This window comes from Ensifer sp., from assembly GCF_035999135.1.
GTDB lineage: Bacteria > Pseudomonadota > Alphaproteobacteria > Rhizobiales > Rhizobiaceae > Ensifer.
Genome location: NZ_DASYGZ010000126.1, coordinates 1 through 56,323, shown reverse-complemented (window position 1 = coordinate 56,323; position 56,323 = coordinate 1). Strand labels below are relative to the sequence as shown.

Below are 56,323 nucleotides of genomic sequence, written 5' to 3'. Positions count from 1 at the left end.
CGACTACGCCATCGAGATCCCGAAGCTCTCGAGCCTGATCCTGAAACACGACCTCAACGCGCCGCTTGCCGGGCTCGACACCATCGCCGAAGAACTTCATCCCCCGGTCGGCATCGTCTTCTGGTCCTTCCGGGTGATGGTCGGCCTCGGCTTTGCCATGCTCGGCATCGGGCTCTGGTCGCTGTGGTGTCGATACCGCGGTACGCTCGACAGCAATGTCTGGCTTCACCGGGCCGCAATCGCCATGGGGCCGGCCGGTTTCGTCGCCGTGCTCGCCGGCTGGGTCACCACCGAGGTCGGGCGCCAGCCCTATACCGTCTATGGCCACCTGCTGACAGCCAATTCGGTGGCACCGATCGCGGCTCCCGCCGTTGCCGCCTCGCTGATCGCCTTCATCATCGTCTACTTCTTCGTCTTCGGCGCCGGCACCTTCTACATCCTCAGGCTGATGGCGCGATTGCCGCGCGATCCGATGCCCGATCTCGATGAGGGACCGCTTCGCAGTTCGGGCATCATGCCCGGCCCCGCCATCCACAGCAGCCACGCCAACACACAGGGAGGCCGTCATGGAGTTTGACCTGCCGTTCATCTGGGCCGGGATCATCGCCTTTGCGGTGCTCGCCTATGTCATTCTCGACGGCTTCGACCTCGGCGTCGGCATTCTCTTCCCGTTCTTTCCGGAAAAACACGATCGCGACGTGATGATGAATTCCGTCGCACCGGTCTGGGACGGCAACGAAACCTGGCTGGTCCTCGGTGGCGGCGGGTTGATGGCGGTGTTTCCGCTCGCCTACGCCACCATCCTGCCGGCGCTCTACGCCCCCATCATCGCCATGGTCATCGGCCTCATCTTCCGCGGCGTGGCGTTTGAATATCGCTGGCGCACGCGGCGGGCGGAATATCTCTGGAACTGGGCCTTTTCCGGCGGCTCGATGCTGGCCGCCTTCGCGCAAGGCATCACCCTCGGCGCTCTCGTCCAGGGCATCCCGGTCGAAAACCGTGCCTATGTCGGCGGCTGGTGGGACTGGCTGACGCCGTTTTCGATCATGACCGGCATTGCCGTCATCGTCGGCTATGCACTGCTCGGCGCCACCTGGCTGGTCATGAAGACCCACGGCGATCTCGCCGAACGGGCCCGCGATCTGGCGTTCAAATGCTCCTTCGCCACCGTTGGCGCCATGGGCATCGTCAGCCTGTGGACGCCGTTCCTGGAGCCACAATACCTGGAACGCTGGTTCGGATTTCCGACGGCGATCTTCAGCGTGATCGTGCCGGCCCTCGTACTTGGCTGCCTCTACGCGCTGATCACGGGCATCCGCAATCGCCACGACAGACGGCCGTTCATCGCGGCGCTCGGGCTTTTCGTGCTTGGCTATGCGGGCATAGGCATCAGCTTCTACCCCTACATCGTGCCGCCCTCGCTGACGATCTGGGACGCGGCAGCCCCTGAGGCAAGCCTGTCCTTCCTGCTTGCGGGCGCCCTCGTGCTCGTGCCGATCATCCTTGCCTACACCGCCTATGCCTACTGGGTGTTCCGCGGCAAGATCGATCCAGAGGAGGGCTATCATTGACCGGTGAAAGCGGAACCGGCCGCAAGCTTCTCTGGTTTGTCGGCCTCTGGTGCGCAGGCGTGGCGGCGGTCACCGTCGTCGGCCTCGCCATCAAGCTGATGATCGGCACGTAAGCGAGACCCGAAAAAGCCTCGCTCAAGCTTGGCCGGCTAAGTTCTCTCAACACGTCAGCAGGCGATCGCCACAGACGGAGACAGGACCGCACCCTCCTCCCCTGCCACGCGATCGCCTGCTGAGGTGACCATCTTCCAGGGCGCCAGCTGCGACCCTGTTGCCCCTTCCAAGAAAGCTCGACGTTTGTTAGCAGTGCGCCGCAAGAGCGCCCCGCTTAGCCGAGCCGAGGGACGCTCGAACATCCTGAACCGCCCGCAAGGGTCGCGGCTCGGGCAATCGGACGAGACAGATGCAAAAGACCCCCGCGCAGTGCAACACCATGGCCGACGTTCGTGCCGAGATCGACCGGCTCGACCAGGCGCTGATGACGCTGTTTTCCGAACGCTGGGGCTACATCGACCGGGCGGCCGAAATCAAACGTCCGCTGAAGCTGAAAGCCGACATTCCGGCGCGTGTCATGGAAGTGCGGGAAAACGCGCGCAAGAACGCCGCGCGCTTCAATCTCGACCCGGATTTCTACGAGGATATCTGGGCGCGGCTAATTACCCACGCGATCGCCCACGAGCAGAAGCTGCTGGGCGAAACGGGCGACGCGTAGCCACCCGCTTCGAACGGCGATCCAAGGTCAGCGACCGAGGATGTAACGCTGCAGGCGGTCGGCCGCCTCGCGCACGTGCCCCGGATCGCGCAGGAAGCAGGCGCGCATGAACAGCGAGCCGCCGTCGCCAAAGGCCGTTCCCGGCGCCAGGCCGACACCCGTCTTGTCGACGATGTCGATTGCGGCGGCACGCGAATTCGTAACCCCATCAATCTTCAGGAAGGCGTAGAGCGCGCCATCGGGTTTGAGCGTTTCCACCCGGTTGGTGGCAATCAGTGCGTCGCAAAAGACATCGCGGTTCGCGGCAGCCTTGGCAACATTGGCATCGACGAAGGCGTCGCCTTCATCGAGCGCAACCACGGCGCCGCGCTGCATGAACTGGGCGACACCCGACGTCGAGTACTGCACCAGGTTCTCGAACACCTGGCCGATCTCGGGCGGAGCCACGATCCAGCCGACGCGCCAGCCGGTCATCGACCAGTTCTTCGAGAAGGAGTTGACGAAGAGGATGCGGTCACCTTCCTCCATCACATCGAGGAAGGACGGCGCGCGGGCACCGGTATAGCAGTAGAGCGCGTAGATCTCGTCGGCGACGATCCAGAGGCCGTGCCTGCGCGCCAGGGCCAGGATCGCAGCCAGTTCCTCGCGCGTCGCCGTCCATCCCGTCGGGTTCGACGGCGTGTTGATGAACAGCGCCTTCGTCTTCGGTCCGATCGCGGCCTCTAGCCGCTCCAGGTCGAGCTGCCACTTGCCGTGCTCGAAGCGCAGTTCGACAGAGACCGGTCGCACGCCGGAGAGATCGACAGCCGCAGCGAAATTCGGCCAGGCCGGCGTCAAAAGCACCATCTCGTCGCCCGGTGAAGCGATCGCCTCGATCGAAAGCTTGATCGCCTGCATGCCCGAACCGACGACATAGAAGTGCTCCGGCGACAGGGTCTTTTCGAAACGCCTCTGATAATAGCGCGAAAGCGCCTCGCGCAACGGCGGGATGCCGCGCTGCCATGTGTAGAACGTTTCGCCGCCGGTGAGCGCTTCGCGCGCAACGTCGCTGATGAAGGCCGGCGTCGGCAGGTCGCCCTCACCGACCCAGAGCGGGATCAGGCCGTCGCGTCCGCGGGCATAGTTCACCACCTCGACGATGCCGCTTTCCGGAGCCGCGATCGCGCGGGGGCTGATGGTGCTCATGAAGGTCATCGACGGGCTCCGGATCAGATCGATCCCGGATCCCCAAGATCATCGTGAAAGATTTCAATGGATTAGAACATGGTAGAACCGCCTGCGGCCGCCCATTCCTTGCGCTTTTCCATCGCTTCTAGCCGCTTTCGCTAGGGCGATCACGCGACTTTATCTGACCGGTTTATCGATTTCTGTGATGTTTCGCGGCCCCGTGGGGCGGGGCCGCGATGAAAGGATCACGCGCGCTGCTTCAGCAGGTCGCGGATTTCGCCGAGAAGCAGAATGTCTTCCGGCGGCGGTGCGGCCGGCGCTTCGTCCTTCTTCTTTTCCATCGAAGCGCGCATGCGGTTCACGGCCTTGATCATCAGGAAGATGATCCAGGCCAGGATCAGGAAGTTGATGAGCACGGTGATGAAGTTGCCATAGGCAAAGACGGCGCCCTGCTGACGGGCGGCGGCGAGCGACGTCGCGGTCACGTTGGCCGAAAGCGGCAGGAAGTAGTTGGAGAAATCGAAGCCGCCGCCTGTGAGCGCGCCGACGATGGGCATCACGAGATCTTCCACGACCGATGTGACGATCTTGTTGAAGGCGGCGCCGATGATCACACCGACCGCGAGATCCATCACATTGCCGCGGGCAATAAACTCCTTGAACTCATTCAGCATGCGTCTCTCCGTAGTATCCCCGTTGAAAACGACCGCCGGCGCTGTCCCGCGCTGCAACCGTTTACGGAAACTAAACCAAAGCCGTCAGCGAGAAAACCTTTCTTTGCCTTTGATCAAATCGCACCCGATAAGATGCGCGCGCCAGGTGGCATGCGCCGGCGTGGGCGGCTTTCGCGTGCCGGGCCTTGGACTTAAGACTCATGCGCGGGCAATTCTCAACCCGGCGCACTTATCCTATGCTTGTCCCCGGAGGAGTGAGGCATGCTTTCGGGTTCGGTCATCTTTGCCTCGGCCTTCGCCTATCTGCTGCTGCTGTTTGCGGTGGCGAGCTATGGCGACCGGCGGGCCAGGAGGAACAGCGCTGCGCTGAAGGGCAGACCGCTCGTCTATGCGCTGAGCCTTGCGATCTATTGCACCTCCTGGACCTATTTCGGCGGCATCGGGCTCGCAGCCGAGCGCGGGCTCGAATTCACCGGCATCTATATCGGGCCGATCCTGATGTTCACGCTCGGCATGCCGCTGATCCGCAAGATCGTCCGGCTGGCCAAGACCGAAAAGCTGACATCGGTCGCCGACTTCATCGCCGCGCGCTACGGCAAGAACCCGGCAGTCGCCGCGATCGTCGCGCTGATCTCGCTGGTCGGCGCCATTCCCTATATCGCGCTGCAGCTGAAGGCCATTTCGAGCTCGGTCGCAGCCATGATCAACACCAGCGACTACGGCATCGGCGCCGGGCAGAGCTTCATCGACCTGCCCTTGCTCGTTACGCTGTTCCTTGCGTGTTTCGCCATCGTCTTCGGCACCCGCCACACCGACGCCACCGAACATCAGGACGGGTTGATCCTGGCGATCGCGATGGAATCGCTGGTCAAGCTCGTCGCGCTCGTGACCGCCGGCTTCTACATCGTCTTCGTGATCTTCAACGGTCCCGCCCATCTGTGGTCGCTCGCCCAGCAGAGCCCGGCCGTCCAGCAGGCATTGTCCTACGAGACCCCGATCGCGCGGTGGATCCTTCTGATCGTCACCTCGGCCTTTGCGATCATCATGCTGCCACGGCAGTTCCATGTGACCGTCGTCGAAAACCGCACCGAAGGGGAGCTTCGCACCGCCGGCATCCTCTTTCCGCTTTATCTGGTCGCGATCAACCTCTTCGTGCTGCCGATCGCGATTGCCGGCATTCTGACCTTCTCCGGCACCGGCGACTCCGATCTCTACCTCTTGACGCTGCCGCTTGCCAACGACCTGCCGGTGTTGACGCTCATCACCTTCATCGGCGGCTTCTCGGCAGCGACCGCCATGGTGATCGTCGCCTCCGTTGCGCTGTCGATCATGATTTCCAACGACATCGTCATGCCGGTGTTCCTGCGCCGCAATCTCAGCCAGCGCGGCGGCTTGCAGGAAAACCTGGCGGGAACGCTGCTCAACATCCGCCGCTCGGCGATCTTCGCCGTGCTTTTGCTCGGCTACGGCTACTACCGCTCGGCCGACATCAGCGCCGGCCTCGCCTCGCTCGGCCTCTTGTCCTTCGTCGCCATCTCGCAGATGGCCCCGGCGCTGCTCGGCGGCCTCGTCTGGCGCCAGGCCAATGCACGCGGCGCCATCTGCGGCATGGTCTCAGGCTTCCTCGTCTGGGCCTATCTGCTGTTCCTGCCGAGCCTCGGCGGGCCCGACAACTCGCATGTGGCAACGACGGTCTTGAGCTTCCTGTTGCCGTTCACCGACATGTTCTCCGGCAGCGACGCCGACCCGCTGGTCAACGCGACGATGCTGAGCCTGCTCGTCAACTGCACCACCTATGTTCTCGCGTCGCTGACGCGCACGCCAAAGCCGATCGAACGGTTCCAGGCCGGCGTCTTCATCACACGGCGGTCGCGCACAGAAGGCGCCTTTCGCGGCCGCAAGACCAAGGTGACGGTGCGCGATCTTAAGGCGACGATCGCCCGCTACATGGGGGCCGAGCGCATGCAGCGCTCGTTCCACACCTATGAGCGCCAGTCCGGCCGCTGGCTCGACGAGAATGCGCCGGCCGACATGGCGGTGGTGCATTTCTCCGAACAGCTGCTTGGAAGCGCCATCGGCTCGTCTTCGGCCCGCCTGGTTCTGTCGCTGCTCTTGCAGCGCGGCGACGACACTTCGTCCGACACCGCCTGGCTGCTCGACCAGGCGAGCGAGGCGCTGCAGTACAATCAGGACATGCTCAACACGGCCCTTGCGCAGATGGACCAGGGCGTCGCCGTTTTCGACAATGGCAACAACCTGATCATCTGGAACCGGCGCTTCCGCCAGCTCCTCGATCTGCCCGAGGCTGCCGGCCAGGTCGGCGTGCCACTCGCAGAGATCGTCGCGATCCTCACCAGGCGCGGCGATATCCGCAAAGATGAGGAGAAGGGGCTGATCGCCAACTTCCTGACGCTCGACAAACCCTTCCTGCTCGAGCTCGGCAACGGCGAACGCATCATCGAAGTGCGCACCAACGCCATGCCGGACAAGGGCATCGTCACCACCTATACCGACATCACCCAGCGCGTTGCCGCCGACATGGCGCTGAAGCAGGCGAACGAGACGCTGGAGCTTCGTGTTGCCGAGCGCACCGGCGAGCTGACCCGGGTCAACAAGGAACTGGCCGAGGCGCGAGCAGCGGCGGAAGAAGCCAATATCGGCAAGACACGGTTCTTCGCGGCCGCCGGCCACGACATCCTCCAGCCGCTCAATGCCGCGCGGCTTTACTCCTCATCGCTGGTCGAGCGGCTCGGAGAATCCGACAACAGCACGCTGGTCGAAAACATCGATTCTTCGCTCGAATCGGTCGAGGCGATCCTCGGTGCCGTGCTCGACATTTCGCGCCTCGACACCGGCGCGATGAAGGCGCGGGTGCAATCGGTCCCGCTCGGCGACCTGCTCAGGCGCGTCGAGACCGACTTCGCGCCGATGGCACGAGCCAAGGACCTGAAGCTCGTCGTCATGCCGACATCGCTGGTCGTGCGCAGCGACCCCAACCTCTTGCGCCGTGTCGTGCAGAACCTGGTGTCCAACGCCATCAAGTACACGCTCACAGGCAAGGTGCTCATCGGAGTGCGCCGGCACAAAGGGGTGGCGACCATCGAAGTGCTCGATTCCGGCATCGGCATTCCCGCGTCCAAGTTCCGCACCGTCTTCAAGGAATTCGCCCGCCTCGACGAGGGCGCCCGGACAGCCTCCGGCCTTGGACTTGGCCTTTCGATCGTCGACCGCATCTCGCGCGTGCTCAACCACCCGGTCAGCCTGCAGTCGACACTGGGCAAGGGCACGGGCTTCAAGGTCACCCTGCCGCTCGACGCAACCGCCGGCGAACGCGTCGCCGTCCGTCCGGTTTCCGCAAGCAAGGCGAGCGAAGCGCTGAACGGCCTGCGTGTGCTTTGCATCGACAATGAGCCGCGGATCCTCGAAGGCATGCGGGTGCTGCTTTCCGGCTGGGGTTGCGTCGTCACGACGGCGGAATCGGTCGCCGCCTGCGCCGACCTGGTGATGGAGGCGGGCGGGCGTCCGCACGCGGTGATCGCCGATTATCACCTGGACGACGGCACTGGGATCGAGGCCATCGCAAAAATCCGGGCGCAATGCGCAGAGGCCATGCCGGCCCTCCTGGTGACCGCCGATCGCTCACCGGAAGTGCGCGCGGCAGCCGAGCGGGACGGGGTCGCGATCCAGAACAAGCCGGTGAGACCCGCGGCGATGCGCGCCTGGCTGACGCAGCTTTCAACGGCAGCGCGGGCTGCCGCGGAGTAGCGGCACCGGCTGTAAGCGAGCAAAAAAGAGACAAAATGCGCAAAGCCGCCTGTTCAGGCGGCAGCGACAGTACCGATCTTCGACAGCTGGATGACGGCCTGCGTGCGGCTGTCGACGTTCAGCTTCAGGAGAATGGCCGAGACATGCGCCTTGATGGTGGCCTCGGAAACACCGAGCTCGTAAGCGATCTGCTTGTTGAGAAGCCCTTCGCCGAGCATGCTGAGCACCCGCGACTGCTGTGGGGTCAGGGTCTGCAGGCGCTGAAGCAGGTCGGCGACCTCGGGCTCGTAGTCCTGCGCCTGATCATAGCCGGCCGGTACGAAAACCTCACCGGCCATCACCTTCTCGATGCCATCACGGATCTCCTCGATCCCCGCCGACTTCGACAGGAAGCCGGATGCGCCGAGGTCGAGCGCACGATGGATCGTAGCCGGATCGTCATGGGCGGAAACGACCATGACCGGAAGGCTCGGAAATTCGGCACGAAGCGCAATCAGCCCCGATAGGCCGCTGACGCCGGGCATGGTCAGATCGAGAAGGATGAGGTCGGCGTCCGGATGATCGGCGGCCGCCTTGCGAGCGGCGGCAAAATCGCCGGCCTCGACGATGCCGGGAGCGCCCTCGGCACCGCTCAACGCCTGGCGCATCGCGCCGCGAAACAGCGGATGGTCATCCGCGATGATGATGGTCGTGTCCGGTGTCATGCCGCTCCCTCCCAAGAGCTTGGCCCGAGACCCATGCGCCCCCACGCACCGATCTGCGTCCGCATGGCCGATCCGGCTTCTCAGGTCTTTTGCGGCTCCTGTGCGGGATCGCTGCCTTCGAGGTCCTTCACGATGTCCATGAACCTGCGCATCATTCTTTCCATGATGCCCATTGCGCGGTCAATCTCTTCCTCTGCCGGAAGATCCTGTTTTGCAACGCTGTCACCGGATTTCGCGGCCTTTTCCAGAACCTCGACCCGCTTCGTCAGCAGGTCCAGTTCCTGTTCGAACGCGGCACGTTCATCGGCGGCCATGCGGCAGACAAGCTGGGCATCCTTTTCCTGGCAGAGCGACACTTCGCCGGTCTGTGTGTCGAGCCGGGCTATGCCGGTTTCCGACTTCTGCATGCTGTAGCGACCCGGCGCCGGACCTTCAGCGCCGGCGCTGCCGGCAAAGGCAAAACTCGTACCGATCAGAAGCAGGACAATAGCACGTTTCATGACTTCCTCTCCCTTGCGATTGGCTGCGGAACGTCTTGCGACGCATGGACGGGAAGAGCGAAATTGATCTTCACCAAGGATTATGCGCGAATCGACGTCCTTGCGCGATGGACAATCGCCGATATTTGCGGCAAGGCCACGACAGAAGATTACGGGGACAGACGGGCACCATGAGTTCCATCATCTACAAGATCGTTCCGGCTTCGCTGTGGCAGGAAGCCAAGCGCAGCGGGCGTTTCGACGGTGCACCCGTCGACCTTGCCGACGGCTTCATCCATTTCTCGACCGCGGATCAGGCGATCGAGACCGCGGCCCGGCATTTCGAGGGACAGGAAGGCCTGCTGCTCGTTGCCATCGATGGCGACGCACTCGGCGAGGAACTGGTCTATGAACCCTCGCGCGGCGGCGCCCTTTTCCCCCATCTCTATGCCCCTCTCTTCCTGTCGGCCGTCGTCTGGGAAAAGCCCCTGCCGCTTGGCACCGACGGCCTGCACATCTTCCCGGACTTAGACGCATGAACCCATTTACCAATCTTGCCCGTCGCGGCCTTTTTCTGTTCGACCCAGAGGCCGCGCATGGCCTGTCGATCAAGGCGCTGAAGACCGGGCTGGTCCCGAACTGTCCCGCCGGGACCGACAAGCGGCTTTCCCAGACGATTGCCGGCATCACGTTCCCGAACCCGGTCGGCATGGCCGCGGGCTACGACAAGAACGCTGAGGTACCGGAAGCGCTTTTGAAGATCGGCTTCGGCTTCACCGAAATCGGCACCGTGACCCCGAAGCCGCAGTCGGGCAACGACAAGCCGCGCATCTTCCGGCTGGTCGAGGACGAAGCGGTCATCAACCGCCTCGGCTTCAACAATGAAGGCCATGGCGCAGCCTTGGCGCGGCTGAAAGCCTGCTCGCGCGATGCGCTGATCGGCGTCAACATCGGCGCCAACAAGGACAGCGCCGATCGCATCGCCGATTATGTCAGCGGCATCCATACGTTCTATTCGGTCGCCCGCTACTTTACCGCCAATATCTCATCGCCGAACACGCCGGGTCTGCGCGACTTGCAGGCGCGCGAGAGCCTCGCAGCCCTGCTTTCGGCCGTGATTGCCGCGCGTGACGAAGAGGCATTGCGCAGCAACCGCCGCGTTCCGGTGTTCCTGAAGATCGCGCCTGATCTCACCGAAGAGGGCATGGACGATATCGCTTCCGAGGTGCTTGCCCACGATCTCGACGGCCTGATCGTCTCCAACACGACGCTGTCGCGCGACGGATTGAAGGACCAGGCCCAGGCGAAGGAAGCCGGCGGTCTTTCCGGAAAGCCGCTGTTTGAAATATCGACCGCTGTGCTTGCCCGCATGCGCAAGCGCGTCGGGCCGAAGCTGCCGATCATCGGCGTTGGCGGCATTAGCTCAGCGGAGACGGCGGCCGAGAAAATCCGTGCCGGCGCCGATCTGGTGCAGCTCTATTCCTGCATGGTCTACGAGGGTCCGGCGCTGCCCGGCCGCATCGTGCGCGGCCTCTCCGCTCTTTGCGATCGCGAGAAGCTCACCTCGATCCGCGACATCCGCGACAGCCGCCTCGATTACTGGTCCGGCCGGAACGTCTGACGGGCCTTTGCCGGAATGCGCGACAGCAGGAACAGGCCGCGCATCAAAAGGAACAGGTTGAGGCCCGCCCACAGGCCGTGATTGCCGAAGGCGGGTATCAGCACGGCGAGGGCCGCGACATAGCCGACAAAGGCCGCCATCATCATGTTGCGCATCTCGCGCGACCAGGTGGCGCCGATAAAGACGCCGTCCATCAGGAAGGCGAGCGCGCCCGTCATGGCCGTGACGGCCGCCCAGGGCAGATACTCGTAGGCCGCAGCGCGAACATCAGGCGCCGTCGTCAGCAGATCGATGAGCGCGTCGCCGAAGATGAGGAAGGCAACCGTCGTCACCAGCGACAACCCCAGCGACCAGGCGGCCGTGAGCCTGAGCGCCCGGTCGAAGGCCGGGCGATAATGGGCGCCGATCGAGCGGCCGATCAATTGCTCCGCGGCATTGGCGAGACCGTCGAGATAATAGCCGGCAACCAGAAAGATCGTCATCAGCACGGCATTCGCCGCCAGCGTCACCGGTCCGAAGGCAGTACCGATGCGGGTCATCAGCGTGAAGGCCGCCAATAGCACGAAGGAGCGGATCATGATGTCGCGGTTGAGCCCGAAGAGCGGCTTCAGCCGTTCGCGGTCGAAGATCTCGGCCCAACCAGGAGCGTCCCTGGCGTCAAACCGGCCATAGACGATGGCAAAGCCGACGAGCGCGCCGATCACCTCTCCCGTCACCGTCGCGAGCGCAACGCCCATCACGCCCCAGCCGAGAACGAGACCGAGCAGGATCGACAGCACGATGTTGATGCCGTTGATCAACGTCTGCAGCATCAGCCCGATCGTGCCTTCGCCGCGCCCGAGCACGAAGCCGAGGATGGCGTAGTTGGCGAGCGCCGCCGGGCCGGAGAGGATGCGACAGAGAAAATAGGTGCTGGTGACGGCAGCCACTTCCGGCTCAGGCCCCATCAGCCACAGGCCTCCGGACAAAAGCAGGGGCGAGACGAGAACGCTGACCGAGCCACAGATCAGCGCGATGATCAGCGAGCGCCAGAACACCGCCTGCTGTTCGCGCCGATCGCCGCGGCCATAGGCCTGGGCGACAAGGCCGGTGGTGGCGGCGCGCAGGAAATTGAAGGTGGTGAAGATCAGGTCGAAGATGATGGCGCCGATCGCAAGCCCGGCGAGCAGTTTCGCCTCACCCATCCGCCCGACGACGGCGGTATCGACGAGGCCGAGCAGCGGCGTGGTCAAAAAACCGAGGGTCATCGGCAGCGCGATCGCGAGGATCAGCCGGTGGGTGACGTGGAAGGGGCCGGCGGTTTCGCTCGGCGAAGCGGGAGAAGCGGCGGTCATCGAACGGTCCGGCGTGTTGGGTAAGTGATGACCGTTTTAGGGAATGATCATGGGAGGATGCAAGTCGTGCTGGCAGCTGAATTGCAACGGACACATGTCCCGATCAGTGTCCGCCAAGGCCCCTCACCCTAACCCTCTACCCGCACGCGAGGAGAGGAACGTGACAAACGCAACGTCACACCCCTGACACTGGTCGGAGGATAGTCCCGCCAGCTGTCATGGTGGATCGAAAGAGCGCATCAATCCGCCTTCTCCCCGCTTGGTCGGGAGAAAGTCCCGGCAGGGGGATGAGGGGCAGAGGTCTAAATTGGTCGCGGCCGGATCAGCCTGACAGCACCATCGCCCAGAACGGGCGGTTGCCGGAGGCCGCATTTTGGGCGACAGCGACGCCCAGGCCACGGTAGTTGCCGAGCATGTTTTCGAGATGCTTGGGCGACTTGTACCAGGCGTCATAGGCGCGCTCAGCGTCGTCCTGGCCCATGGCAATGTTTTCGGCAGCCGGAAGCGTCACGCCCTGGCCCTTCATCCGGTCGTAGAAACTGTCGTTCCAGCCGATCAGATGCTGCATCTTGCCTGATTTGGCCATGCGCGCGGCCTGGCTCATGGCGGCGACCGAGGCTGCGCGGTCCGGGACGAGCGGCGTCAGCCCCCTGCCCTTTCTGAGCTTGTTGACGTAGCCGAGGCTCGCCTCGGTCTGGTCGCTGCCGGTGCCGCTTTCGGGCGAAAGCACCTGCGACGTGGTGCAGCCGGCAAGTGCCGCGATCGAGAAGATGGCGGTCGCCCGCAGCAGGCCGCGGCGTTCGATCAGGAGAAAACGGTCCTGCATCGTCAACGCCTGAAGCTCAGCACGCGCAGGATGACGAAGGCCGGAACGACGATCACGGCGCCGAGCAGCAGGTAGTCGCCGACCCGACCGAGGGCCGAAAACCCGGTGTACCAGAGGTCGAGCAGGAAGTTCTTCACGGCGAAGTAGATATCGGTCGGATACCAGCCGAACATTCTCATCACGAAGCCGACAAGGATCGACACCACGATGAGCTTGATCAGCACGCGCAGCGGCGAGTCGCCCAAAAATCTGTTCATTCCGTCCGACATCCGCGAACTTCTCCTGTTTGTCTTCACATAAGCCGCGATCGGCGCGGTCGCAAGTCGCGGGACACGGCACGCTGCGCTCAAGCCCCTGGTCACGCCAGATTCCGCTTGTATTTTGCCCCATCCGGCGTCAGAAGCGCTGATCGCAACCAACATCTCACATTGATGACGCTCAACCAGCTCTCCTCCGGCGACCTGATCGCCGACCGCCGCGCCGACTACGCAAAAATGCTTGCCGAGGGCGGCGAGCCCGACAGCGCGGCCGAACTCATGGCGCAGGCGCTGGAACGGGCGCCGGACTGGGCTGCCGGCTGGTTTCGGCTGGCGGACTATGAGGAAAAATCTGGCCGGAAAGAGGCGGCGATCGAAGCGCTCAGAAAAACCCTGGCGTTGACACCCGAAGATATCTTCGGCGCTGGCCTCAAACTGGCGCTGCTCGGTGCGGTCGAGGTCCCCGAGCAGCCACCGAGCCTCTATGTCGAGCGCCTGTTCGACGACTATGCCGACCGCTTCGACCAGGCGCTGGTCGAAAAGCTCGGCTACACCGTGCCGCAGAAGCTCGCAGCCCTGATCCTAAGCCACACCGGGGCGCTGATCTTCGAGCACGTGACCGATCTCGGCTGCGGCACCGGCCTTTTCGGCGAACGCATCCGGGATCAGGCGCACTTCCTCGAAGGCTTCGATATTTCCGTCAACATGCTCGCCAAGGCCGAGGCGAAATCCACCTACGATCGGCTGGCCCGTGCCGATCTTTCGCTTGCACCCGATGCCTCAGGCATCTTCGGCAATTTTGCCGCCCGGCGCGCCGACCTCGTCAGCGCCGCCGACGTGCTGATGTATCTCGGCAATCTCGACAGCGTCTTCGACATCACGACACAACTGCTCGCCGGCAACGGATACTTCGCCTTCTCGGTCGAAGATGCCGGCGACGTCGAGGATTTCGTGCTGCGGCCATCGTTGCGCTACGCCCACAGCGACGCCTATGTCCGCTCTCTTTGCGCCAACCATGGACTTGACCTGATGGCGACGGAACGCGCCGTCATCCGCATGGACGCGGGCGAACCGGTCTTCGGCATCCTGTTCCTGGCGCGCAAGCCTGCATAAAACGCAAGGCAGGGTCGCAAAAATAGGTCAGCATAACTGACATATTTTTCTTGATTGTTTTTGTGCGTTGCAGCATTGCTTTGCCATCGCAATCGAGGATTTGCCATGGCCCAGCTCAGCAGCGTTTTCGGTCTCTGGAACACCAGCCCGACCCGGCACACGGCCGTAGAGGATCTGCAGGGTATCTTCACCGGCAGCCTGATTGCGGCACTCGGGCTCTATTTTCTCGCCAGCGCCGGTCTGCTCACCGGCAGCACGGCAGGCGTCGCGTTCCTGCTACACTATGCCTTCGGCATCAATTTCGGCCTTGCCTTCTTCCTCTTGAACCTGCCGTTCTTCTATCTGTCCTGGAAGCGGCTCGGTCCGGCCTTCACGGTGAAAACCTTCATCGCCATCGGCGTCACCTCGTTCCTCACCGACATCCAGTCGCGGCTCTTCCAGATCGGCGACATTCATCCGGCCTGGGCGGCGCTTCTCGGGGGGCTGCTTCTCGGCTACGGGCTGCTTGCGCTCTACCGCCACCGCGCCAGCCTTGGCGGCGTCGGAATTCTCGGCATCTACCTGCAGGAGCGCTTTGGCATTCGCGCCGGCCTCGTGCAGCTCGCAATCGACATGGTCGTGCTGGTGATCGCCTTCGGCGTCACCTCGCCCACGGTCGTCGCCTGGTCGGTGCTTGGCGCGGTCGTGCTCAACCTGTTCGTCGCCATCAACCACCGCGCCGACCGCTACATCGCGCTCTGAAGCGCCGTGCGTTCCCATGAACGCACGTGGCGCTCCAGCGCGACGCAGATAGCCCCGAAGCGGACCTCGGGGCTATCTGGATTTTCACGCACGCGGCGTTAGGCAGCCATGACCGGCTGATCGACGGGATGCTGCGACCGCAGGCCGACAGCGACCCGGTTCCAGACATTGATGACGCCGATCGCCATGGTGATCTTGGTGATCTCCGCCTCGCTGAAATGCGCGCGCAGCGGCTCGAAATCCGCATCGGGCGCACCGGTCTGGGCAAGGTTGGTCAGCGATTCCGTCCAGGCGAGCACCGCCCGCTCGCGCGCGTCATAGATCGGCGATTCCCGCCAGGCGCAGATCAGGTGAATCCACTGTTCGCTCATGCCGGTGTGGCGCGCCTCTTTCACATGCATGTCGATGCAATAGGCGCAGCCGTTGATCTGCGAGGCGCGCAGTTTGATCAGGTGGATCAGGCGCGGCTCCAGGCCCGATTCCTTGATGATGTAGCTGTCGAAAGCCGCAGCAGCCTTGTAGGCATCGGGAGCGGCTTTGACGAAGTTGAAACGCGGCTGCATGGACTTCTCCTTGGGTTGAAATGGATTTGTTTTTCAGGCGCTGGCGGCCGACTTGCGTTCGTGGATCGCCAGAAAGGCGTTTGTCCTTGCTGAAATGCTGCCATCATCCTTGGAATTGAGGTCGTCCAGGATGCTGGCGATGGTGACCCGCCTGAGTTCGGCGCGATAGGCCTGCTCGGCCTTCAGCATCGCGACATTGATCGTGCAGGGTGCTGTCGGCTTGCAGGCATAGGGGTTGGGGCCGCGCAGACGGATTTCGTTGCAGCGGAAAGCCGGCTCGGGACCTTCGACCGCGAGCACGATATCGAGCAGGGTGATCCCTTCCGGCATACGGGCAAGGCGATAACCGCCCTTCGGGCCCGGCACGGCCTCCAGCAACCCTGCCCCGGACATCGCCTGCAGATGCTTCAACAGGTAGCTCGTGGACACGCCGTGGAACTCGGCAAGGGCTGCCGCCGACAGCGTGCTGCCCGACTGAAGACAGCTCAGCATCGTCACGCTGTGAATGGCCTGCTCGACCCCATCTCCGAGTTTCATGACGACCTCCTTAATCGTGGATAATTTTTATCTACGATCTAAACGCGAGTCAACCGGGTTGCTCTCGTGTTGCGGGCGGGCTTCTCTTTTGCCGGATTTGATCTACCTTTGTTCTCCGTGAACAGGATCGATTCCAGAGAGCCGCAGGGCGATGCCCTGACCCTGCCCGCCCCCTTTCTCAGCTGGTTCGGCGAAAAGGGCTGGCGGCCGCGCGCCCACCAGCTGGATCTGCTCGCGCGCGCCGAGGCCGGCGAAAGCACGCTGTTGATCGCGCCGACGGGCGCCGGCAAGACCTTGGCTGGCTTCCTGCCGTCGCTGGTGGACCTCACCCGCCGCGGCAAGATCCCGCCGGGATCGGCTTTTGTCGGGATCCACACGCTCTACATCTCGCCCTTGAAGGCGCTCGCCGTCGATATCGAGCGCAACCTGATGAAGCCGGTCAGCGAGATGGGCCTGCCGGTGCGCGTCGAAAACCGCACCGGCGACACGCCGACCGCCAAGCGCCAGCGACAGAAACTCAATCCGCCCGACATCCTTTTGACGACGCCGGAACAGCTGGCGCTGCTGCTCGCCAACGGCGAGGCGCAGCGGTTCTTCGGAAATTTGCGCTACGTCGTCTTCGACGAGCTGCATTCGCTGGTCACCTCCAAACGCGGCCATCTGCTGTCGCTCGGCCTTGCGCGGCTTCGCCGCCTTGCGCCTGGCCTGCAGACAATCGGTCTTTCGGCCACCGTCGCCGACCCGATGGACCTGCAGCGCTGGCTCGCGCCGCAGGAGCCGGACGCGAACAATCACGCCGGCCTCGTTCAGGTAAAGGGCGGGGCCAAGCCGCAGATCACCATTCTGAAGACCGAAGAACACGTGCCCTGGGCCGGCCACTCGGCGCGCTACGCGATCCCCGACGTCTACGCCGCAATCAAGGAGCACGGCACGACCCTGCTCTTCGTCAACACCCGCAGCCAGGCAGAGCTTCTGTTCCAGGAGCTCTGGACCAACAACGACGACAATCTGCCGATTGCGCTGCATCACGGCTCGCTCGACGTTGCCCAGCGCCGCAAGGTCGAGGCGGCGATGGCCGAGAACCGATTGCGCGCCGTGGTCGCCACCTCGACGCTCGATCTCGGCATCGACTGGGGCGATGTCGATCTGGTCGTCCATGTCGGAGCGCCCAAGGGCGCGAGCCGCCTCGCCCAGCGCATCGGCCGCGCCAACCACCGGATGGACGAACCGTCAAAGGCGATCCTGGTGCCGGCCAACCGCTTCGAGGTAATGGAATGCCAGGCGGCCCTCGACGCCAATTATGTCGGCGCCCAGGACACGCCGCCGGTCGGCAAGGGCGCGCTCGACGTGCTCGCCCAGCACGTGCTTGGCATGGCTTGCGCAGCACCCTTCGATCCGCTCGACCTCTACGACGAGATCACCACCGCCTCGCCCTATGCTACGCTTTCCTGGGAGACCTTCGAACGGGTGATCGATTTCGTCGCGACCGGCGGCTATGCGCTGAAGACCTATGAGCGCTATGCCCGCATCCGCAAGACCAAGGAAGGGCTCTACCGCGTCTCCAATCCGCTGGTGGCGCAGCAGTACCGCCTCAACGTCGGCACCATCGTCGAATCGCCGATGCTGAACGTCCGCATGGTCAAGCGCAATGCGCGCGGCTCGCTCGGCCGCGGCGGCATGCCGCTCGGCAAGGTCGAAGAATATTTCCTCGAAATGCTCTCCCAGGGTGACACCTTCATGTTCTCCGGCAAGGTGCTGCGCTTCGAGGGCATCCGCGAAAGCGAGTGCCTGGTCAGCCAGGCCTTTACCTTCGATCCGAAGGTGCCGAGCTATGCCGGCGGCAAGTTTCCGCTCTCGACCTATCTGGCTGAACAGGTGCGCCGGATGCTTGCCGACCCGGCGCGCCGGGCCGCCCTGCCGGAACAGGTGCGCGACTGGCTGTCCCTGCAGAAGGACGTCTCGATGCTGCCACGCGAGGACGAGCTTCTGATCGAGACCTTTCCGCGCGGCAGCAAGCATTACATGGTCATCTATGCCTTCGAGGGGCGGCTGGCGCACCAGACGCTCGGCATGCTGCTCACCCGCCGCCTCGACCGCGCCGGGCTGAAGCCGCTCGGCTTCGTCGCGACCGACTACTCGCTCGCCGTCTGGGCGCTCGACGACCTTGGCGCCACCTTCGACTTCAACCGCGGCGCGCTTGCCGACCTCTTCGACGAGGACATGCTTGGCGACGACCTCGAAGCCTGGCTGAACGAGTCCTTCCTTCTGAAACGCACCTTCCGCAATTGCGCCGTCATTGCCGGCCTCATCGACCAGCGCCATCCCGGCAAGGAAAAGACCGGCCGGCAGGTGACTGTCTCGGCAGACCTCATTTACGACGTATTGCACGCGCACGAGCCCGACCACCTGCTGCTCGAAGCGACCCGCAACGATGCGGCGACAGGGCTTTTGGACATCGCCCGGCTCGGGGATATGCTGAAGCGAATCAAGGGCCACATAACCCATCGCCGGCTCGACCGGATCTCGCCGCTGGCCGTGCCGGTCATGCTGGAGATCGGCAAGGAAGTGATCCAGGGCGAAGCGCAGGACTTCCTGCTTTCGGAGGCGGCCGACGACCTGATCCACGAGGCGATGGGCTACGATGCGGATCGATAGGAAAGACGATTTGGGAACGAGCAGTCTGTCGCATCGGGTGGCTTACCTCCCTTCGGGAGCGATGTCGCGTCCGGCGGCTTACCCCCCTCTGGCCTGCCGGCCATCTCGCCCACAAGGGGGGAGATTAGTTGCGGCACGCCTCCCCCACCCATTTGCAGTCGCTCCGGCTGCACCAATGTTCCCCTCGGAAAGAACCGCCAGCCACGGGTCGATCTCCCCCCTTGTGGGGGAGATGGCCGGCAGGCCGGAGGGGGGTGCAGCACCACGCATTTCCGGCCTCGGCAGGGTGGCATGACCATGCACCGCCTCGCCCACGCTCTCTCCGCCCAGACGACTGTTCCTCTCCTTGGCGCCCAGACAATCGTCAATGGTGTCGTGGCCATCTGCGATCCGCTCGGAGGCCTCTATCTGCCTGAGACGGGCACGCTCGTCGTCTCCGACCTGCACCTGGAAAAAGGCTCGGCCTTTGCCCGTCGCGGCATGCTCTTGCCGCCCTATGACACGCTTGCGACCCTGCGCGTGCTCGAGGCAGCGATCGCGCGCCACGAACCGAAACTCGTCATCAGCCTCGGCGACAATTTCCACGATCGCGTCGGTTCGGCCGCCATGCCCGAAACCTTCCGGCATATGATCGCGGCGATGGCGCACGGCCGCGAGTGGGTCTGGATCAACGGCAACCACGATCCGGACGGCGCCTTCGGCTTGCCAGGTGCCTCGATGGACGAACTCAATCACGCAGACCTCGTCTTCCGGCACGAGCCGAAGCGCGATGCGGCGATCGGGGAAATCGCCGGACACCTGCATCCGGCGGCAACGGTGGTCAGACGGGAGAAGGCGGTTCGCCGCGCCTGTTTCGCAACGGATGGCATGCGTTTGCTGATGCCGGCATTCGGGGTCACGACCGGCGGGCTCGACCTCAGGCACCGGGCGATGACCGGTTTGTTCGACCGCGACAAACTCGTCGCCCATATGCTTGGCCGCGACCGGATCTATTCGGTTCGCTTTGGCAATCTCATCGGCTGAAACGCAAACAGTTTGGTCCGGGTTTCAGGCAGCGGCCGGTTGCGGCGCGTAACGCAGGATGACGCTGCCGGTCGACAGCGGCCGTGCTTCCAAGAGCGTCATTGCCAACGGGGCGTCCGAGTTCTTGAAGAACGGCGTGCCTTTGCCCAGCCGCACCGGCACGAGACAGAGCATGATCTCGTCGATCAGGTTTTCCGGCAGGAGCGAATCGACCAGTTCGGCGCTGCCGAAGATGTAGAGGTCCTTCTCGGCTTCCGGCTTCAACCTTCTGAGTTCGCCGACAATATCGCTTGCAACGCGGCTGTTGTTCCAGTCCGCCTTGTCCATCGTGCGCGAGGCGACGATCTTCGGCAGGGCGTTCATGTAGGTCTTGACCTCGCCCTCCTCCTCGCTCGTCGACCAGTAGGCGGCCATGCCTTCGTAGGTGATACGCCCGAAAACAAGCGCTTCGGCCCTGCTGCCGAACTCGTGGCTGAGCGCATCGAGCTCGGGTCCCCAGGCGCCGCCATGGAAATCGAGGTCCCATTTCCTCGCACCTTCGAAGTAACCATCGAGCGTCACCAGATTCCAGACGATGAGCTTGCCCATTTTTCCCGACCTCCAAACCGGTTGCATAATTGAACCGGTTTCAAGATAGCAAACCGATCTCGTTTTGCAAGCAGTTTTGAAGCGGGAAAAAACGACAACGCCCCGCAGGCGTTCTGCCAACGGGGCGATGCAGCAAACCAGATCGGAGCTTTTCACGCGAGCGAACGGGCCCGCGGTGCCTGCTGTCCCGACGTGCAAGGGGCGTCACGCCCCATTGGCTTAGAAAGCGTTGAACGTCAGGGTCGTCAACGAGCGCGAGATACCCGGAACCGTGGCGATATTGTCGTTGATGAACTTGCCGATGTCCTGGCCTTCCTCGATGTAGATCTTGATGATCAGATCGTAGTCGCCGCTGGTCGAATACATCTCCGAAACGATCTCCTTGCGGTAGATCTCGTCAGCGACCTCGTAGGTCTTGCCGGGAGCGCACTGCAACTGGACAAAAATCGGTTTCATCGAGCTTCCTCTGCTTCGTCTTGTAGCGGCGCGCGTTGATGAAACACGCGGCATCCCTTTCCTTAGCGCTCCGCCGCGCAAAAGGAAACGTCGCCGCGCACTTCCTCACCGTTGCAAGGTTAGTCCTTGCGGAAGATCAGGCTGGCGCCCCAGCCGGTGATGACCGCGAGCAGGACCGCCATCAGGCCGTAAAAGAACGGCTGCTGGTGCGCGGCCTGGGTAATCAATTGCTCCAAGCCGGTTTTGACGACGCGCAGGGGCAGCGCCTTGGCGGCGACGAAAACGCCATCGCGGAAGAGATAGGCGCGAACCACATGCACGCCGTTCGGGACGTTGGCCGGCAGCCGCACCGAGGCCTTGAACAGGCTGGAACTGATGAACTGCACGCCGCCCGGATCGCGCTCATAGACGCCGCTCGTCTCGCGGATGCGCCGGAAGGCGTTGCGGAACTCACCGAGATTGCTGCCGTCGCCGACGAAACCGAGCGGCACCAGCCGCATGTGATCGACGCCGATGCCCATATTGCCCATCTCGCCGGGCGGGGCGATCGTCTCGATATCGCGGGTCGACGACAGAGAATAGGATTCAGGCACAAGCTCGAAGGTCATGGAGCTTGTGTTGACCCAGATGCCGAAGACGCGCTCCTTCTTGCGCACCGTCGCATTGTCCTTGGGGCCTTCGAGGCTGACGACGATGTTGTACCTGCCCTGCGCGAGCAGGCTCTGGTCGAAGCCGTCGACGGCGCCGAAGATCGTCAGATCCGCGCCGCGGAAATCCGAGGTGATGGCAATCTCGTCGGTCGAGATGCCGATCTCCAGCTTCTCGGTGAAATCGGCGTTCTCATCCTTGATCGCCGCCTCAGCGGGCGCCGCAAGGACGAGTGCAAGAAAAGCGAGAAGTGTATGGGCGCGGCGGAGCATCAGAAGCCGAACCCCGCTGACACCACCGAATAAACGTCCTTCGGCGGAATGACGAGCTCGATCGCCAGACGAATGCCGACGGCAAGGACGAGCAATGCGAGAAGCGCCCGCAGCTGTTCGCCACGCAGCTTCTGGCCGACGCGCACGCCGTACTGGGCGCCGATGACGCCGGCGATCATCAGCACGAAGGCGAGCACGATGTCGACGGTGTAGTTGGTCGAGGCCTGAACGATGACCGTATAGGCAGAGACGAAGATGATCTGGAACAGCGACGTGCCGACGACGACGTTGGTCGGGATGCGCAACAGGTAGATCATCGCCGGCACCATGATGAAGCCGCCGCCGACACCCATGACGGACGTCAGCACACCGATGCAGAAGCCGAGCCCGGCAACCGGAATGACGCTCAGATAGATCTTCGATTTCTTGAAGCGCATCTTCAACGGCAGGCCGTGCACCCAGTTGTGCTGGCCGGGCCGACGTAAGGTGGTCTGCTGGTTCTTGGCAGCCTTGCGCATGGCGGTGATGCTCTCCCAGAGCATCAGGCCGCCGACGGTGCTCAGCAGCACGACGTAGAGCAGGGAAATGACGAGGTCGAGCTGACCGATACGGCGCAGCAGCGAGAACAGCCAGACGCCGACGGTCGCACCCGCAAGACCGCCGCAGAGCAGCACCGTCCCGAGCTTGATGTCGATCGTGCCGCGCCTGAAATGGGTAATCGCGCCGGAAATCGACGAGGCGACGACCTGGTTGGCGCCGGTCGCGACCGCCACAACGGGCGGGATGTTATAGAAGATCAGGAGCGGGGTGATCAAAAACCCGCCACCGACGCCGAACATGCCGGACAGAAAGCCGACGGCAGCGCCCATACCGAGAATGATGAGTATGTTCACCGACAACTCTGCGATGGGCAGATAGATCGTCACGCCGGGACCTCGATATGCCAACGGCCCGCGATGCGGGCGAACCTGTTAGTGTGGCAAGCATTCACCACGAATGAGGGCACCACGAACGAGGGGCGCCACGGATGAGGGATTGTCTCGAAAAGCCGACCCCGCTCCCGCAGGAGAGGTGGCCTTCGTCATGCACGCCTGCAGCCCCGCGTCCGCATGGAGGCACCAAGGCCGCAGCAGGACCCTGGCTGGCTGCATCGTCCCTACCCTTAGCCTGATTCCGATTAAGGAATTGTGCTAAAGGAGCGACCGGTCAACCTTTTCAGCCACATGGCAGACAGCTTCGCCACCTGCCATCCGTGTCGCCCGGCTCTGCGGCTTTATTGCGGCGTCACCCCCGACCAAATTCGGGGGCAATCGCGGCTCAGGAATTGCGCTTCAGCAGTTCCTTGACCAGTTGCTCGGTAATCTCGCCGGTGGGCTCCTGGCCGACCGATTTCTGGAAAGCCTTGATGGCGGCGACGGTCTTCTTGCCCATCTGCCCGTCGGGCGTGCCGGCATCGAAGCCGTTGTTGTTGAGGATCGCCTGAATGTTGCGGATCGCCTTGCCCTTGTCGACACTGGCGGTCTTGTTGGCGGGCCCGACCCACGCATCAGGAACATCGACCGAATTGGCCCTGGCATCGACGGGCTGTGCCTTCCAGCCATCTGCCTTCGCCTTGGCGCTTTCGAGCTGTTCAGGCTTCATCGCCTTGGCGACCTCGTCACGCTTGGTCCCGGCGTCGATGTCGCCCTGGCCAGCCGCTGCCGCAAACCACTTGTAGGATTCGCCGAGGTCCTGCGGCACGCCATTGCCGCGCGCATAAAGGACGGCAAGGTTGAACTGGCTGTCGCGGATGCCGAGTTCGGCGGCCTTGGCAAACCACTTCGTCGCCTCGGCAAAATCGGGAGCGCCATCGCGGCCGCTTGCCAGGAGAACGGCGAGATTGTGCATTGCGCTGGCGTTGCCCTGGCCGGCAGCGGAGAGATAGAGCGCCTTTGCCTTGGCGGCGTCGCGCTCCACGCCCGAGCCCTTTTCGTAGAGGCTGGCGAGGCGGTATTGCGCCGGCACGACGCCGGCATCCGCTGCACGCTGGTACCACTTGGCCGCTTCGGCCATGTTTTCGGGAACGCCGCGCCCTTCGGTAAAGCGTGCGCCGATTTCGTAGAAGGCGAGCGGATCGCCGCCCTTGGCGGCCGTGACCAGCGCCGGGGGACCGAAGCCCTCCGGCAACACGATGTCGCTCGGCGCAGCCGCCGGAGCGAACGGCGTCATTGCGGCGCCATCAACCGGCGCGGCGGCGACCGTGGCGCTTGCTGCCGGCGCATTGCCGGTCGGCGTCGGCTGGAACTCGGTTGCCTGCGCAGTCGCTTCCGCGACAGGCGCCAGCATCGGCGCCTTGTCCTGCGTGACACTATTCGGCGTTGAAATGGTCGTCGTCGGCACAGCGGTCGCGGTGACCGCGATCGATGCCTCGGGCGTCCTTGCCGGCGCTTCGAGCGTATCTTGCGGCGCGGCCGACGCTACCTGCGAAGCAACAACCGGGGCTTCCTGCGACGCCACTGCGGCGGCCTGCGACTGGATGTCGTCCGCGACCTTGAAATCCTGCGCAGCCGGCGCGGCCTGTTGTTCAATGACGGCGACAGGCTCCAGCGGCGCCGTGTCGTTCTTCGACAGCATCGTGCTGACCATCGGATAGGACATGATCGCCAGAAGCACGGCGCCGACGGCCATGAGGATCGGGCGACGGTGGCGGGCAAAGGCTCCGCCGATGCCCGATGCGTTTCCGGCTTCGCCGACCTTGTTCAGCGTATCGGCCTCTTCGACGGCAAGCTGAGCGGCTCTGCGGGCGGCGGCGATGAAATCGGATTTGTCGCCATCGGCCGGCGCAATACCCGCCTTGCTCATCTGCCCGGCGCGCACGCGCTCAAGAATCTTCTTCACGTCAGGAACGCCCGACCCCGGCTCCAGCAGCTGGTTGGCCTCTTCGGGCGCCAGCATTTCGGAGGGGTCGATCGAAGGGGTCGGTTCAACGAGCTGGCGAACCTGTTCCGGTCCCGCCTCGGAACGCTTGCCGGAGAACCGGCGGGTCAGGCCCGCAAGCAGGCCGGTGCGTGCCGCTGCCGCGGCTTCGCGCGGCGCTTCGATTTCAACGGTCGAGGCCTGTTGGTCGTCGACAAGCGCGGTGGCGGGCGCCGCCGCGGGCGCGGCGACCGGAGCCGTCGCTGCCTGATCCTCGGCCTGGAGCGCGCGAACGTTGCGCTGCAGGTCTTCATAGCGATCGTCGAGATCGCCGGTCCCAAAGGGGTCGGCGAATTCCGGCTGCGTTGCTCTCGGCATTTCCACCGGTTCACGCACGACCGGCATCGCCGGCGACAGGGCCGGCTCGCGGTTTTCGATGCGCTCCAGCTTGTCGGCGATGTGCACAAGCGTTTCGTGCAGCGCCTCGAAGGTGCGCGCCGTGCGCTCCTCGCTCGAACGGCTAAGGTCCTCAAGCGTCCTCAGATCGTCTGCCAGCGCCGAGATCGCGGCGAAATCGCCGCCTGTCGCCTGGGACGGGGTGTTCTTGCCATAGGCTTCCATCACCGCTTCGGCCGCCTGGCGGGCAGCCTCGACGATGTATTCGTCGCTCGTGGAGAAATAGTCCTCGAGCGCGGTCATGCGGCTTTCGAAATCGACCGGCATCGCCGTGGCGGCAACGTCGGCGCGCGGCTGGCTGACCAGCGTCGAAAGATTGGCGATCTGCGCTTCGAGGTTCTGCAGGGCGGCGCGGTCGTCGAATGGTGCGGCATAGGTTTCTTCGAGACGCTGGGCGATCCCGACAAGGCGATCCTCGAGCCGGTCGAAGCGCGGATCGGAAGCCGGCTGGGCACCGTGGGCGTCCAGTTCGTCGATACGGCGGGCCAGATAATCCAGGCGCTCGGCGAGCGCATCGTTGACGCTGCCCTGATCGAGCGCCTCGATCTTGCGGGAAATGTCCGACAGGTAGTCGCCGAGATCAGCCTGCGCGGCGCGGTTGCTGCGCTCCATCATCAGCGACAGCTGCTCGAGGCGTTCATCGAGACGGGCGGCAGCCTTCTCGCCGGCGAGATCTTCGACCCGGGCGGTCAATGCTTCCAGCCGGGCGCCGAGCCCGCCATCGTTCGGGCGCGACAGGCTGTCGATCTGAAGGGAAAGGTCGCCAAGACGGTTTTCGAGACGGTTGATGAAGCCGCTGTCGAGGCCGCTCGTCGTGCGGCTGTTCGCAGCGATGGCACGGCTGATCTCGTCGAGGCGGCTGTCGAGGTCGGCAAATTGCGATACGAGGCGGCGGTCGTCCGGCTGGATCTGGCGGCCGAGCATTTCGATCGCCTGGGCGACGGCGATCAGCTTGTCCTCCAGTGCGTCGACGGCGGAACTGCCCGTCAGCGAACCGATCTGCACCTTGATCTCGTCCAGCCTGTAGGCCAGCGCCACGAGTTCGTCGTCACGGTTCTGGTCAAAGGCGATCAGCCGGTCCTCGACGCCGTTCCAGCGGCTTTCCATGCGGCGCACGCTGTCTTCACGCGCAAGGCCGTCGATCATCGAACGCAGGTCGTCGAAATCGCCGCGCAGGGCGTCTGCCTGGGCAGGCGACGCCTGGCGGCCGAGCTGCTGAATGCTGTCGGCAAGGCGTTGCATGTCGCCACGCACGTCCTCGGCAAAGCTGTGATCCTGTGCCTGGGCCTTGATGCCGCGAATTTCGGAACGCAGCGAATTCATCTCGCGCGTCAGGCCGTCGGTGATGTCGCGCTTCAGATCCTGGCGAAGGCCGACGAGCGCTTCTGCGATATCGTTGACGGCAGACGGGGCGCGCTGCGGCTGGCTGTGTTGCGGCTGCAGGCGGGGCTCTTCGGCAAAACGCTCGGAAACCGGACGTTCTTGAATGTAGCGTTCGGCTTCGCGCTGCGGCAGCCGGTCGCGGAGGGAGGGGCGCTCGCGTGCGGCGCTGAGGCTTTTCTGCCGCTGCATGATTTCGGCGACGGCGTCGCGAGGCGACGGGGCGTCTCGGGCCGGTTCGCGGACGGGCTCGCGCGCGGCCTCGCGGACCGGCAGTCGTTCGCGCTCGGAGGGCCTCGGCGCCACGTCACGGGCAGCGCTGTTCATCAGGCCCTCGATGCGCGCCTCCAGTCCTTCGATGGTGCGGTTCAGGGCGTCGAGCGACGGCCGCTCGCCATAGGACTGACTGCCTGCTCGCTGAGGATTTGATCGCGATCCATTCATGGTGTTCTTCGCCCCTGTCGTCGGCCATCTCGAAAGACGTCACGGAAGAAAACAGCTTCTTCACCCCTGTGGCGCTTCCGACGTGGGCAAGGCTACAACGACGCGACGCCAGGACAGGTTGCAGCTTTGACCATCTCAACACGCACCTTTCACGAAACGTGGTAAATAAGCCGTTAACCTGCCGGTGATTTTTTAACGATTTGGCAGGATTGCATCGACCGCGGGCAACAGCGACGCTCGATGCCCTTCCTTCACCGGGCGACGAAACTGCTCGACCCGCAATTTTTGACGTTTACGCAAACGTCAAAATTTTGTAGCATCCGGCCAACGATGCGAGACCGCCTGGAGCATCCGGCCTCCTTTGGAAATAGAGGAAGCGGAAAGGTGCTCTGGAATCAACGTGCTGGAGCGTCGCCTGTGTGTTCGTCCGAACGCTCGGGCGCTCTGGGGGAGCGGCGGCGCATCCGGCATCCTGCAACCGGGCGTCGCAATCGATAGGCGGCCGCCCGAAGCACCAAAGGCGAGGAAAGCATGCCCATCTACAAGGCCCCGGTCGACGATACCCTCTTCATCCTGAACGACGTGCTCGGCATCGAGCGCTACAACAACCTGCCCGGCTTCGCCGACGCGACGCCGGACATGATCGAAGCGATCGTCGGCGAGGCGGCCAAGCTTGCCGAAGAGGCGCTGTTCCCGGTCAACCTGTCCGGCGACCAGGAGGGCTGCAAGCGCCGCGACGACGGTTCGGTCAGCGTGCCGAAGGGCTTCAAGGAGGCCTTTGATCTCTACCGCGAAGGCGGCTGGCTCGGCCTTGCCGTGCCGGAAGAGTTTGGCGGTCAGGGCCTGCCCTACACGCTGCACACCGCCGTCGGCGAGTACATGTCGTCTGCCAACATGGCGCTGACCATGTATCCGGGCCTCACCCAGGGCGCGATCGCCGCGATCCTCGTGCACGGCACGGACGAGCAGAAGAAGGCCTATCTGCCGAAGATGGTCGCCGGCACCTGGACCGGCACGATGAACCTCACCGAACCGCATTGCGGCACGGACCTCGGGCTCCTGCGGTCGAAGGCGGTTCCCACCGGCAACGGCGCCTACAAGATTTCCGGCCAGAAGATCTTCATCTCGGCCGGCGAACACGACATGTCCGACAACATCATCCATCTGGTGCTCGCCCGCATTGAGGGCGCGCCGGAAGGCGTGAAGGGCATCTCGCTGTTCATCGTGCCGAAGTTCAAGCTCGACGCCGATGGCGAGCCGGGCGAGCGCAACGGCGTTTCCTGCGGCGCGATCGAACACAAGATGGGCATCCACGGCAACTCGACCTGCGTCATGAACTATGACGAGGCGGAAGGCTATCTCATCGGCACGGAGAACAAGGGCCTCAACGCCATGTTCGTGATGATGAACGAGGCTCGCCTCGGCGTCGGCCTGCAGGGCCTGTCGATCGCCGAAATTGCCTACCAGAACGCCGCCAACTATGCGCGCGACCGCATCCAGGGCCGTTCGCTCTCCGGGCCCAAGGCGCCGGAGAAGAAGGCCGACCCGATCATCGTCCATCCGGACGTGCGCCGCACGCTGATGACGATCAGGGCGTTCACCGAAGCCGGCCGCGCCTTCACGCTCTGGACCGCGCTGAAGTCCGACATCGCCCACCGCTCGGACAATGACGCCGACCGCCAGACAGCCGACGACATCCTCGGGCTGATGACGCCGATCCTCAAGGGCGTCCTGACCGACAAGGGCTTCGACCATGCCGTCATGGCGCAGCAGATGTTCGGCGGTCACGGCTACATCGAAGAGCACGGCATGAGCCAGTATGTCCGCGATGCCCGCATCGCGATGATCTACGAAGGCGCCAACGGCATCCAGGCGCTCGACCTCGTCGGCCGCAAGCTGGGCCTCAACGGCGGCCGCGCCGTGATGGCGCTGTTCAAGGAAATCGGTGACTTCTGCGAGGAAAACCGCGGCAACGAGAAGCTTGCCGGCTACACCAAGGCGCTGAAGAAGGGTCTCAACGACCTTCAGGCTTCCACCATGTGGTTCATGCAGAACGCCATGGCCAAGCCCGACAATGCCGGCGCCGGTTCGACCGACTACATGCACCTCTTCGGCCTCGTCGTGCTCGGTTACATGTGGGCGAAAATCGCCAAGACTGCTGAGGAAAAGCTTGCCTCTGGCGAAACGGAGCGCGCAGACTATCTGAAGAACAAGCTGATCACCGCGACCTTCTTCATGGAAAGGATCCTGCCGGAAACGGCCCTGCGCAAGGCCCGCATCGAGACCGGCGCCGACACGCTGATGGCACTCGACGCGGCCGCCTTCTGAGCCGGTCGATTTCAAACTGTTATGACGGACAGCACCATATGGTGCTGTCGAAAGGGAGATGAGACATGACGAAAGTCTTCGTTTACGACCACGTGCGCACGCCGCGCGGCCGTGGCAAGAAGGACGGGTCGCTGCACGAAGTGCCGTCCGTGCGCCTCGCCGCCAAGATGCTGGAGGCGGTGCGTGACCGCAATGGGCTCGATACGTCGACCGTCGACGACATCATCATGGGTTGCGTCGATCCGGTTATGGATGCAGGCGCCGTGATCCCAAAGGCCGCCGCCTTCGAAGCCGGTTACTCCACCCGCGCGCCGGGCATGCAGATCTCGCGTTTCTGCGCCTCGGGTCTCGATGCCGTCAACTTCGGCGCGGCGAAGATCGCTCAAGGGGCCGACGACATCGTGATTGCCGGCGGCGTCGAATCGATGTCGCGCGTCGGCCTCGGCATGTCCGGCGGCTCCTGGTTCATGGACCCCTCGGTCAACCTGCCGGGCTACTTCATGCCGCAGGGCGTTTCGGCCGACCTGATCGCCACCAAATACGGTTTTAGCCGCGACGACGTCGACGCCTATGCGGTGGAGAGCCAGAAGCGCGCAGCGCATGCCTGGGAAAAGGGCTATTTCAAGAACTCGGTCGTGCCCTTCAAGGACCAGAACGGCCTGACGATCCTTGACCGTGACGAGCACATGCGTCCGGGCACCGACATGCAGGCGCTCGCCTCGCTCAACCCGTCGTTCCAGATGCCGGGCGAAATGGGCGGCTTTGAAGCGGTCGGCATCCAGGCGCATCCGGAAATCGAGAAGATCACCTACGTGCACCATGCCGGCAACTCGTCCGGCATCGTCGACGGCGCTGCCGCCGTGCTGCTCGGCTCGAAGGCCGGCGGCGAAAGCATGGGCCTGAAGCCGCGCGCCCGCATCCGCGCCTTTGCCAATATCGGCTCGGATCCGGCGCTGATGCTGACCGGACCGGTCGACGTCACCGAAAAGCTGCTGAAGCGCGCCGACATGAAGCTGTCGGACATCGACCTCTTCGAGCTCAACGAGGCCTTTGCCGCCGTCGTGCTGCGCTACATGCAGGCCTTCGAGATCCCGCACGACAAGATCAACGTCAACGGCGGCGCGATCGCCATGGGCCACCCGCTCGGCGCGACCGGCGCGATGATCCTCGGCACCGTGCTCGACGAACTGGAGCGTCGCGACCTCAACACCGCGCTCGTCACGCTCTGCATCGGCGCCGGCATGGGTACAGCAACGATCATCGAAAGGGTCTGACGATGGACGTGATGCGCCGTTCTCTTCTCGCACTGATGGGCCTGGGGCTGCTTGCAGCCGCCGGCTGCGTCTCCGACGAGGAGGAAGGCGGCGACAGCTTCACGCTCACCGGTGCGATCTCCAATACCGCCAGCGGCCCGGTTCCGGCCGGCACCGTCACGATCAGGCTCGAGGAGCAGGGCGTGATGGACGTCGCCGCCAAGCTGATCGCCGAGACATCCGTTGTCAGCGACGGCAAGGCAACCCGCGTGCCCTTCGTGCTGCAGGTGCCGAAGCCCGAACTCGACAAGGCCGTCGACGCGGGCTTCAGCATCCGGGTCGAGCGCGACGGCAGGCTGATCGCCACCAACACCAGCAAACAACGTTACAGCGGCGGATCGAACGTCTCGCTGCAGATCGAACCCATTCTCTACTGAGGGGGAGAACCATGACGCATTACACCAATTTCAAGATCGAGACCGACGCCGACGGCATTGCGCTCGTCACCTGGGACATGCCCGAAAAGTCGATGAACGTCTTCACCCAGGAGGTGATGAAGGAACTGAACGCCATCGTCGACCAGACGACCGCGGACGCTGCCGTCAAGGGCGTCGTCTTCACCTCCGGCAAGTCGAGCTTCTCCGGCGGCGCTGATCTCTCGATGATCAAGTCGATGTTCACCTTCCAGCAGGAAGAAAAGAAGAAGGATCCGGATAACGCCGCCCAGAAGCTTTTCAACCTCGTCGGCCGCATGACCGGGCTCTTCCGCAAGCTCGAAACCTCCGGCAAGCCCTGGGTCTCGGCGATCAACGGCACCTGCATGGGCGGCGCTTTCGAACTCTCGCTCGCCTGCCATGGCCGTGTCGCTTCCAATTCCAAGTCGGTGAAGATCGCGCTTCCGGAAGTCAAGGTCGGCATCTTCCCCGGCGCCGGCGGCACCCAGCGCGTGCCGCGTCTCACCAACGCGCAGGACGCGCTGCAGATGATGACGACCGGCTCGTCGCTGACGGCGGCCCGCGCCAAGGCCCTTGGCCTGGTGCACGAGGTGGTCGACGCCGACAAGCTGGTCGATGCCGCCAAGGCGATGATCAAGAACGGCCTGAAGCCGGTACAGCCTTGGGACGAGAAGGGCTACAAGGTTCCGGGCGGCGGCATCTGGACGCCGGCCTCGGCCCAGTTGTGGCCGGCTGCCTCCGGCATCCTGCGCCGCGAGACCTACGGCAACTATCCGGGCGCCGTCGCGATCCTGAAGTGCGTCTATGAGGGCCTGCAGGTGCCGTTCGACACCGCACTCAAGATCGAACAGCGCTACTTCACCGAGATCCTTCAGACCACCGAAGCCTTCTCGATGATCCGCTCGCTGTTCGTCTCGATGCAGGAGCTCGGCAAGGGCGCGCGTCGCCCGGCCGGTGTGCCGAAGTCGGAGTTCAAGCATGTGGGCGTCGTCGGCGCCGGCTTCATGGGCGCTTCGATCGCCTATGTGACGGCCGCCGCCGGCATCGCCGTCACGCTTATCGACCGCGACATGGAGGCGGCCGAAAAGGGCAAGGCGCATTCAGAAGGCCTGGTGAAGGACTCGATCGGCAAGGGCCGGCTTACCAAGGAAGAAGGCGAGGCGCTGCTTGGCCGCATCACGCCATCGGCCGACTACAACGACCTGAAGAATGTCGGCCTCGTCGTCGAAGCCGTGTTTGAGGATCGTCAGGTCAAGAAGGACGTGATCGAGAAAGTCGAGGCCGTGATCGGCGAAGACACGATCTTTGCGTCCAACACCTCGACGTTGCCGATCACCGGCCTTGCCAAGAACTCCAAGCGCCCCGGTCAGTTCATCGGTATTCACTTCTTCTCGCCGGTCGAAAAGATGATGCTGACGGAAGTGATCCTCGGCAAGGAGAGCGGCGACAAGGCGCTGGCGACAGCACTCGACTATGTCGCCGCGATCAAGAAGACGCCGATCGTCGTCAACGACACGCGCGGCTTCTACGTCAACCGCTGCGTCTTCCGCTACATCCACGAAGCCTATGACATGCTGATCGAAGGCGTACCGCCGGCGATGATCGAGAATGCCGCCAAGATGGCCGGCATGCCGGTCGGCCCGCTGTCGCTCAACGATGAAGTGGCGATCGACCTCAGCCAGAAGATCCTGAAGGCCACCGTCGCCGACCTCGGCGAAAAGGCCGTCGATCCGAAGCACCTGGCGCTGATCAACAAGCTGGTCGACGACCTCGACCGTCGCGGCCGCAAGAACGGCAAGGGCTTCTACGAGTATCCGGCAAAGCCGGCCAAGAAGTATCTGTGGCCGGAGCTGAAGACGCTCTATCCGCAGAAGAACGCCGACACGATCGACGTCGAGGTGCTGAAACAGCGTTTCCTCGCAACGATCGCGCTCGAAGCCGCCCGCACCATGGAAGAGGGCATCGTCACCGATCCGCGCGAAGCCGATGTCGGCTCGATCCTCGGCTTCGGCTTTGCGCCCTACACCGGCGGCACGCTTTCCTATATCGACGGCATGGGCGTAAAGGCCTTCGTCACGATGTGCGAGACGCTTGCCAAGGACTATGGCGACCACTTCAAGCCGACGGCTCTGCTGAAGGAAATGGCCGAACGCGGCGAGACCTTCTACGGCCGCTTCGACCCCTACGGCGAGAAGAAGCAGGCGGCGTAAGCCACGCATCATCGCGTTGGAAACAGGCCCTCTGGGGCCTGTTTTCGTTTCTGCATTTCGTGGGGTGCTGCGCGGCTTCGCGTCGACCACAGGCTGATGGCCATCAACCTGTTACAGTCGGGATGCTAGAGCGGATCGACACCCCCTGCTGCGACAAGACCATGACCGAACCCCTTCTCCGCCCTGCCCGACCTGGCGACGAGCCCTACCTGCACTGGCTGGAGGAAGCCTGCATGCGGGACTATGCGGTCGCGCTCTGGGGAAGCTGGCAGCCGCGTCCGGCCGACGCGCTGGTCCTTGGCGAACATCGTATCATTGTTGCCGAAGGCGCGGATGTCGGTTGCGTTTCGGTGACGGAGCGCGACGATCATGTCTGGGTCAACAAGCTCTATGTCGCACCCACGCACCAGAAGCGCGGCTATGGCGCGGTTGCCCTGCGGCGGGTGCTTGGCGAAGCCGGGGCGATCGGCCTGCCCTTGCGCCTCAGCGTGCTGACCACCAATCCGGCAATCGCCTTCTACCGGCGCGAGGGTCTGGTCATCTACAACGAGACCCCCGAGCGGCGTTTCATGACGTCTGAGCCGCATTAAGCTTATCAGCACCTTCTGATTGACGACCTCCATGCGCAGGCGCATCCTTTGCGGGATGAGGGGGACACGCCATGAGCGAGCCTGATCTCTATCTGCTTGGGCGCGCCGGCCCCGAAGAAGAACGCCTCAAGCGACAAATCGCCAACCTCGCGCCTGACTCCGACCAGCAACTCGAAAGGGTCGGGATTAAGCCTGGCGAGCGCGTTATCGATCTCGGCTGCGGTCCGGGCGGCGTGCTGCATCTGCTGGGCAAGCGCGTCGGGCCGACCGGTTCGGTTCTCGGTATCGAGCGCGACCCGCATTTCGTTGCGCTTGCCCGCCGTTTCGTCGAGAGCCACGCGCTGCCCCAGGTAGAGGTGCGTGAGGGCGACGCCTATCAGACCGGCCTGCCGCGCCGCTCGTTCGACGGCGCCCATATGCGGCTCGTGCTCGTCAACGTGCCGCGACCTGAGCTGATCGTGCTGGAAATGGTGTCGCTGGTGAAGCCTGGCGGCTGGATCGCGAGCTTCGAGGCCGATTTCCTCGCCCATATCTGCGACCCGCCGCTTGCAGCCTGGGACCGGCTGCTTGCCGCCTACACCGCCTACTCCGCCGCCCGCGGCATCGATCTCAATATCGGCCGCCGGGCGCATCGGCTGTTTCGCCAAGCCGGCATCGAGGCGATCTCCGTCGATGCCGTCGAGCATGTCTACCCGCCCGGCCACGACCGCCGGCCGATCCTCAAGGATTTCATCAACAATGTCCGCGCTGGGCTCGTTTCTGAGGGCTTCATCAGCCGGGCAGACCTGGATGCCGATCTGGCCGCGCTTGACCGGCATCTCGCCGACCCCGATGTGCTCGTCACGTCACATCTGTTCTTCCGACTGACCGGTCGTGTGCCCGAGGCGCTCGTCGTCAAGGCATGAGGCGGCGGCCGTCCGGATCCCGGCCCCACCCGTCAGACCGCAGCGCCGGCACGCCGGTGGGCCAGGCGCTCGCCGACGATGATCAGCAGGCCGGCTGCAAAGATCAGGCCGGCGCCGGCAAAGACGTTCGTGGCCGGCACGTCGCCCCAGATGAGGAAGCCGAGGCCGAAGGCCCAGACGAGCGAGGTGTATTCGAACGGCGCGATCACGGAAATCGGCGCGCGGCGCATGCCCTCGAAGAGCGCATACTGCGCGATGCCGGCAATGACCCCGGTGCCTGCCATCAATGCGAGGTCGAAGAGCGCCGGCGGCGCCCAGAAGAAGCCGACCGCAATCCCGGTCATGGCGATGAAGAAGACGTTGGAGATGGTCATCTGCACCAGCGTCGTTTCCTGAAGAGCTGTCTTTCGCAGCATGACAGTGCCGATTGCCCAGAAGACGGCGGCCGCCAGCGCCAGGAACACCGGCAGCGACAGTTTCATGCCGGTGCCGAGCGGATCGCAGGCGATGAGCACGCCGACGAAGCCGACGAAGACGGCAAACCAGCGGATCGGCGGCACATCTTCCTTGAGGATCGGGACCGCGAGCAGCGTCACGATGATCGGCGCGGCGTAATAGAGCGTCGTCATCTCGGCGAGGCCGAGGTCGCGCGCCGCGTTGAAATAACAAAGCCAGGCGGCGAGCAGCAGCAGGTTGCGCACGAACAGCGGCTTCACCACCGGCGACGAGATGGCGTCGCGCACCAGCTTGCCGCGGCCGATGACGAGGCAGAGCACGAGGATGGTGATGCTGCGGGTAAACAGGATCTGCCAGACGGAATAGCCGACGACCAGCCATTTGACAGACGCATCCTGCAGCGAAAACAGGAAATAGGAAAACGTCGTCATGACGATGCCTGACAGGACAGTCTTGTTCATGGAAGCCTCGATCGCGCCGGCGGGAGAAATGGCGGCGGAGCCCGTCTGATAGCGCGGCTTCGACGGAGGCGGAAGAGCTATCGCACGTGGCGCTGTGGCGATTTCTTGGGGTGGCCTCATTGATGGAGATCAAGATCGCGGCCTTGCGCCGCTGCTACTGCATGGTTCCTTTAATCGTCGCCGATTAGAGGATAAAACATGCAGCAGCGGCCTTTGCGCATCGGACAAGATGCGCGGCGCTGTACACGACGCCGATAACGGCAACGAAACAGGTCCAAAAGACATGCAGCCGCTCGCCTTCGCCCTCGCCGCTCTCGTCCTGCTCGCGACACCGGGTCCGACGAACACGCTTCTGTGGCTGTCGGGCGCCTCGGCCGGCTTTCGCCGCTCGGTGCCGCTGCTTGCCGGCGAACTCGGCGGTTACCTCGGGGTGATCGTTCCGGCCGTCGCTGTTCTGGCGCCGTTCCTCGCGGCGCACCCGCAGCTCGGCCTTTCGCTCAGGCTCGTCGCTGCCTCATGGGTGCTCTACCTCGCCTATGCGCTCTGGACGACCGATGCCGGACGAAGCGAACGGGTGGTCATCTCCGTCGGCCAGGTCTTCGTCACGACGTTGCTCAATCCGAAGGCGCTGATCGTCGCACTGGTGCTCTTGCCGCAAACAGGGCTGGCAAGCCTCACGTCCTGGATTGCCGGCTTTTGCCTGCTCGTGCTTGCTGTCGGATCCACTTGGATCGCAGCCGGCGCCGTGATGGTGAAAATATCCGAAGGCCTGTCCGCGTCACATCTGCCACGGCGGATCGCCGCCGTCTGCCTGACCCTCTTCTCGGTCGGAATTGCCGGCAGCGCGATCGGCGCCATGCATTGAAATCCCCGAGGTCGCACAAAGCACCCCGAGGATTTCCTTGAACCGAAGGCTGCGCATTACGCGGCGACAGCCGCTTCTCCAAGCTCCTTTGCCAACGCCCCCATCAACGTTTCCCAGCCGCCACGGCGATACTCAAGCTTGTCGAGCCCATCGAGGAACGCGACCTGTTCCGTGAAGACGAGGCGCGTGCCGCTGCCATCAGGCTGAATGTCGACGGTCGCAACGGAAGCGGAGATCCTCCGGTCGTTCTCCGTCATCGTATAGGCGAAGATGATGCGGCGGTTTTCGACGATGTCCAGATAGATGGTGTCGTCGTAATAGGTCGTTCCATCGTCCTGACTGAAACGACCGCTCTCACGCCCGCCGACGCGGAAATCGTGAGTCATCTGGGCACCGGCTTCGACATTGACGAACCAGCGCTCCTTCGCAGCCGGTTCTGAGAAGGCGTTGAACACCTGCGCCGGCGTCGCCTTGAAGCTGCGCTCGATGGTGAAGCTTTGATGTTCCACGGATCTTTCGGTCATGTTCCTCGTCTCCTCTGGTGGCGAAACCGTTGCCTGACCATCTGATTTCTTTTCAAAACTGCTATAAAAACGAAAGCAGTTGCACGCTAGCCTCACTGATGCGATAATGCAAGTGGTTTTGAAGAGGTGCCAATGAAGGACGACATTCGCTCGGCTTGCCCGATCAATCTTTCGCTCGAAGTGTTTGGCGACAAATGGAGCCTGCTGATCATTCGAGACATGATCTTCGGCGGAAAAAGGCACTTCCGGGAACTGCTTCGGTCGCAGGAGGGGATCTCGTCGAACATCCTGGCGGACCGGCTGAAGATGCTGGTCGAGCAGGGCATGCTGACCAAGGCGGACGATCCCACCCACAAACAGAAGGCGATCTACAGCCTGACGGAGATGACGATCGCGCTGGTGCCGATCATGGCGCAGCTTGGCGCCTGGGGACGGCGCTATCTGCCGGTCAGCGAAGAGCTCAGCATTCGCGCCGAACTGATGGAAAACGGCGGCCCGGAGCTCTGGGACCGCTTCATGGAAGAATTGCGACGCGACCATCTGGGAAAACCGCTCGACGGACCGCCGCGAGTTCGCGCGACCTTGCAGGCGGCTTACGAGGAGGTTGTCGCCCGCAACCGCGCGACCCGGGCAAACGGCTGACGAGCGCCCCGGCCAGAGGCGCAGTGCGCAAGCACGCTCAAGAAGGACCGGTCAAAGCCCGATCGCCGAGAGCATCACGAACGTCGCAAACAGCACGAAATGTGTCATGCCCTCGATGGCGTTCGTCTGGCCGTCGTTGAGATTGATCGCGGCGACGATCAGGGTGATCGCCACCATGACCGTCTGCACCGGCGACATCGCCATCAGGAAGGGCTGACCGGTATAGAGCGCGATCGCCTCCATGACAGGCACTGTCAGAATAACAGTCGAAAGTGATGCGCCGAGAGCGATGTTGACCACCGCCTGCATACGGTTGGCGAGCGCCGCCCGCATCGCGGTCATGATCTCGGGCGAGGCGGAGATCGCCGCGACCACGATGGCGGCAATCGCCGGCGGCGCGCCGCTGCCTTTCAGGCCCGACGTCAGGAGCACCGACATCGTTTCCGCCAGCACGCCGATCACCACGATACCGAAGATCAGGATCAGGATCGAAGGCAGCACCGGCTGATCACCGTCATCTTGGGTTGCGCCACCGTCGACCTTGGCCTTCGGATAGCTGTAGCTGAAGAAGTAGCTGTGCACCCCCACCTGCATGCGCAGGAACAGGGCGTAAAGGGTGATCATCGCGCCGATGGTGAAGGCGGAATACAGATGCCACTTCGCCGCCGGCACGAATTCCGGAACGATCATCGATATCCCCATCGCCGTCAGGATCATGACGCTGTAGGTGCGGGCGGAATCGTCGTTGTAGGGCTGCTCGCCGTGCTTCAGGCCACCAAGCAGGGCGGCAAGCCCGAGGATGCCGTTGATATCGAGCATGACGGCCGCATAGATCGTGTCGCGCACCAGGGTTGGCGAGGCCTCGCTGGTCATCATGATCGCCAGTACCACCACCTCGACCAGAACGGCCGAGAGTGTCAGGATCATCGTGCCATAGGGATCTCCGACCTTGGACGCCAGCACCTCGGCGTGATGCGCCACGCGAAGCGAGGCCAGCACGATCGCCGCCACGAGCGCTGCGGCGCCGAGAAGCATGGCCAGCCGTCCCATCGCCACAAGCTGATGTTCCAGCATGATCCCGACAATCGCGGCAATGACCGCGACGATCAGCAGGCGTTCCGATTTCATGCGTGCCAACGAAAACGCCCCCTGCCGACAGCCTGCCTTTCGGTCCAGCGAACTATAGGGCCGTCAATCCGCAAAGCAAATGACGGTCAAAGGACTATTTTCCTTCCGATTCTTTACCGGTCCTCGACGTTTCGGTAGGGTAACAGCCAGTGAATCAAGCAAGCGGTCGTCTCAGCGGCCGGGATCCATCGGCATGTTGTCTCACGGCACGATCTGGCAAGCCATCGATACATTGGCCGAGCGGCATCAGCTCTCGCCTTCCGGCCTTGCACGTCGGGCTGGGCTTGACCCCACCTCCTTCAACAAGTCCAAGCGCCGCTCCGCCGACGGGCGCGAACGCTGGCCCTCGACGGAATCGATTGCAAAAGTGCTTGAGGCGACCGGCGCAACGATGGACCAGTTCACCAGCCTGTTGCGACGCGAAAGCGGGCCTGCAGACGCCGAAGGACTTGCAATACAGCAAGCGGCGATCCCCTTGATCGGCTTTGCTCAGGCCGGCGCCGGCGGCTTCTTCGACGACGGCGGTTTTCCGGCCGGCCAGGGCTGGGACGTCATCGACTTTCCGGCAACGGCGGAACGGCGCTCCGGCGTCTACGCACTCGAAGTTCAGGGCGACAGCATGTTGCCGCTCTATCGCGACGGCGACGTTCTGCTCGTCGACCCGGGTGCGCAGATCAGGCGCGGCGACCGGGTCGTCGTCAAGACGCGGGAAGGCGAAGTCATGGCCAAGATCCTGACGCGGCAGACAACGTCCAACATCGAGCTCTTGTCCCTCAACCCCGAACACCCGAACCGCAGCTTCGAAACCAGCCAGGTCGAATGGATCGCCCGGATCATCTGGGCCAGCCAATAGGATGTCGTTTCCGATGCGGCAGCATGTCTACACACTTGCCGGCGGCCTTGCCGCAATCGCCGTCTTCACCGGCATCCTCTATGCCGGAGCGGCATCCATTCGCGATCGCGAGAGCGCCGCCGCCCCGGAACTCATGCTGGAAACGCCCGACATGTCGGAACTTGAGCTGGTGCCGGATCAATCTGGCACCGGCGACGACGTTCCATTGGACCTCGGCCCGGCTGACAGCGGCGGGACCGGAGCTGCGCCGGTGGGTGGCGCAAACGAAAATGCCACGACGGAAACGACCGCCCGTGCGATCGAGCCGCAGCAGTTCGGCCTTCCCAACACGGTGGCGAAAGCACCACTCGAGCGGGTGGAGCCGCGACCACCTCTGTCAGAAGACAACAGCAAGCAGGCCAAGGCGGGACCGACGGTCCTCTATCGCCCGGTCGCAATCGCGGCCGGCGTGATCGAGTTCGACAAGCTCAGGGTGCAGCTCGACGGCATCGAACCGGAAGAGGCCGACAGAACCTGCGAAGGCGGCGGCAAGACCTGGCCGTGTGGCACCGTCGCGAGGACCGCGTTCCGAAACTTCCTGCGAGCCCGCGCCGTCAGCTGCGATCTGCCCGAGGGCAAAGCCAAACCATCGGCCACGGCGTCCTGTACGCTTGGCGGTCAGGATCTTGCGACCTGGCTCGTCGACAATGGCTGGGCGACGCCGCTCGTCGGCTCGGCGCTTGAAAAGCGCGCCGACGCGGCACGCAAGGCCAAGCTCGGTTTTTATGGCGAAGACCCGCGTGACCTCAACCACACGCCGATGACGTTTGACGATCCGACCCTCGGTACAGCGATGGACGCCCCGCAGCCGGACTTGTAAACAGCCGCGGCGATGCCCAGCTTTCCATCGTCCAGATCATCCCTCGAAACGCCGCAATTCCGGACGGAAGCCGTTTTTACACTTTTCCTGGAATTGCCTGCTGCCGGAACCCCTCATGTCGCCAAGCCTCAGCCACCACGAAGCTCTCGTCTATGTCATGGTGATGATGTCGGCGGTCGACCGCGAGATGAGCGACGACGAGTTCGCCCGCATCGGCAGGCTCGTGCAGTTCCTGCCGGTCTTCGACGGGTTCGACGAGGACAGCCTCGTCCATATTGGCAATGAATGTTCCGCCCAGCTGGCAGCGCCGGAAGGGCTGGACATCGTGCTTGAAATCGTGCGCGAGGCGCTGCCGGAGAAATTTTACGAGACGGCATACGCGCTCGCCGTCGAAATCGCCGCCGCCGACCAGCGCATCCGCAACGAGGAAATCCGCCTCCTGCAGTTGCTGCGCGACCGCCTCGGCCTCGACAAGCTCACCTGTGCCGCGATCGAGCGCGGCGCGCTCGCCCGGTTCCGGCGCTAGCGCGGCACCGGGACGGAGACGCCGCGGCGGCCGCTTCGTCAGTAAATCCCGTTCGGGAAGTAGCGCAGGTAGATTTCCTCGAGACGGCCGCTTCGCGAAAGCGCCAGCAGCGCATGGTCGATCGCCTGGGTCAGGGCCGGTTCCGACTTGCGGTTCATGATCGTCAGACCTTCGCCGAGGAAGCGCTGCGAGAAATAGGCACCGTCGACAAGCGCACAGCAGCCAGCGGCAGTGCTGCCTGAAATCCAGAACGAAAGCTGCATGCCGTCGGAAAAGACCGCAGCCACCTCGCCCTTTTGCAGCGCCAACAGCATTGCATCGCGATCGGGGAATACCTTGGCCTCGATCCTCGGAAAGAACGACTTGAACATCGCCTCATGGGTGGTGCCCGCGACGACCCCCACCGCCTTACCCTTGAGATCCGTCAGCCGCGTCACGGCGCCGGCGGCCTTGGCGTTGACGGCGAAGCGTGCGGGAAGGCGCATGAAGGCGCGCGAAAATGCGAAGCGCTGGCGCAACTCCGGACCGACCGCCACACCCGCGGCAATCGCCTCGCCCTGCCCTCCCTCAAGCGCCGGCAACAGCTCCGCGTAGGTCACGGCCTGGATCTGACACTTGGCTTCGATATCGAGCTCGCGGCAGATCTCGCGCACCAGGTCGACGTGGAAGCCCGAGAGCCTTCCCGACTGGTCGATGAAGTTGAACGGCGGGAAGTCCACCGTCGTCAGGAAGCGCAGGCGCGCAAGACCGGTCAGATCGGGTTTGGCGATGCGCTCGCGCGCATCGAAGAGGACCGGCATGTCCTTGGGCTGGGCGCCAAGCGGCGTGGCGACGAGGGACGCGCAAAGGGCAAGCAGGGCAAGAATTCTCATGGGCAGGGCCGGCGCGTCTCACGGGTGAAGCGCGGCCAATGGTGCCGCGGATGATTCATCGATCGGTAAACTACCCGCCCGCGGCGCAACTGACCAGCCCTTGGAACGAGTACGCGACAGCACGGGTGACGGGAGGAATTGGAGCGGGTGATCGGGATCGAACCGACGACATCCAGCTTGGGAAGCTGGCGTTCTACCGCTGAACTACACCCGCGGTGCCTGCGAAATTTCCCGAACCGGGGCGATCTGTCAAGCGTCCTTCACCGACATCGCGGCAGGCGCCCGTGGAAAACCCGTCACTCCACCCGGAAATGTTTCGAGAGCTTCAGGCCCTGGGCCTGGTAGTTGGAGCCGACACCCAGGCCATAGAGCCCGTCCGGATGTTCCAGCATATGTTCGTAGATCAGGCGACCGACGATCTGTCCGTGCTCGAGGATGAACGGCACTTCGTGGCTGCGCACCTCGAGCACCGCGCGGCTGCCGGTGCCGCCGGCCGAAGCATGGCCGAAGCCCGGATCGAAGAAGCCGGCGTAATGCACGCGGAACTCGCCGACCAGCGGATCGAACGGCGTCATCTCCGCCGCAAAGAGCGGCGGCACATGCACCGCCTCGCGCGAAACGAGGATGTAGAACTCGTCCGGATCGAGGATCAGCTCGTCGCGCCCACGGCTGTAGAGCGGCTCCCAGAAGTCGAAGATCGCGTGCTGCGCCTTCTTGTCGACGTCGATAACGGCAGTGTGGTGTTTGCCGCGATAGCCGATCAGGCCTTCGGGGCCGGTGCCCTTGAGGTCGATCGACAGGGCGATACCGCCACCGCTGACGTTGGGCGTGTCACTCGCCACCAACGTGTCGCTCTGGTGCAGCGCCTGCAGTTCCTGTTCCGACAGGATCGCGTGACCCGTGCGGAAGCGGATCTGCGACAGGCGCGAGCCGCGTCTGACGACGATCGGGAAGGTGCGCGGGCTGATTTCGAGATAGAGCGGGCCACGGTAGCCGGCCGGGATCTTGTCGAACTCCTGGGCGCGGTCGGTAATGACGCGGGTGAAGATATCAAGACGGCCGGTCGAGCTTTTCGGATTGGCCGAGGCCGACATGTCCTCGGGCAGTTCCAGGCTTTCCATCAGCGGCACGATGTAGACGCAGCCCGTCTCCAGAACGGCGCCATCGGTCAGGTCGACCACGTGCAGTTTCAGCCGGTCGAGCTTGTCGGCAACGAGATGGGACGGGCCGGGCATGAAGCTCGCGCGGACGCGAAAGGCCTTGGCGCCGAGGCGCAGGTCAAGGCTTGCCGGCTGGATCTGATCGGCATCCAGCGGCCTCTCGCTCTTCAGGCGTCCCGTTTCGAACAGCGCGGCGATCGCGCGATCGGCCAAAATCCCGGTATTGCGGCCCATTGCAGTCCTCTTTTCAGTTGCGAGACAAAACCAAACTCCAGGAATTGACGCAAGCGCACCCTAGCAGTATTGAAGCTTTATCCCGTGGTGATTTGGCCGGTCGGCTTGCAGCCACGTTAAACAAGTAGCTAAAAAGGCCGGGTGTCAAACCGGCCCGTTTTCGCGGCCGGTTTTTTTTGTTTTTGAAGGTGATCGTCCCATGAGCAAGAATTGGCGCCCGGCAACCCAACTCGTCCACGGCGGAACCACCCGCTCCCAGCACGGCGAAACGTCCGAGGCAATCTTCCTCACCCAGGGCTTTGTCTACGAGACGTCGGAAGCTGCGGAAGCCCGCTTCAAGGGCGAGACCGAAGGCTTCATCTACGCCCGCTACGGCAGCCCGACCAACGACATGTTCGAAAAGCGCATGTGCATGCTGGAAGGCGCGGAAGACGCGCGCGCCACGGCATCGGGCATGGCTGCCGTCACCGCCGCCATCCTCTGCCAGCTGAAGGCCGGCGACCACATCGTTGCCGCCCGCGCCCTCTTCGGCTCCTGCCGCTGGGTCGTCGAGACGCTGGCGCCGAAATACGGCATCGAATGCACGCTGGTCGACGGACGCGATCTCGCCAACTGGGAGAAGGCGATCCAGAAGAACACCAAGGTCTTCTTCCTCGAAAGCCCGACGAACCCGACGCTCGAAGTGATCGACATCGCCGGCGTCGCCAAGCTCGCCAACCAGATCGGCGCCAAGGTCGTCGTCGACAACGTCTTTGCGACGCCGCTGTTCCAGAAGCCGCTGGAACTCGGCGCCCATATCGTCGTCTATTCCGCGACCAAGCACATCGATGGCCAGGGCCGGTGCCTGGGTGGCGTCGTGCTGTCCGACAAGGACTGGATCAACGAGAACCTGCACGACTACTTCCGCCACACCGGTCCGGCCATGTCGCCGTTCAACGCCTGGACGCTGCTGAAGGGCATCGAGACCCTGCCGCTGCGCGTCAGGCAGCAGACGGAGACGGCCCGCCGCGTCGCAGATTTCCTCGCGGAACAGCCGCAGGTCGCCAAGGTCATCTACCCCGGCCGCAAGGATCATCCGCAGGCCGACATCATCGCCAAGCAGATGACCGGCGGCTCGACGCTCGTCGCCTTCGAACTGAAGGGCGGCAAGGATGCAGCCTTCGCGCTGCAGAACGCGCTTGAAATCGTCCGCATCTCCAACAACCTCGGAGACAGCAAGAGCCTGATCACCCATCCGGCAACGACCACGCACAAAAACCTCACGGACGAGGCCCGCGAGGAACTCGGCATTTCCGCCGGCACCGTGCGCTTCTCGGCCGGCATCGAGGACAGCGATGACGTGGTGGAAGATTTCGCCCGGGCACTCAAGGCTGTCAAAGCCTGACGCGAACAAACATGGCCGCTGCGACAGGCAGCGGCCACCGATCGCGCCTGAAGGTACCGGCAGAGCGCAGCACCCTTCCGATATTCCATCGATATTCCAATGAGATAGGCACCAATCGAAAGACCGGCTGGCCTCACGCGAGGCGTTGCCCGTCGATGGGCTCGCACAATCTTGCCGTTATTCTTGACGAAACCATCTTGCTGTAGAATACCCTGAAAGACTTGAAGCAAGGTGTTGCCCATGTATCGCGCTTTGACCCGCGACATAGAAGTTACGGTTGAGCCGTACTATCTCGAAGAACAGTCGGATCCCGATGACGGCCGTTATGTCTGGGGCTATCGCATCGTGATCTCCAATCATTCGCATGCGGCCGTGCGATTGATGACACGCTACTGGCACATTACCGACGAGAACGGTCAGGTCGACGAAGTCAGCGGCCCCGGCGTGATCGGCGAACAACCGCTGCTCAATCCCGGCGACACCTACGAGTATTCCTCCGGCTGCCCGCTCGATACGCCGTCCGGCGTGATGTTCGGCCACTACAGCATGGAGGCCGAAGGCGGTGAGACCTTCAACGTGGCGATCCCCGCCTTCTCGCTCGATTCACCGGGACTGGTGCGCACGCTCAACTAGAGCACCCTGCCTTTCGGGCGACATCACGACGTCAATCAAAGCGAAAACGGGAAGCGCGCAGAATGGCACGCTTCCCGTTTCAGTTTCTTCTCTCGACGTGTGAGCCAGCTCGGCCGACCCAGAGCGCCACCCGCTTTATTGCGGGCGCACTTCGCTTGCCTCGAAGCGATAGGTGGTCGAGCAGAACTCGCAGGTGACCTTGACCTCGCCATCGTCGATGGTGCTTTCGAGGTCCTCCGTATTCAGGTTGGACAGCACCGAGCGAAGCTTCTCGCGCGAGCAGCTGCAGCGATCGTAAACCGCCTGTGGCTCATAGACGCGAACGCCGCGCTCGTGGAACAGGCGATAGAGCAACCGCTCGGTTCCGACCATCGGATCCGTCAGCTCGTCCATGTCGATGGTTTCGACCATCACCTTGGCTTCCGCCCAGAGATCGTCGTCCTCGAAGACGCTTTCGCCATTGTCGCCATCGCCGCCCGAAAGGTCGGGCTGGCGCATGCGCTCGGGCGCTTCCGGCAGGAACTGGGCAACCATGCCGCCAGCGCGCCAGCGGTGGCGCGGCTTGCCGCTCTCGTCGCGGTCGAGCAATTCGGCGACGCCGAGGCGCACCTTGGTCGGGATCTGTTCCGACTGGCGGAAGTAGACGCCGGCGATCTCTTCGAGCGTTGCACCGTCAAGCGCAACGATGCCCTGGTAGCGCTGGGTGTGGGCGCCCTGGTCGATGGTGAACGCCAGCACGCCCTTGCCGAGCAGCTCGTGCGAAAGGGTACGCCCGTCCTTTTCGGCCGCGGCAAGCGCGTCGGCGTCGTAGCGGGCATAGGCGCGCACGCGATCCGGCGTCGAGAAATCCGCGACGACCAGATCGACCGGGCCATCGCCCTGCGTCTGGACGATCAGCTTGCCTTCGAACTTCAGCGAGGTACCGAGCAGCACGGTGAGCACGACGGTTTCTGCAACGAGGCGTGCGACCGGAAGCGGATAGTTGTGGCGTTCGAGGATTGCGTCCAGCATCGGGCCGAGTTGCACGGCGCGACCTCGCACGTCGAGGCCTTCCACCTGGAAAGGCACGACGTGATCGTCACCGGCGAAGTCGAACTCACCAAGCCCTGGCGTCATGTCAGTCATGTCTTGCTCCTTGCATCAGCCAAGCCGATTTGCGCCCGGAACGTTCAGGTTCCCCGGCGCAACGTGCCCGCTGTCTCACTTGATCCCGCGATGAACGGATTGTCCACCAGGTTTGTGTCGTCGCCGTTGCAACGCACCGCCTGGCGGTTTGCGCGCCCGCTGTCTTCAGGGCGCCCGTATGCCGCCTAGATCGTGTCGCTTGCCGGCAATGTCAAGTGCGGTGCGAATGCCCCCGACACGACAGAAGCCTGCGCAAGCACGCCCTGACGCGTTGTCGCGCCAGGAAGGCCCGGTTCAAACCCGGTCAGACAAGCCCCATGCACCAGGCAATGACGGACTTCTGCGCGTGCAGCCGGTTTTCCGCTTCGTCGAAGACCACCGATTGCGGGCCGTCGATCACATCGTCGGTCACCTCTTCGCCACGATGCGCCGGCAGGCAGTGCATGAAGACCGCATCGGAGGCTGCGCGCTTCATCAGCGCTTCGTTGACCTGGTAGGGCTGGAAGACGTTGTGGCCACGGGCGCGATGCTCCTGGTTCATCGAGATCCAGGTGTCGGTGACCACGCAGTGCGCGCCGGCGACGGCCTGTTCGGCGTCATGCGTGAGCAGAATCTCGCCGCCATTGTTGCGGGCCCAGTTGAGGAACTTGTCCTGCGGCTCGGAGCCGAGCGGCACCGCCATGTTCATCCGGTAGCCGAAGCGGGCGGAGCCCTCGATCAGCGAATGCAGGACGTTGTTGCCGTCACCGGTCCAGGCGATCGTCTTGCCCTTCACCGGCCCGCGATGCTCCTCGAACGTCAGGATATCGGCCATGATCTGGCAGGGATGGGTATCGTCCGTCAGGCCGTTGATGACGGGCACGGTCGCGTGTTCGGCCAGTTCCAGCAGGCGGCGATGGTCGGTGGTGCGGATCATGATCGCGTCGACATAACGCGACAGGACCTTTGCTGTGTCGCCGATCGTCTCCGCACGACCGAGCTGCATTTCGGTACCCGACAGAAACAAGGTTTCGCCGCCGAGCTGGCGCATGCCGACATCAAAGGAAACGCGTGTGCGGGTGGACGGCTTTTCGAAGATCATCGCCAGCATCTTGCCGGCAAGCGGCTTCTCGGCGGTTCCGGCCTTAGTTGCCGCCTTTCGGAGGCGCGCATCGTCGATGATCGTCCTCAGGTCGGCGGTCGTCATGGCCGAAAGATCGAGAAAATGTCTGGTGCCTGCCATCGTACTCGGTTCCTCAAAAAATCGAACCCTGGTGCGCCACGCTGGCGGCGTGAGCGCACGAAGGTCATTCTAACACCTTGGGTCAGTCCTGGCCCTATCCGTCAGGCAGCAGCGTTGCCGCCTGCCTTCCTCACCGCCTCGGCGGCGCGCTCGATGCGCGCCAGGCCTTCGCGGGCTTCATCCGCGGTGATCGTCAGCGGCGGCAGAAGCCGCAGCACATTCTCGCCAGCCGGAACGGCAAGCAGCTTTTCGGCGCGGATTGCCTTCAAGAGATCGGCCGAAGGCCCCTTCACCTTGATGCCGAGCATCAAGCCGTCACCGCGGATCTCCTCGATGACATCCGGAAAGCGATCCTTCAGCGACGCCAGCCCCTGGCGGAAGACGAGCGCGACATCGCGCACGTGCGTCAGGAACCCATCGGCGAGAATGACATCGAGCACAGCGTTGCCGACGGCCATCGCCAGCGGATTTCCGCCATAGGTGGAACCATGCGTGCCGGCCACCATGCCGGATGCCGCCTCCTCCGTCGCGAGGCAGGCGCCGAACGGGAAGCCGCCACCGATGCCCTTGGCGACCGCCATGATGTCAGGGCGAATGTTTGCCCATTCATGGGCAAAGAGCTTGCCGGTGCGGCCGACGCCGGTCTGAACCTCATCGAGGATCAGAAGCAGGCCGAACTCGTCGCAAAGCGCGCGCAGCTCCTGCATGAACTCCTTGGTCGCCGAGCGGATGCCGCCCTCGCCCTGGATCGGCTCGATCAGGATCGCTGCGGTTTCCTCGGTGATCGCGTTCTTGACGGCCGCAAGGTCACCAAACGGAACCTGGTAGAAACCAGGTGCCTTCGGGCCGAAGCCTTCGATGTATTTCTGCTGGCCGCCCGCGGCGATCGTCGCGATCGTGCGCCCGTGGAAGGCGCCCTCGAAGGTGATGACGTGGAACTTCTCCGGATGGCCCTTGGAAAAATGGTAGCGACGCGCGGTCTTGATGGCGCATTCCAGCGCCTCGGCACCGGAATTGGTGAAGAACACCTTGTCGGCGAAGGTGACGGCAGACAGACGGCGGCCGAGGCTTTCCTGACCGGGGATTTCATAGAGATTGGACAGGTGCCAGACCTTGTCCGCCTGTGCCTTCAGAGCCTCGACGAGGTGCGGGTGGGAATGGCCGAGCGAGTTCACGGCGACACCGGCACCGAAATCGAGATAACGGGTGCCGTCTTCGGCAATCAGCCAGACGCCCTCGCCTCGCTCGAAACGCAACGGCGCACGCATGTAGGTATCGTAAAGCGGCGTGGTTGCAGTCATGCGAGGCTCTCCTTCTTCACTTCCGGACGCTATCGAATACGCGCCTTGCGCGGCCCGATAAAAATCAAAAATGCCGCCTTTCGGCGGCGCTGGCACTATTCCTATTTCGCGCTGCAATGTCAACAAAACCAAGCCCTGCAGTGCAACGAGAAGAGCCAATTATCGAGGTTCAAAAAATCGCCGGAAAGGGCTTGCAAAAATGCAACGCCGACCGAGCAAGTTGGGGAAAACTACGAAATCGATTCGGCGTGATTCCCGGGACTCTTGCCACGGAGTCCAGCGGTCAGTACGTTAACATTCAATTACTAGACGCATGCGGCGGACCTAGTCACCAAAAGAGTTATCGCGTTTGCAACCTCGGGGTTTAGCCGGGGTGCGGTGAGGGATTCTGCCATCCCCAACGCTGAGAACGGAGAGTGCAGAAATGAACTGGACTGACGAGCGGGTGGAAAAACTGAAGAAGCTCTGGTCGGAGGGCCTCAGCGCCAGCCAGATCGCGGCGCAGCTCGGCGGCGTCAGCCGCAACGCGGTCATCGGCAAGGTTCATCGCCTGAGCCTTCCGGGACGCGCCAAGGCCGGCGGCAGCACGACCACGGCAGCCCGTCCGAAGCGTCCGACGTCGGCGCCGCGCGCTCCGAACTACGCGGCACGCGTTGTTGCCCGCCCGGCTGCACGTCCCGCCGGCGCTGTCGTTCTCAAGGAAGAGGTCGAAGTCGATCTCGTTGCCGAACAGGATTTCAGCACCCGGACCGACGTTGTCGTACCGATGTCGCGCCGCCTCGAGCTCACCCAGCTGACCGAGCGTACCTGCAAGTGGCCGATCGGCGACCCGCTGAAGGAAGAATTCCACTTCTGCGGCAACGATTCCCCGGAAGCTTCGCCCTATTGCACCTTCCACGCACGGCTTGCCTACCAGCCGTCGGCAGAGCGCCGCCGGGCTCGTTGAGAACCCACACAGTGCATGAACAAAAAAAGGGGCCGATCGGCCCCTTTTTTGTTGGCAATCATCAGGTCACTCAGCTCTCGAGCGAATAACCGGCGCCACGGACAGTGCGGATCACGTCCGGCATGTTGGAAAAGTTCAGCGCCTTGCGCAGGCGGCCGACATGCACGTCGACAGTGCGCTCGTCGACATAGATATCATGGCCCCAGACCCCGTCCAGAAGCTGCGAGCGGGAGAACACGCGGCCTGGTGACGACATCAGGAACTCGAGCAGGCGAAACTCCGTCGGACCCAGGCGAACTTCGCGGCTGCGACGATGAACGCGGTGCGTCTCGCGGTCGAGCTCGATGTCGCCACAACGCAAGAGCGTCGAAAGCACCTCGGGCTTTGCCCGGCGCAGCATCGCCTTGACGCGCGCCATCAGTTCCGGCGTGGAGAACGGCTTGACCACATAGTCGTCCGCACCGGTCGCAAGTCCGCGGACGCGCTCGCTTTCCTCGCCGCGTGCCGTCAGCATGATGATCGGCAGGCGCTCGGTCTCCGGACGCTGGCGCAACCGCCGGCAAAGCTCGATGCCCGAAACACCCGGCAGCATCCAGTCGAGGATCAAGAGGTCGGGCAGGCGTTCCTGCAGGCGGATTTCCGCCTCGTCACCCCTGAGGATCGTGTCGACGTCGAAGCCCTCGGCTTCGAGGTTGTAACGCAGCAGGACGCTCAGCGCCTCTTCGTCTTCGACTACGGCGATTTTTGGCAGCATCAGGTAACGTCTCCTTACCGCAAGCGCCGTGTGATCCCCTTGGACCGACAGGGCGCTCAGACACTCTAAATCTGGAGCAATGCCGCCAATTTCAAAGGCGGGTGCGATATCCGCGTGCTTCAGATACAGGAATTCGGGGCCGCGACCGAAGCCGCGACCAGATGACATTCAAAAGGCATGCATTGCTGTCGCGCGAACGCTCAGTCGTTGACCGAGCCCAGCGTCGACGTGTTGTCGTCCTTCGGACGCTCGCCTTCGGGCTGCGCGCCGGTCGCCATGTAGTAGATCGTCTCGGCGATATTGGTCGCATGGTCGCCGATGCGCTCGATGTTCTTGGCGCAGAACAGAAGATGCGTGCAAGGCGTGATGTTGCGCGGATCTTCCATCATGTAGGTGAGCAGCTCGCGGAACAGCGAGGTGTAGATCGCATCGATCTCCTCGTCGCGCTCGCGGATGCTGTTGGCCTTTTCCGGCGAGCGGGAGGCGTAGACGTCGAGCACTTCCTTGAGCTGGACCAGGGCCAGTTCTGCAAGGTGCTCGAGGCCGCGGGCGAGCTTGCGCGGGATGCCGGAGCCGGCGACCGCGATGACGCGCTTGGCGGTATTCTTGCCGAGATCGCCGACACGCTCGAGGTCCGAAGCAATGCGGATCGAGCCCATGATCTCGCGAAGGTCGGCTGCGACCGGCTGGCGCTTGGCGATCGTGACGATCGCCTTCTCGCCGATCTGACGCTCGGCGTCGTCGAGAATGGTGTCGTCCGAAATCACCTTCTGGGCCAGCGCCAGGTCGGAATTGACGAGCGCACGGACGGACTCGCCGACCATCTGCTCGGCAAGACCACCCATCTCGGAGATGCGGCGTGTCAGGTATTTCAGTTCTTCATCGTAGGCGGACATAATATGCATGGACATGATCGTCGATCCTTGCGAGCGCGTTCAGGGTACGGTTGCTGCCGAAACCGGCGTCAGCCGAAGCGGCCCATGATGTAATCCTGGGTGCGCTGGTCATCCGGATTGGTGAACATCTTGTCGGTATCGTTCTCCTCGACGAGATTGCCGAGATGGAACATGGCGGTGCGCTGCGACACGCGGGCGGCCTGCTGCATCGAGTGGGTCACGATGACGATCGTGAAGTTCGTGCGCAGCTCGTGGATGAGTTCCTCGACCTTGGCGGTCGCGATCGGGTCGAGCGCCGAGCAGGGCTCGTCCATCAGGATGACTTCGGGGCTGACGGCAACGGCGCGTGCGATGCACAGGCGCTGCTGCTGACCGCCGGAAAGGCCGGTGCCCGGCTCCTGCAGGCGGTCCTTCACCTCGTTCCACAGACCGGCCTTCTGCAGGCTGGTCTCGACGACTTCATCGAAGTCCGCCTTGGTGCGGGCAAGACCGTGGATGCGCGGACCGTAGGCGACGTTGTCGTAGATCGACTTCGGGAACGGGTTCGGCTTCTGGAACACCATGCCGACGCGCGCGCGCAGCTCGACGACGTCGATGGTCGGATCGTAGATGTCATCCTCATCGAGCGTGATCTTGCCGGTGACGCGGCAGTTCTCGATGGTGTCGTTCATGCGGTTGAGCGTGCGCAGGAAGGTCGACTTGCCGCAACCGGACGGGCCGATCAGAGCGGTCACCGTGTTTTCCCGGATGTTCAGGTTCACGTCGAAAAGCGCGCGCTTCTCGCCATAGTAAACCGACACATCCTTGCCGATCATCTTGTAGGGTACCGTGTTCATTTTCAGGTCAAGAGCCTTTTCGACAGCAGCTTCCGTCAGCATGTTCATCGTATTTACCCCACTACCAGCGACGCTCAAAGCGACGACGCAAGAGAATTGCCCCAAGGTTCATGAAGACGAGGAAGATCAGGAGGATGATGATCGCCCCGGACGTACGCTCGACGAAAGCGCGCTCGGCTTCATTGGCCCACATGTAGATTTGCACCGGCAGCGCCGTCGACGGCTCGAGCGGCGAGCCTGGATAGTCGACCACGAAGGCGACCATGCCGATCAGGAGCAGCGGTGCGGTCTCGCCCAGAGCATGGGCAAGGCCGATGATCGTGCCCGTCAGGATGCCAGGCATCGCCAGCGGCAGCACGTGATGGAAGATCGTCTGCATCTTCGACGCGCCGAGACCGAGGGCGGCCGAGCGGATCGACGGCGGAACCGCCTTCAACGCCGCGCGGGTGGCGATGATGATCGTCGGCAACGTCATCAGCGTCAGCACGAAGCCACCGACGACGGCTGCCGAGCGCGGCATGCCGGCAAAGTTGATGAAGACGGCGAGACCAAGCAGACCGTAGACGATCGACGGAACGGCCGCGAGGTTGTTGATGTTGACCTCGATCAGGTCGGTCAGCCGGTTCTTCGGCGCGAATTCCTCGAGATAGATCGAGGCGGCGACACCGATCGGCAGAGCCAACACCAGAACGATCAGCATCATGAACAGCGAGCCGAGAGCCGCGACGCCCACGCCGGCCGCTTCCGGGCGGCTGGACGCGCCATAGGTGAAGATGCCGGTGTTGAAGCTCTTCTTCAGCACGCCTGCTTCCGCAAGCTGGTTCATCCAGGTGACCTGCTGATCCTTGACCTTGCGCTTGCTCTCTTCAACCTTCAGGTCGATCTGCCCCTTGAAAGCGGAATCGATGTTGGCTTCGGCGAGCAACGTGACCGGAACGGTCTTTCCGATGATCGACGGATCGGCCACCACCATATCGCGCAGCAGCGTGCGGGAGCTCGCAGACATCATGTCCGTCGCCTGCTTGACCAGCGGCCGCTTGCTCGGATCGATGCCGAGCTGCTTGACCAGCGCGTCGCGCACCAGCAGCGGATAGTTGGCCGTCATCAGCACCTTGGCATCGGTCGAGCGTTCGCCCTTGGGGTCGATGACCTTTTCGGTGAACTCTATCGGCAGCGTCACCGTCGTCTGCTGGAAGGCGGTGTAGCCGTTGGAAAATACGGTCCACAGCAGCAAGCCCAGGAAGAAGAGGCCCGTGCTGATCGCGGCCATGCCGTACATGCGGAACCGACGTTCGGCAGCGTAGCGGCGCTTGATGCCGATATCGCGCTTTGCGGATGCGGGACGGGCGGAGATCCGGACGTTCGTGGAAGCGATGTCGGTCATTCGTACTGTTCCCGGTATTTGCGCACGATGTAGAGCGCGTAAATGTTGAGGCCGAGCGTGATGACAAAGAGCGTGATGCCCAGTGCGAAAGCGACCAGCGTCTGCGGCGAGGTGAACTCAAGGTCACCCGTCAGCTGGTTGACGATCTTCACGGTCACAGTGGTCATCGGCTCGAAGGGATTGATCTGCATTCGGGCGGCAACGCCTGCGGCCAGCACCACGATCATGGTTTCGCCGACGGCGCGCGATGCGGTCAGGAGAAGAGCACCGACGATGCCCGGCAGCGCGGCGGGAAGGATGACCTTCTTCACCGTCTCCGAACGCGTCGCGCCAAGACCGAGAGAACCGTCACGCAGCGCCCGCGGCACCTGGGTGATGATGTCGTCAGACAGCGACGACACGAACGGGATCAGCATGATGCCCATGACGATGCCGGCGGTCAGGACGCTCTGGGCCTGAATGAAATTCTGGTAGTTGCCGGTGACAAGGCCGTTCAGCTGGGCCGAGATGTCACGCAGGAACGGACCGACCGTGACGAGCGCGAAGAAACCGTAGACGATGGTCGGGATCCCCGCGAGCACTTCGAGCAGCGGCTTTGCCGTCGAACGAAGCCGTGGGCTCGCGTACTCCGCCATGTAGATGGCGGCGAAAAGGCCGATCGGCACCGCAAAGAGCATGGCGACGAACGCGATGTAGAGCGTGCCGGCGAGAAGCGGGATCAGACCAAACTGGCCAGACGCCCCACCGCTGCCGGCGGCAGCAAAGCGCGGATCCCAGACCGTGCCGAAGAAGAATTCGAACGGCGAGACCATCGTGAAGAACCGGCCGGCTTCCGACAGCATCGAAGCAACGATACCGACCGTCGTCAGGATGGCGATGGAGGAGGCAACGATCAGCGAGCCGAGGATGACGCGCTCGACCTGATTGCGGGCGCGGAAGCGCGCAGCAATGTTGCGGATGGCATAGATGCCCCCGACGATGGCGATCAGCAGAACGACCGCGCTCATCATCCAGCGATTGGTCGCGGTCATCGCATTGAAATGCTGTCCCGCGGCGATCATGTACGGCTCGCCTTCACCGGCAAGGGCAACACCCTTCGCCGCAAGCGTCGAGCGAAGATTGGCGGCACCGCTTTCGAGCGCCGCGACTTCCTCTGCACTGAGGCGAAGAAGGCCGCCGGCAACGGACTTGACCTGTCCAAGCGCCAGCTGGACGGAAGCGGCACCCTGGCTTTGAACCGCATCCGGCAGGGCAGCGCGGGTGCTGTTGTCAATGTAAACGGGGGCTGCAATCAGCCAGACGCCGAGCACGAGAGCCGCCGGCAACATCGCCCAGATGGCGACGTAGCTGCCGTGGTAGCCTGGCAGGGAGTGAAGGTTGGAGAACTTGCCGCCAGACAGTGCGAGGGAGCGCGAACGGCCGGCAAAATAGGCAATGAAACCAATAACAACAATCAACAAAAGAAGGAGCGAAGTACTCATTGGCACGTCCCCCCGGCATAGCCCGTCATGGCCGCCGGCAAAATCGAATGAACGCATGCCCCGGCGCGCGGGATCGCGCGCCGGGGCTTGTCATAATCAGAGCATGTTGCCGGCGGAAAACGCCTTGCGGATTTCTTCGCGTTCAGCGTCCGGAGCAGCAACCAGGCCGTACTCGGCGAGCGGGCTGTCGGGGCCGATCATCTGATCGTCGAGGAAGAACTCAACATATTCCTTGAGGCCCGGGATAACACCGAGGTGCGCCTTCTTGACGTAGAAGAACAGCGGGCGGGAAACCGGGTACTCGCCGGAAGCGATCGTTTCGGTCGACGGAACGATGCCGTTGACGGTTGCGACCTTCAGCTTGTCGGCGTTGTTTTCGTAGAAGGAAAGGCCGAACACGCCGATGCCGTTCTTGTTGGCAGCGATGCGGGCGAGCGTTTCGGTGTAGTCGCCGTCGATGTCGACAGCCAGACCGTCCTTGCGAACGGCGACGCACTTGCTGTGCTGCTGCTTTTCGTCGGCAACGGCAGCCTTGATCACGTCAACGGCGCCAGCGTCCTTGCAGCCTGCGGCGAGGATCTTCTCTTCGAAGACTTCGCGGGTGCCGTGCTTTTCGCCCGGGATGTAGGCAGCGATTTCAACAGCCGGAAGTTCGGCGTTGACGTCCGACCACTTCTTGTAGGGGTTGGCGACGAGCTTGCCGTCAACGACGACTTCGGCGGCCAGAGCCTTGTAGAGGTCAACCGGCTTCAGGGCCAGATCAGCGTTGCCGGCGTCGGTTGCGAACACGATGCCGTCATAACCGATCTTGATTTCCTGGATTTCAGTGACGCCAGCGGCCTTGCAGGCCTCGACTTCGCTGTCCTTGATCTTGCGCGACGAGTTGGCGATGTCGATGGTATCAGGGCCGACGCCCTTGCAGAATTCCTTCAGGCCGGCCGAGGAGCCGCCCGATTCAACGACCGGGGTCTTGAAGTCCGGGAAGGTCTCGCCGAAGGTCTCGGCGACGATCTTGGCGTAGGGAAGAACGGTCGAGGAGCCTGCGACCTGAACCTGGTCGCGAGCGGCGGCGGCGCCAGCAAAAGCGACGGACGCGACGAGAGCCGCGACAGTGAGTTTAAGAGCTTTCATAAAAGTTCTCCCGGAATGGGCTTGTGTT

At 63.4% G+C, this 56,323-nt stretch carries 52 protein-coding genes, 1 tRNA gene and 1 riboswitch (1 of these 54 cut by a window edge); of the genes, 24 read left to right on the top strand and 29 right to left on the bottom strand.

The features are described from left to right. The 3 genes from VGO12_RS15250 to VGO12_RS15240 form a co-directional block, all read left to right on the top strand. Positions 1–577 carry the 3' portion of a cytochrome ubiquinol oxidase subunit I gene (locus VGO12_RS15250; RefSeq protein ID WP_327513587.1) on the top strand. It extends 851 nt beyond the left edge of the window, so the window shows 577 of its 1,428 coding nt (coding positions 852–1,428); its start codon lies beyond the left edge, outside the window; the stop codon is at positions 575–577. Further along, entirely contained in the window at positions 567–1,571 is a 1,005-nt protein-coding gene (gene cydB, locus VGO12_RS15245) for a cytochrome d ubiquinol oxidase subunit II (RefSeq protein WP_327513586.1), read from the top strand. The genes VGO12_RS15250 and cydB overlap by 11 nt, the downstream gene beginning before the upstream one ends. A 403-nt stretch (positions 1,572–1,974) precedes the next feature. Next, complete coding sequence (locus tag VGO12_RS15240) at positions 1,975–2,283, top strand: chorismate mutase family protein (protein WP_327513585.1); 309 nt, start codon at positions 1,975–1,977, stop codon at positions 2,281–2,283. A 27-nt stretch (positions 2,284–2,310) separates the two neighbouring features. Here VGO12_RS15240 and VGO12_RS15235 read toward each other — a convergent pair whose 3' ends face one another. Both VGO12_RS15235 and mscL read right to left on the bottom strand, forming a co-directional pair. Then, complete coding sequence (locus VGO12_RS15235) at positions 2,311–3,477, bottom strand: pyridoxal phosphate-dependent aminotransferase (protein ID WP_327513584.1); 1,167 nt, start codon at positions 3,475–3,477, stop codon at positions 2,311–2,313. A 218-nt stretch (positions 3,478–3,695) separates the two neighbouring features. Continuing rightward, positions 3,696–4,124 (bottom strand): large conductance mechanosensitive channel protein MscL, encoded by a 429-nt coding sequence (mscL, locus tag VGO12_RS15230; protein WP_034797082.1) that lies wholly within the window; start codon positions 4,122–4,124, stop codon positions 3,696–3,698. A gap of 261 nt (positions 4,125–4,385) precedes the next feature. Here mscL and VGO12_RS15225 point away from each other — a divergent pair, with 261 nt between their 5' ends. Next, positions 4,386–7,889 (top strand): PAS domain-containing hybrid sensor histidine kinase/response regulator, encoded by a 3,504-nt coding sequence (locus VGO12_RS15225; protein WP_327513583.1) that lies wholly within the window; start codon positions 4,386–4,388, stop codon positions 7,887–7,889. A gap of 53 nt (positions 7,890–7,942) precedes the next feature. On the opposite strand, the gene VGO12_RS15220 is transcribed toward VGO12_RS15225, so the two are convergent. After that, entirely contained in the window at positions 7,943–8,593 is a 651-nt protein-coding gene (locus VGO12_RS15220; RefSeq protein ID WP_327513582.1) for a response regulator transcription factor, read from the bottom strand. An 80-nt stretch (positions 8,594–8,673) separates the two neighbouring features. Beyond that, entirely contained in the window at positions 8,674–9,093 is a 420-nt protein-coding gene (locus tag VGO12_RS15215) for a hypothetical protein (protein ID WP_327513581.1), read from the bottom strand. A 170-nt stretch (positions 9,094–9,263) separates the two neighbouring features. Here VGO12_RS15215 and VGO12_RS15210 point away from each other — a divergent pair, with 170 nt between their 5' ends. Together VGO12_RS15210 and VGO12_RS15205 are read left to right on the top strand one after the other, a co-directional pair. Beyond that, positions 9,264–9,611: a DUF952 domain-containing protein gene (locus VGO12_RS15210; RefSeq protein ID WP_327513580.1), complete on the top strand. Its 348-nt coding sequence runs from the start codon at positions 9,264–9,266 to the stop codon at positions 9,609–9,611. Next, positions 9,608–10,693 (top strand): quinone-dependent dihydroorotate dehydrogenase, encoded by a 1,086-nt coding sequence (locus tag VGO12_RS15205; RefSeq protein WP_327513579.1) that lies wholly within the window; start codon positions 9,608–9,610, stop codon positions 10,691–10,693. Before VGO12_RS15210 ends, VGO12_RS15205 begins: the two co-directional genes overlap by 4 nt. Here the strand turns inward: VGO12_RS15205 and VGO12_RS15200 are convergent. The 3 genes from VGO12_RS15200 to VGO12_RS15190 all read right to left on the bottom strand — a co-directional run bounded on the left by VGO12_RS15200 (position 10,669) and on the right by VGO12_RS15190 (position 13,122). After that, a complete protein-coding gene (locus VGO12_RS15200; RefSeq protein ID WP_327513578.1) occupies positions 10,669–12,027 on the bottom strand; it encodes an MATE family efflux transporter in 1,359 nt (452 codons plus the stop codon). The genes VGO12_RS15205 and VGO12_RS15200 overlap by 25 nt on opposite strands. A 322-nt stretch (positions 12,028–12,349) precedes the next feature. Next, the gene (locus tag VGO12_RS15195; protein WP_327513577.1) at positions 12,350–12,853 is read right to left on the bottom strand and encodes a CAP domain-containing protein; all 504 of its coding nucleotides are present in this window, start codon (positions 12,851–12,853) and stop codon (positions 12,350–12,352) included. Between the two features lie 2 nt (positions 12,854–12,855). Continuing rightward, on the bottom strand, positions 12,856–13,122 hold the full coding sequence (locus tag VGO12_RS15190; protein WP_327513576.1) for a DUF6460 domain-containing protein: 267 nt from the start codon (positions 13,120–13,122) through the stop codon (positions 12,856–12,858). 162 nt (positions 13,123–13,284) lie between these two features. Between VGO12_RS15190 and VGO12_RS15185 the strand changes: the two genes are divergently transcribed. Continuing rightward, entirely contained in the window at positions 13,285–14,223 is a 939-nt protein-coding gene (locus tag VGO12_RS15185; protein ID WP_327513575.1) for a methyltransferase, read from the top strand. Between the two features lie 105 nt (positions 14,224–14,328). Beyond that, positions 14,329–14,964: a YitT family protein gene (locus VGO12_RS15180; protein ID WP_327513574.1), complete on the top strand. Its 636-nt coding sequence runs from the start codon at positions 14,329–14,331 to the stop codon at positions 14,962–14,964. A 98-nt stretch (positions 14,965–15,062) separates the two neighbouring features. On the opposite strand, the gene VGO12_RS15175 is transcribed toward VGO12_RS15180, so the two are convergent. Both VGO12_RS15175 and VGO12_RS15170 read right to left on the bottom strand, forming a co-directional pair. Then, positions 15,063–15,527 carry a carboxymuconolactone decarboxylase family protein gene (locus VGO12_RS15175; protein ID WP_043622424.1) on the bottom strand — a complete coding sequence of 155 codons (465 nt, stop codon included), beginning with the start codon at positions 15,525–15,527 and terminating at the stop codon, positions 15,063–15,065. Between the two features lie 33 nt (positions 15,528–15,560). Further along, entirely contained in the window at positions 15,561–16,064 is a 504-nt protein-coding gene (locus tag VGO12_RS15170) for an Rrf2 family transcriptional regulator (protein WP_327513573.1), read from the bottom strand. Positions 16,065–16,172: 108 nt separating this feature from the next. Here VGO12_RS15170 and VGO12_RS15165 point away from each other — a divergent pair, with 108 nt between their 5' ends. Together VGO12_RS15165 and pdeM are read left to right on the top strand one after the other, a co-directional pair. Continuing rightward, positions 16,173–18,719 (top strand): ligase-associated DNA damage response DEXH box helicase, encoded by a 2,547-nt coding sequence (locus VGO12_RS15165; RefSeq protein ID WP_327513572.1) that lies wholly within the window; start codon positions 16,173–16,175, stop codon positions 18,717–18,719. A gap of 291 nt (positions 18,720–19,010) precedes the next feature. After that, positions 19,011–19,742 carry a ligase-associated DNA damage response endonuclease PdeM gene (gene pdeM, locus VGO12_RS15160; RefSeq protein WP_327513571.1) on the top strand — a complete coding sequence of 244 codons (732 nt, stop codon included), beginning with the start codon at positions 19,011–19,013 and terminating at the stop codon, positions 19,740–19,742. Positions 19,743–19,766: 24 nt separating this feature from the next. Here pdeM and VGO12_RS15155 read toward each other — a convergent pair whose 3' ends face one another. From VGO12_RS15155 to VGO12_RS15135, 5 genes are all read right to left on the bottom strand, one after another. Continuing rightward, a complete protein-coding gene (locus VGO12_RS15155) occupies positions 19,767–20,330 on the bottom strand; it encodes a dihydrofolate reductase family protein (RefSeq protein ID WP_327513570.1) in 564 nt (187 codons plus the stop codon). Between the two features lie 219 nt (positions 20,331–20,549). Further along, positions 20,550–20,786 carry an Lrp/AsnC ligand binding domain-containing protein gene (locus VGO12_RS15150; RefSeq protein ID WP_065774359.1) on the bottom strand — a complete coding sequence of 79 codons (237 nt, stop codon included), beginning with the start codon at positions 20,784–20,786 and terminating at the stop codon, positions 20,550–20,552. Positions 20,787–20,905: 119 nt separating this feature from the next. Next, positions 20,906–21,706 (bottom strand): TIGR02186 family protein, encoded by an 801-nt coding sequence (locus tag VGO12_RS15145; protein ID WP_327513569.1) that lies wholly within the window; start codon positions 21,704–21,706, stop codon positions 20,906–20,908. Further along, on the bottom strand, positions 21,706–22,632 hold the full coding sequence (locus VGO12_RS15140; RefSeq protein ID WP_327513568.1) for a sulfite exporter TauE/SafE family protein: 927 nt from the start codon (positions 22,630–22,632) through the stop codon (positions 21,706–21,708). Before VGO12_RS15140 ends, VGO12_RS15145 begins: the two co-directional genes overlap by 1 nt. Positions 22,633–23,023: 391 nt before the next feature. Beyond that, positions 23,024–26,881: a peptidoglycan-binding protein gene (locus VGO12_RS15135; protein WP_327513567.1), complete on the bottom strand. Its 3,858-nt coding sequence runs from the start codon at positions 26,879–26,881 to the stop codon at positions 23,024–23,026. A 531-nt stretch (positions 26,882–27,412) separates the two neighbouring features. Between VGO12_RS15135 and VGO12_RS15130 the strand changes: the two genes are divergently transcribed. The 6 genes from VGO12_RS15130 (at position 27,413) to VGO12_RS15105 (ending at position 34,622) form a co-directional block, all read left to right on the top strand. Continuing rightward, complete coding sequence (locus tag VGO12_RS15130) at positions 27,413–29,209, top strand: acyl-CoA dehydrogenase C-terminal domain-containing protein (RefSeq protein ID WP_327513566.1); 1,797 nt, start codon at positions 27,413–27,415, stop codon at positions 29,207–29,209. A 65-nt stretch (positions 29,210–29,274) separates the two neighbouring features. Continuing rightward, positions 29,275–30,483 carry an acetyl-CoA C-acetyltransferase gene (locus VGO12_RS15125; protein WP_327513565.1) on the top strand — a complete coding sequence of 403 codons (1,209 nt, stop codon included), beginning with the start codon at positions 29,275–29,277 and terminating at the stop codon, positions 30,481–30,483. Between the two features lie 11 nt (positions 30,484–30,494). Continuing rightward, positions 30,495–30,899, top strand: coding sequence for a YbaY family lipoprotein (locus VGO12_RS15120; protein WP_327513564.1), 405 nt, complete (start codon positions 30,495–30,497; stop codon positions 30,897–30,899). Positions 30,900–30,910: 11 nt separating this feature from the next. Further along, entirely contained in the window at positions 30,911–33,127 is a 2,217-nt protein-coding gene (locus VGO12_RS15115; protein ID WP_327513563.1) for an FAD-dependent oxidoreductase, read from the top strand. Between the two features lie 161 nt (positions 33,128–33,288). Then, positions 33,289–33,717 (top strand): GNAT family N-acetyltransferase, encoded by a 429-nt coding sequence (locus VGO12_RS15110; RefSeq protein WP_327513562.1) that lies wholly within the window; start codon positions 33,289–33,291, stop codon positions 33,715–33,717. Positions 33,718–33,788: 71 nt separating this feature from the next. Continuing rightward, positions 33,789–34,622 (top strand): methyltransferase domain-containing protein, encoded by an 834-nt coding sequence (locus VGO12_RS15105; protein WP_327513561.1) that lies wholly within the window; start codon positions 33,789–33,791, stop codon positions 34,620–34,622. Positions 34,623–34,654: 32 nt separating this feature from the next. Here VGO12_RS15105 and VGO12_RS15100 read toward each other — a convergent pair whose 3' ends face one another. Beyond that, entirely contained in the window at positions 34,655–35,539 is an 885-nt protein-coding gene (locus VGO12_RS15100) for a DMT family transporter (protein ID WP_327513560.1), read from the bottom strand. Between the two features lie 283 nt (positions 35,540–35,822). Here VGO12_RS15100 and VGO12_RS15095 point away from each other — a divergent pair, with 283 nt between their 5' ends. Continuing rightward, positions 35,823–36,404 carry a threonine transporter RhtB gene (locus VGO12_RS15095; protein WP_327513559.1) on the top strand — a complete coding sequence of 194 codons (582 nt, stop codon included), beginning with the start codon at positions 35,823–35,825 and terminating at the stop codon, positions 36,402–36,404. A gap of 56 nt (positions 36,405–36,460) precedes the next feature. On the opposite strand, the gene VGO12_RS15090 is transcribed toward VGO12_RS15095, so the two are convergent. Then, a complete protein-coding gene (locus tag VGO12_RS15090; RefSeq protein WP_327513558.1) occupies positions 36,461–36,928 on the bottom strand; it encodes an SRPBCC family protein in 468 nt (155 codons plus the stop codon). A 132-nt stretch (positions 36,929–37,060) separates the two neighbouring features. On the opposite strand from VGO12_RS15090, the gene VGO12_RS15085 reads away from it, so the two are divergent. Next, entirely contained in the window at positions 37,061–37,570 is a 510-nt protein-coding gene (locus VGO12_RS15085; protein ID WP_327513557.1) for a helix-turn-helix domain-containing protein, read from the top strand. 51 nt (positions 37,571–37,621) lie between these two features. Here the strand turns inward: VGO12_RS15085 and VGO12_RS15080 are convergent, their stop codons facing one another. Further along, positions 37,622–38,698, bottom strand: a complete 1,077-nt coding sequence (locus tag VGO12_RS15080; RefSeq protein ID WP_327513595.1) for a calcium:proton antiporter — start codon at positions 38,696–38,698, stop codon at positions 37,622–37,624. A 193-nt stretch (positions 38,699–38,891) separates the two neighbouring features. Between VGO12_RS15080 and VGO12_RS15075 the strand changes: the two genes are divergently transcribed. The 3 genes from VGO12_RS15075 (at position 38,892) to VGO12_RS15065 (ending at position 40,936) form a co-directional block, all read left to right on the top strand. After that, positions 38,892–39,551 carry a helix-turn-helix transcriptional regulator gene (locus VGO12_RS15075; protein WP_327513556.1) on the top strand — a complete coding sequence of 220 codons (660 nt, stop codon included), beginning with the start codon at positions 38,892–38,894 and terminating at the stop codon, positions 39,549–39,551. A 13-nt stretch (positions 39,552–39,564) separates the two neighbouring features. Next, on the top strand, positions 39,565–40,410 hold the full coding sequence (locus tag VGO12_RS15070) for a thermonuclease family protein (RefSeq protein WP_327513555.1): 846 nt from the start codon (positions 39,565–39,567) through the stop codon (positions 40,408–40,410). A gap of 115 nt (positions 40,411–40,525) precedes the next feature. After that, entirely contained in the window at positions 40,526–40,936 is a 411-nt protein-coding gene (locus tag VGO12_RS15065) for a tellurite resistance TerB family protein (RefSeq protein ID WP_327513554.1), read from the top strand. 38 nt (positions 40,937–40,974) lie between these two features. On the opposite strand, the gene VGO12_RS15060 is transcribed toward VGO12_RS15065, so the two are convergent. The 3 genes from VGO12_RS15060 to VGO12_RS15050 form a co-directional block, all read right to left on the bottom strand. Then, entirely contained in the window at positions 40,975–41,808 is an 834-nt protein-coding gene (locus VGO12_RS15060; RefSeq protein WP_327513553.1) for a transporter substrate-binding domain-containing protein, read from the bottom strand. Between the two features lie 139 nt (positions 41,809–41,947). Next, positions 41,948–42,022 (bottom strand) — tRNA-Gly (locus tag VGO12_RS15055). Positions 42,023–42,104: 82 nt separating this feature from the next. Continuing rightward, the gene (locus tag VGO12_RS15050; RefSeq protein ID WP_327513552.1) at positions 42,105–43,202 is read right to left on the bottom strand and encodes a 2'-deoxycytidine 5'-triphosphate deaminase; all 1,098 of its coding nucleotides are present in this window, start codon (positions 43,200–43,202) and stop codon (positions 42,105–42,107) included. Between the two features lie 74 nt (positions 43,203–43,276). Beyond that, a riboswitch (SAM riboswitch) is annotated at positions 43,277–43,355 on the top strand. A 46-nt stretch (positions 43,356–43,401) separates the two neighbouring features. Here VGO12_RS15050 and VGO12_RS15045 point away from each other — a divergent pair. Further along, positions 43,402–44,586, top strand: a complete 1,185-nt coding sequence (locus VGO12_RS15045) for an O-succinylhomoserine sulfhydrylase (protein WP_327513551.1) — start codon at positions 43,402–43,404, stop codon at positions 44,584–44,586. A 240-nt stretch (positions 44,587–44,826) separates the two neighbouring features. Further along, complete coding sequence (gene apaG, locus VGO12_RS15040; protein WP_327513550.1) at positions 44,827–45,219, top strand: Co2+/Mg2+ efflux protein ApaG; 393 nt, start codon at positions 44,827–44,829, stop codon at positions 45,217–45,219. A 135-nt stretch (positions 45,220–45,354) separates the two neighbouring features. Here the strand turns inward: apaG and VGO12_RS15035 are convergent, their stop codons facing one another. From VGO12_RS15035 to VGO12_RS15025, 3 genes are all read right to left on the bottom strand, one after another. Then, a complete protein-coding gene (locus tag VGO12_RS15035; RefSeq protein WP_327513549.1) occupies positions 45,355–46,344 on the bottom strand; it encodes an Hsp33 family molecular chaperone in 990 nt (329 codons plus the stop codon). 304 nt (positions 46,345–46,648) lie between these two features. After that, positions 46,649–47,566: an ornithine carbamoyltransferase gene (gene argF / locus VGO12_RS15030; protein ID WP_327513548.1), complete on the bottom strand. Its 918-nt coding sequence runs from the start codon at positions 47,564–47,566 to the stop codon at positions 46,649–46,651. A 101-nt stretch (positions 47,567–47,667) separates the two neighbouring features. Further along, the gene (locus VGO12_RS15025) at positions 47,668–48,867 is read right to left on the bottom strand and encodes an aspartate aminotransferase family protein (protein WP_327513547.1); all 1,200 of its coding nucleotides are present in this window, start codon (positions 48,865–48,867) and stop codon (positions 47,668–47,670) included. A 424-nt stretch (positions 48,868–49,291) separates the two neighbouring features. Between VGO12_RS15025 and VGO12_RS15020 the strand changes: the two genes are divergently transcribed. Then, complete coding sequence (locus VGO12_RS15020) at positions 49,292–49,813, top strand: GcrA family cell cycle regulator (RefSeq protein WP_327513546.1); 522 nt, start codon at positions 49,292–49,294, stop codon at positions 49,811–49,813. 70 nt (positions 49,814–49,883) lie between these two features. On the opposite strand, the gene phoB is transcribed toward VGO12_RS15020, so the two are convergent. From phoB to VGO12_RS14990, 6 genes are all read right to left on the bottom strand, one after another. Next, entirely contained in the window at positions 49,884–50,567 is a 684-nt protein-coding gene (gene phoB / locus VGO12_RS15015; protein WP_034797168.1) for a phosphate regulon transcriptional regulator PhoB, read from the bottom strand. 200 nt (positions 50,568–50,767) lie between these two features. After that, the gene (gene phoU / locus VGO12_RS15010; protein WP_327513594.1) at positions 50,768–51,481 is read right to left on the bottom strand and encodes a phosphate signaling complex protein PhoU; all 714 of its coding nucleotides are present in this window, start codon (positions 51,479–51,481) and stop codon (positions 50,768–50,770) included. A 50-nt stretch (positions 51,482–51,531) separates the two neighbouring features. Then, positions 51,532–52,347, bottom strand: a complete 816-nt coding sequence (gene pstB, locus VGO12_RS15005) for a phosphate ABC transporter ATP-binding protein PstB (protein ID WP_327513545.1) — start codon at positions 52,345–52,347, stop codon at positions 51,532–51,534. Positions 52,348–52,360: 13 nt separating this feature from the next. Beyond that, the gene (gene pstA, locus VGO12_RS15000) at positions 52,361–53,683 is read right to left on the bottom strand and encodes a phosphate ABC transporter permease PstA (protein WP_327513544.1); all 1,323 of its coding nucleotides are present in this window, start codon (positions 53,681–53,683) and stop codon (positions 52,361–52,363) included. Then, positions 53,680–55,164: a phosphate ABC transporter permease subunit PstC gene (gene pstC / locus VGO12_RS14995; RefSeq protein ID WP_327513543.1), complete on the bottom strand. Its 1,485-nt coding sequence runs from the start codon at positions 55,162–55,164 to the stop codon at positions 53,680–53,682. The genes pstA and pstC overlap by 4 nt, the downstream gene beginning before the upstream one ends. A 96-nt stretch (positions 55,165–55,260) precedes the next feature. After that, positions 55,261–56,295 carry a substrate-binding domain-containing protein gene (locus VGO12_RS14990; RefSeq protein ID WP_327513542.1) on the bottom strand — a complete coding sequence of 345 codons (1,035 nt, stop codon included), beginning with the start codon at positions 56,293–56,295 and terminating at the stop codon, positions 55,261–55,263. Positions 56,296–56,323: the final 28 nt, after the last annotated feature.

Bases quoted from the DNA above. Each gene is read 5' to 3' on its own strand.
- cydB (WP_327513586.1), top strand. From the start codon at position 567: ATGGAGTTTGACCTGCCGTTCATCTGGGCCGGGATCATCGCCTTTGCG.
- VGO12_RS15240 (WP_327513585.1), top strand. From the start codon at position 1,975: ATGCAAAAGACCCCCGCGCAGTGCAACACCATGGCCGACGTTCGTGCC.
- VGO12_RS15235 (WP_327513584.1), bottom strand. From the start codon at position 3,477: ATGACCTTCATGAGCACCATCAGCCCCCGCGCGATCGCGGCTCCGGAA.
- mscL (WP_034797082.1), bottom strand. From the start codon at position 4,124: ATGCTGAATGAGTTCAAGGAGTTTATTGCCCGCGGCAATGTGATGGAT.
- VGO12_RS15225 (WP_327513583.1), top strand. From the start codon at position 4,386: ATGCTTTCGGGTTCGGTCATCTTTGCCTCGGCCTTCGCCTATCTGCTG.
- VGO12_RS15220 (WP_327513582.1), bottom strand. From the start codon at position 8,593: ATGACACCGGACACGACCATCATCATCGCGGATGACCATCCGCTGTTT.
- VGO12_RS15215 (WP_327513581.1), bottom strand. From the start codon at position 9,093: ATGAAACGTGCTATTGTCCTGCTTCTGATCGGTACGAGTTTTGCCTTT.
- VGO12_RS15210 (WP_327513580.1), top strand. From the start codon at position 9,264: ATGAGTTCCATCATCTACAAGATCGTTCCGGCTTCGCTGTGGCAGGAA.
- VGO12_RS15205 (WP_327513579.1), top strand. From the start codon at position 9,608: ATGAACCCATTTACCAATCTTGCCCGTCGCGGCCTTTTTCTGTTCGAC.
- VGO12_RS15200 (WP_327513578.1), bottom strand. From the start codon at position 12,027: ATGACCGCCGCTTCTCCCGCTTCGCCGAGCGAAACCGCCGGCCCCTTC.
- VGO12_RS15195 (WP_327513577.1), bottom strand. From the start codon at position 12,853: ATGCAGGACCGTTTTCTCCTGATCGAACGCCGCGGCCTGCTGCGGGCG.
- VGO12_RS15190 (WP_327513576.1), bottom strand. From the start codon at position 13,122: ATGTCGGACGGAATGAACAGATTTTTGGGCGACTCGCCGCTGCGCGTG.
- VGO12_RS15185 (WP_327513575.1), top strand. From the start codon at position 13,285: ATGACGCTCAACCAGCTCTCCTCCGGCGACCTGATCGCCGACCGCCGC.
- VGO12_RS15180 (WP_327513574.1), top strand. From the start codon at position 14,329: ATGGCCCAGCTCAGCAGCGTTTTCGGTCTCTGGAACACCAGCCCGACC.
- VGO12_RS15175 (WP_043622424.1), bottom strand. From the start codon at position 15,527: ATGCAGCCGCGTTTCAACTTCGTCAAAGCCGCTCCCGATGCCTACAAG.
- VGO12_RS15170 (WP_327513573.1), bottom strand. From the start codon at position 16,064: ATGAAACTCGGAGATGGGGTCGAGCAGGCCATTCACAGCGTGACGATG.
- pdeM (WP_327513571.1), top strand. From the start codon at position 19,011: ATGACCATGCACCGCCTCGCCCACGCTCTCTCCGCCCAGACGACTGTT.
- VGO12_RS15155 (WP_327513570.1), bottom strand. From the start codon at position 20,330: ATGGGCAAGCTCATCGTCTGGAATCTGGTGACGCTCGATGGTTACTTC.
- VGO12_RS15150 (WP_065774359.1), bottom strand. From the start codon at position 20,786: ATGAAACCGATTTTTGTCCAGTTGCAGTGCGCTCCCGGCAAGACCTAC.
- VGO12_RS15145 (WP_327513569.1), bottom strand. From the start codon at position 21,706: ATGCTCCGCCGCGCCCATACACTTCTCGCTTTTCTTGCACTCGTCCTT.
- VGO12_RS15135 (WP_327513567.1), bottom strand. From the start codon at position 26,881: ATGAATGGATCGCGATCAAATCCTCAGCGAGCAGGCAGTCAGTCCTAT.
- VGO12_RS15130 (WP_327513566.1), top strand. From the start codon at position 27,413: ATGCCCATCTACAAGGCCCCGGTCGACGATACCCTCTTCATCCTGAAC.
- VGO12_RS15125 (WP_327513565.1), top strand. From the start codon at position 29,275: ATGACGAAAGTCTTCGTTTACGACCACGTGCGCACGCCGCGCGGCCGT.
- VGO12_RS15120 (WP_327513564.1), top strand. From the start codon at position 30,495: ATGCGCCGTTCTCTTCTCGCACTGATGGGCCTGGGGCTGCTTGCAGCC.
- VGO12_RS15115 (WP_327513563.1), top strand. From the start codon at position 30,911: ATGACGCATTACACCAATTTCAAGATCGAGACCGACGCCGACGGCATT.
- VGO12_RS15110 (WP_327513562.1), top strand. From the start codon at position 33,289: ATGACCGAACCCCTTCTCCGCCCTGCCCGACCTGGCGACGAGCCCTAC.
- VGO12_RS15105 (WP_327513561.1), top strand. From the start codon at position 33,789: ATGAGCGAGCCTGATCTCTATCTGCTTGGGCGCGCCGGCCCCGAAGAA.
- VGO12_RS15100 (WP_327513560.1), bottom strand. From the start codon at position 35,539: ATGAACAAGACTGTCCTGTCAGGCATCGTCATGACGACGTTTTCCTAT.
- VGO12_RS15095 (WP_327513559.1), top strand. From the start codon at position 35,823: ATGCAGCCGCTCGCCTTCGCCCTCGCCGCTCTCGTCCTGCTCGCGACA.
- VGO12_RS15090 (WP_327513558.1), bottom strand. From the start codon at position 36,928: ATGACCGAAAGATCCGTGGAACATCAAAGCTTCACCATCGAGCGCAGC.
- VGO12_RS15085 (WP_327513557.1), top strand. From the start codon at position 37,061: ATGAAGGACGACATTCGCTCGGCTTGCCCGATCAATCTTTCGCTCGAA.
- VGO12_RS15080 (WP_327513595.1), bottom strand. From the start codon at position 38,698: ATGAAATCGGAACGCCTGCTGATCGTCGCGGTCATTGCCGCGATTGTC.
- VGO12_RS15075 (WP_327513556.1), top strand. From the start codon at position 38,892: ATGTTGTCTCACGGCACGATCTGGCAAGCCATCGATACATTGGCCGAG.
- VGO12_RS15070 (WP_327513555.1), top strand. From the start codon at position 39,565: ATGCGGCAGCATGTCTACACACTTGCCGGCGGCCTTGCCGCAATCGCC.
- VGO12_RS15065 (WP_327513554.1), top strand. From the start codon at position 40,526: ATGTCGCCAAGCCTCAGCCACCACGAAGCTCTCGTCTATGTCATGGTG.
- VGO12_RS15060 (WP_327513553.1), bottom strand. From the start codon at position 41,808: ATGAGAATTCTTGCCCTGCTTGCCCTTTGCGCGTCCCTCGTCGCCACG.
- VGO12_RS15050 (WP_327513552.1), bottom strand. From the start codon at position 43,202: ATGGGCCGCAATACCGGGATTTTGGCCGATCGCGCGATCGCCGCGCTG.
- VGO12_RS15045 (WP_327513551.1), top strand. From the start codon at position 43,402: ATGAGCAAGAATTGGCGCCCGGCAACCCAACTCGTCCACGGCGGAACC.
- apaG (WP_327513550.1), top strand. From the start codon at position 44,827: ATGTATCGCGCTTTGACCCGCGACATAGAAGTTACGGTTGAGCCGTAC.
- VGO12_RS15035 (WP_327513549.1), bottom strand. From the start codon at position 46,344: ATGACTGACATGACGCCAGGGCTTGGTGAGTTCGACTTCGCCGGTGAC.
- argF (WP_327513548.1), bottom strand. From the start codon at position 47,566: ATGGCAGGCACCAGACATTTTCTCGATCTTTCGGCCATGACGACCGCC.
- VGO12_RS15025 (WP_327513547.1), bottom strand. From the start codon at position 48,867: ATGACTGCAACCACGCCGCTTTACGATACCTACATGCGTGCGCCGTTG.
- VGO12_RS15020 (WP_327513546.1), top strand. From the start codon at position 49,292: ATGAACTGGACTGACGAGCGGGTGGAAAAACTGAAGAAGCTCTGGTCG.
- phoB (WP_034797168.1), bottom strand. From the start codon at position 50,567: ATGCTGCCAAAAATCGCCGTAGTCGAAGACGAAGAGGCGCTGAGCGTC.
- pstB (WP_327513545.1), bottom strand. From the start codon at position 52,347: ATGAACATGCTGACGGAAGCTGCTGTCGAAAAGGCTCTTGACCTGAAA.
- pstA (WP_327513544.1), bottom strand. From the start codon at position 53,683: ATGACCGACATCGCTTCCACGAACGTCCGGATCTCCGCCCGTCCCGCA.
- pstC (WP_327513543.1), bottom strand. From the start codon at position 55,164: ATGAGTACTTCGCTCCTTCTTTTGTTGATTGTTGTTATTGGTTTCATT.
- VGO12_RS14990 (WP_327513542.1), bottom strand. From the start codon at position 56,295: ATGAAAGCTCTTAAACTCACTGTCGCGGCTCTCGTCGCGTCCGTCGCT.